This window comes from Pseudomonas sp. JL2 (assembly GCF_031570495.1).
Classification (GTDB): Bacteria; Pseudomonadota; Gammaproteobacteria; order Pseudomonadales; family Pseudomonadaceae; genus Aquipseudomonas; species Aquipseudomonas rhizophila.
The window spans coordinates 1-56,839 of record NZ_JAKUDH010000021.1 but is presented as its reverse complement, the minus strand read 5'-3'; the positions used below and the strand labels follow the sequence as shown (position 1 = coordinate 56,839).

At 60.4% G+C, this 56,839-nt stretch carries 52 protein-coding genes; 25 read left to right on the top strand and 27 right to left on the bottom strand.

What is annotated here, in order from left to right; genetic code table 11:
- Positions 1–410: 410 nt before the first annotated feature.
- The 4 genes from tcyN to MKS85_RS22630 all read right to left on the bottom strand — a co-directional run bounded on the left by tcyN (position 411) and on the right by MKS85_RS22630 (position 3,861).
- Positions 411–1,172: an L-cystine ABC transporter ATP-binding protein TcyN gene (gene tcyN, locus MKS85_RS22645; protein WP_047226832.1), complete on the bottom strand. Its 762-nt coding sequence runs from the start codon at positions 1,170–1,172 to the stop codon at positions 411–413.
- Between the two features lie 3 nt (positions 1,173–1,175).
- Positions 1,176–1,841: a cystine ABC transporter permease gene (tcyL, locus tag MKS85_RS22640; protein ID WP_047226833.1), complete on the bottom strand. Its 666-nt coding sequence runs from the start codon at positions 1,839–1,841 to the stop codon at positions 1,176–1,178.
- Positions 1,841–2,635 (bottom strand): cystine ABC transporter substrate-binding protein, encoded by a 795-nt coding sequence (gene tcyJ / locus MKS85_RS22635; RefSeq protein ID WP_047226834.1) that lies wholly within the window; start codon positions 2,633–2,635, stop codon positions 1,841–1,843. The genes tcyL and tcyJ overlap by 1 nt, the downstream gene beginning before the upstream one ends.
- Before the next feature lie 227 nt (positions 2,636–2,862).
- Positions 2,863–3,861 (bottom strand): D-cysteine desulfhydrase, encoded by a 999-nt coding sequence (locus MKS85_RS22630; protein WP_188251755.1) that lies wholly within the window; start codon positions 3,859–3,861, stop codon positions 2,863–2,865.
- Between the two features lie 490 nt (positions 3,862–4,351).
- Here MKS85_RS22630 and betT point away from each other — a divergent pair, with 490 nt between their 5' ends.
- Entirely contained in the window at positions 4,352–6,313 is a 1,962-nt protein-coding gene (gene betT, locus MKS85_RS22625; protein WP_171061300.1) for a choline transporter BetT, read from the top strand.
- Positions 6,314–6,325: 12 nt separating this feature from the next.
- Here betT and MKS85_RS22620 read toward each other — a convergent pair whose 3' ends face one another.
- Complete coding sequence (locus MKS85_RS22620; protein WP_188251756.1) at positions 6,326–7,066, bottom strand: SDR family oxidoreductase; 741 nt, start codon at positions 7,064–7,066, stop codon at positions 6,326–6,328.
- Between the two features lie 272 nt (positions 7,067–7,338).
- On the opposite strand from MKS85_RS22620, the gene mgrA reads away from it, so the two are divergent.
- The gene (mgrA, locus tag MKS85_RS22615; protein WP_047226838.1) at positions 7,339–8,376 is read left to right on the top strand and encodes an L-glyceraldehyde 3-phosphate reductase; all 1,038 of its coding nucleotides are present in this window, start codon (positions 7,339–7,341) and stop codon (positions 8,374–8,376) included.
- Between the two features lie 108 nt (positions 8,377–8,484).
- On the opposite strand, the gene gshA is transcribed toward mgrA, so the two are convergent.
- The 3 genes from gshA to MKS85_RS22600 form a co-directional block, all read right to left on the bottom strand.
- Entirely contained in the window at positions 8,485–10,068 is a 1,584-nt protein-coding gene (gene gshA, locus MKS85_RS22610; protein WP_188251757.1) for a glutamate--cysteine ligase, read from the bottom strand.
- 272 nt (positions 10,069–10,340) lie between these two features.
- On the bottom strand, positions 10,341–10,724 hold the full coding sequence (locus MKS85_RS22605; protein WP_047226840.1) for a PaaI family thioesterase: 384 nt from the start codon (positions 10,722–10,724) through the stop codon (positions 10,341–10,343).
- Positions 10,724–13,048, bottom strand: coding sequence for a Tex family protein (locus MKS85_RS22600; protein WP_107323092.1), 2,325 nt, complete (start codon positions 13,046–13,048; stop codon positions 10,724–10,726). The genes MKS85_RS22605 and MKS85_RS22600 overlap by 1 nt, the downstream gene beginning before the upstream one ends.
- A 355-nt stretch (positions 13,049–13,403) precedes the next feature.
- Between MKS85_RS22600 and ompR the strand changes: the two genes are divergently transcribed.
- Entirely contained in the window at positions 13,404–14,144 is a 741-nt protein-coding gene (ompR, locus tag MKS85_RS22595) for a two-component system response regulator OmpR (protein ID WP_025211284.1), read from the top strand.
- 113 nt (positions 14,145–14,257) lie between these two features.
- A complete protein-coding gene (locus MKS85_RS22590) occupies positions 14,258–15,571 on the top strand; it encodes an ATP-binding protein (RefSeq protein WP_047226842.1) in 1,314 nt (437 codons plus the stop codon).
- A gap of 122 nt (positions 15,572–15,693) precedes the next feature.
- Here the strand turns inward: MKS85_RS22590 and rimK are convergent, their stop codons facing one another.
- Together rimK and MKS85_RS22580 are read right to left on the bottom strand one after the other, a co-directional pair.
- On the bottom strand, positions 15,694–16,599 hold the full coding sequence (rimK, locus tag MKS85_RS22585; RefSeq protein WP_047226843.1) for a 30S ribosomal protein S6--L-glutamate ligase: 906 nt from the start codon (positions 16,597–16,599) through the stop codon (positions 15,694–15,696).
- Positions 16,596–17,060, bottom strand: a complete 465-nt coding sequence (locus MKS85_RS22580) for an ATP-dependent zinc protease (RefSeq protein ID WP_171061301.1) — start codon at positions 17,058–17,060, stop codon at positions 16,596–16,598. Before MKS85_RS22580 ends, rimK begins: the two co-directional genes overlap by 4 nt.
- Positions 17,061–17,311: 251 nt before the next feature.
- On the opposite strand from MKS85_RS22580, the gene MKS85_RS22575 reads away from it, so the two are divergent.
- The 3 genes from MKS85_RS22575 (at position 17,312) to MKS85_RS22565 (ending at position 20,491) form a co-directional block, all read left to right on the top strand.
- Positions 17,312–17,716, top strand: coding sequence for an RNA-binding S4 domain-containing protein (locus tag MKS85_RS22575; RefSeq protein WP_047226844.1), 405 nt, complete (start codon positions 17,312–17,314; stop codon positions 17,714–17,716).
- A 149-nt stretch (positions 17,717–17,865) separates the two neighbouring features.
- Positions 17,866–18,768: an Hsp33 family molecular chaperone HslO gene (gene hslO, locus MKS85_RS22570; protein ID WP_076383277.1), complete on the top strand. Its 903-nt coding sequence runs from the start codon at positions 17,866–17,868 to the stop codon at positions 18,766–18,768.
- 178 nt (positions 18,769–18,946) lie between these two features.
- On the top strand, positions 18,947–20,491 hold the full coding sequence (locus MKS85_RS22565) for a phosphoenolpyruvate carboxykinase (RefSeq protein WP_047226846.1): 1,545 nt from the start codon (positions 18,947–18,949) through the stop codon (positions 20,489–20,491).
- 170 nt (positions 20,492–20,661) lie between these two features.
- Here MKS85_RS22565 and MKS85_RS22560 read toward each other — a convergent pair whose 3' ends face one another.
- Together MKS85_RS22560 and MKS85_RS22555 are read right to left on the bottom strand one after the other, a co-directional pair.
- The gene (locus MKS85_RS22560) at positions 20,662–21,015 is read right to left on the bottom strand and encodes a DUF1493 family protein (RefSeq protein ID WP_047226847.1); all 354 of its coding nucleotides are present in this window, start codon (positions 21,013–21,015) and stop codon (positions 20,662–20,664) included.
- Positions 21,016–21,164: 149 nt separating this feature from the next.
- Positions 21,165–22,229, bottom strand: coding sequence for a S8 family peptidase (locus MKS85_RS22555; protein WP_188251758.1), 1,065 nt, complete (start codon positions 22,227–22,229; stop codon positions 21,165–21,167).
- Between the two features lie 250 nt (positions 22,230–22,479).
- Between MKS85_RS22555 and MKS85_RS22550 the strand changes: the two genes are divergently transcribed.
- The 3 genes from MKS85_RS22550 (at position 22,480) to MKS85_RS22540 (ending at position 26,216) form a co-directional block, all read left to right on the top strand.
- A complete protein-coding gene (locus MKS85_RS22550) occupies positions 22,480–24,408 on the top strand; it encodes an ATP-dependent DNA helicase RecQ (RefSeq protein WP_188251759.1) in 1,929 nt (642 codons plus the stop codon).
- A gap of 107 nt (positions 24,409–24,515) precedes the next feature.
- Positions 24,516–25,757, top strand: a complete 1,242-nt coding sequence (locus tag MKS85_RS22545) for a 3-hydroxyacyl-CoA dehydrogenase (RefSeq protein WP_188251760.1) — start codon at positions 24,516–24,518, stop codon at positions 25,755–25,757.
- A gap of 39 nt (positions 25,758–25,796) precedes the next feature.
- Positions 25,797–26,216 (top strand): thioesterase family protein, encoded by a 420-nt coding sequence (locus MKS85_RS22540; protein WP_047226851.1) that lies wholly within the window; start codon positions 25,797–25,799, stop codon positions 26,214–26,216.
- A gap of 86 nt (positions 26,217–26,302) precedes the next feature.
- On the opposite strand, the gene MKS85_RS22535 is transcribed toward MKS85_RS22540, so the two are convergent.
- The 4 genes from MKS85_RS22535 to MKS85_RS22520 form a co-directional block, all read right to left on the bottom strand.
- Complete coding sequence (locus MKS85_RS22535) at positions 26,303–26,788, bottom strand: glycine zipper domain-containing protein (RefSeq protein WP_047226852.1); 486 nt, start codon at positions 26,786–26,788, stop codon at positions 26,303–26,305.
- 262 nt (positions 26,789–27,050) lie between these two features.
- On the bottom strand, positions 27,051–29,399 hold the full coding sequence (locus MKS85_RS22530) for an FdhF/YdeP family oxidoreductase (RefSeq protein ID WP_047226853.1): 2,349 nt from the start codon (positions 29,397–29,399) through the stop codon (positions 27,051–27,053).
- Entirely contained in the window at positions 29,396–30,235 is an 840-nt protein-coding gene (fdhD, locus tag MKS85_RS22525) for a formate dehydrogenase accessory sulfurtransferase FdhD (RefSeq protein WP_310663137.1), read from the bottom strand. Before fdhD ends, MKS85_RS22530 begins: the two co-directional genes overlap by 4 nt.
- 93 nt (positions 30,236–30,328) lie before the next feature.
- Complete coding sequence (locus MKS85_RS22520; protein ID WP_139048814.1) at positions 30,329–31,216, bottom strand: LysR family transcriptional regulator; 888 nt, start codon at positions 31,214–31,216, stop codon at positions 30,329–30,331.
- A gap of 136 nt (positions 31,217–31,352) precedes the next feature.
- Here MKS85_RS22520 and lysM point away from each other — a divergent pair, with 136 nt between their 5' ends.
- On the top strand, positions 31,353–31,802 hold the full coding sequence (lysM, locus tag MKS85_RS22515; RefSeq protein WP_047226856.1) for a peptidoglycan-binding protein LysM: 450 nt from the start codon (positions 31,353–31,355) through the stop codon (positions 31,800–31,802).
- Between the two features lie 112 nt (positions 31,803–31,914).
- Here the strand turns inward: lysM and yrfG are convergent, their stop codons facing one another.
- Positions 31,915–32,577 (bottom strand): GMP/IMP nucleotidase, encoded by a 663-nt coding sequence (gene yrfG / locus MKS85_RS22510; protein WP_139048815.1) that lies wholly within the window; start codon positions 32,575–32,577, stop codon positions 31,915–31,917.
- An 88-nt stretch (positions 32,578–32,665) separates the two neighbouring features.
- On the opposite strand from yrfG, the gene nudE reads away from it, so the two are divergent.
- Entirely contained in the window at positions 32,666–33,232 is a 567-nt protein-coding gene (gene nudE / locus MKS85_RS22505; RefSeq protein WP_047226858.1) for an ADP compounds hydrolase NudE, read from the top strand.
- Entirely contained in the window at positions 33,229–34,056 is an 828-nt protein-coding gene (gene cysQ / locus MKS85_RS22500) for a 3'(2'),5'-bisphosphate nucleotidase CysQ (protein WP_107323082.1), read from the top strand. Before nudE ends, cysQ begins: the two co-directional genes overlap by 4 nt.
- A 146-nt stretch (positions 34,057–34,202) precedes the next feature.
- Here the strand turns inward: cysQ and MKS85_RS22495 are convergent, their stop codons facing one another.
- Genes MKS85_RS22495 through rfbB form a run of 7 tightly spaced genes read right to left on the bottom strand, consistent with a single transcriptional unit; the run spans position 34,203 to position 41,308 of the window.
- Positions 34,203–34,658, bottom strand: a complete 456-nt coding sequence (locus MKS85_RS22495; protein WP_047226860.1) for a YiiD C-terminal domain-containing protein — start codon at positions 34,656–34,658, stop codon at positions 34,203–34,205.
- Between the two features lie 45 nt (positions 34,659–34,703).
- Positions 34,704–36,092 carry a sigma-54 dependent transcriptional regulator gene (locus MKS85_RS22490; protein WP_047226861.1) on the bottom strand — a complete coding sequence of 463 codons (1,389 nt, stop codon included), beginning with the start codon at positions 36,090–36,092 and terminating at the stop codon, positions 34,704–34,706.
- Positions 36,089–37,897, bottom strand: coding sequence for an ATP-binding protein (locus MKS85_RS22485; RefSeq protein ID WP_188251762.1), 1,809 nt, complete (start codon positions 37,895–37,897; stop codon positions 36,089–36,091). The genes MKS85_RS22490 and MKS85_RS22485 overlap by 4 nt, the downstream gene beginning before the upstream one ends.
- 36 nt (positions 37,898–37,933) lie before the next feature.
- Entirely contained in the window at positions 37,934–38,815 is an 882-nt protein-coding gene (rfbD, locus tag MKS85_RS22480; protein WP_188251763.1) for a dTDP-4-dehydrorhamnose reductase, read from the bottom strand.
- Positions 38,812–39,357, bottom strand: a complete 546-nt coding sequence (gene rfbC / locus MKS85_RS22475; protein ID WP_139048818.1) for a dTDP-4-dehydrorhamnose 3,5-epimerase — start codon at positions 39,355–39,357, stop codon at positions 38,812–38,814. The genes rfbD and rfbC overlap by 4 nt, the downstream gene beginning before the upstream one ends.
- The gene (rfbA, locus tag MKS85_RS22470; RefSeq protein WP_188251764.1) at positions 39,354–40,226 is read right to left on the bottom strand and encodes a glucose-1-phosphate thymidylyltransferase RfbA; all 873 of its coding nucleotides are present in this window, start codon (positions 40,224–40,226) and stop codon (positions 39,354–39,356) included. The genes rfbC and rfbA overlap by 4 nt, the downstream gene beginning before the upstream one ends.
- Positions 40,223–41,308 carry a dTDP-glucose 4,6-dehydratase gene (gene rfbB, locus MKS85_RS22465; protein WP_188251765.1) on the bottom strand — a complete coding sequence of 362 codons (1,086 nt, stop codon included), beginning with the start codon at positions 41,306–41,308 and terminating at the stop codon, positions 40,223–40,225. Before rfbB ends, rfbA begins: the two co-directional genes overlap by 4 nt.
- Positions 41,309–41,498: 190 nt before the next feature.
- On the opposite strand from rfbB, the gene MKS85_RS22460 reads away from it, so the two are divergent.
- The 9 genes from MKS85_RS22460 (at position 41,499) to MKS85_RS22420 (ending at position 51,159) form a co-directional block, all read left to right on the top strand.
- Positions 41,499–44,411 (top strand): aminotransferase, encoded by a 2,913-nt coding sequence (locus tag MKS85_RS22460; RefSeq protein ID WP_310663136.1) that lies wholly within the window; start codon positions 41,499–41,501, stop codon positions 44,409–44,411.
- 248 nt (positions 44,412–44,659) lie between these two features.
- Positions 44,660–45,538: an N-carbamoylputrescine amidase gene (gene aguB / locus MKS85_RS22455; protein WP_076383287.1), complete on the top strand. Its 879-nt coding sequence runs from the start codon at positions 44,660–44,662 to the stop codon at positions 45,536–45,538.
- A gap of 3 nt (positions 45,539–45,541) precedes the next feature.
- The gene (gene aguA / locus MKS85_RS22450; RefSeq protein ID WP_047226868.1) at positions 45,542–46,648 is read left to right on the top strand and encodes an agmatine deiminase; all 1,107 of its coding nucleotides are present in this window, start codon (positions 45,542–45,544) and stop codon (positions 46,646–46,648) included.
- A gap of 245 nt (positions 46,649–46,893) precedes the next feature.
- Positions 46,894–47,097 (top strand): hypothetical protein, encoded by a 204-nt coding sequence (locus MKS85_RS22445; RefSeq protein ID WP_047226869.1) that lies wholly within the window; start codon positions 46,894–46,896, stop codon positions 47,095–47,097.
- A 339-nt stretch (positions 47,098–47,436) separates the two neighbouring features.
- The gene (locus MKS85_RS22440; protein ID WP_188251767.1) at positions 47,437–48,723 is read left to right on the top strand and encodes an OprD family porin; all 1,287 of its coding nucleotides are present in this window, start codon (positions 47,437–47,439) and stop codon (positions 48,721–48,723) included.
- A 232-nt stretch (positions 48,724–48,955) separates the two neighbouring features.
- The gene (locus MKS85_RS22435) at positions 48,956–49,702 is read left to right on the top strand and encodes a 2OG-Fe dioxygenase family protein (RefSeq protein ID WP_047226871.1); all 747 of its coding nucleotides are present in this window, start codon (positions 48,956–48,958) and stop codon (positions 49,700–49,702) included.
- 13 nt (positions 49,703–49,715) lie between these two features.
- On the top strand, positions 49,716–50,153 hold the full coding sequence (locus tag MKS85_RS22430) for a GNAT family N-acetyltransferase (protein WP_171061302.1): 438 nt from the start codon (positions 49,716–49,718) through the stop codon (positions 50,151–50,153).
- Positions 50,150–50,863 (top strand): AzlC family ABC transporter permease, encoded by a 714-nt coding sequence (locus MKS85_RS22425; RefSeq protein ID WP_047226872.1) that lies wholly within the window; start codon positions 50,150–50,152, stop codon positions 50,861–50,863. The genes MKS85_RS22430 and MKS85_RS22425 overlap by 4 nt, the downstream gene beginning before the upstream one ends.
- Positions 50,842–51,159: an AzlD domain-containing protein gene (locus MKS85_RS22420; protein ID WP_047226873.1), complete on the top strand. Its 318-nt coding sequence runs from the start codon at positions 50,842–50,844 to the stop codon at positions 51,157–51,159. The genes MKS85_RS22425 and MKS85_RS22420 overlap by 22 nt, the downstream gene beginning before the upstream one ends.
- On the opposite strand, the gene MKS85_RS22415 is transcribed toward MKS85_RS22420, so the two are convergent.
- Entirely contained in the window at positions 51,076–52,002 is a 927-nt protein-coding gene (locus MKS85_RS22415) for a LysR family transcriptional regulator (protein WP_047226874.1), read from the bottom strand. The genes MKS85_RS22420 and MKS85_RS22415 overlap by 84 nt on opposite strands.
- 354 nt (positions 52,003–52,356) lie before the next feature.
- On the opposite strand from MKS85_RS22415, the gene MKS85_RS22410 reads away from it, so the two are divergent.
- A complete protein-coding gene (locus MKS85_RS22410; protein ID WP_047226875.1) occupies positions 52,357–52,767 on the top strand; it encodes an MbcA/ParS/Xre antitoxin family protein in 411 nt (136 codons plus the stop codon).
- Positions 52,767–53,444 carry an RES family NAD+ phosphorylase gene (locus MKS85_RS22405; RefSeq protein ID WP_047226876.1) on the top strand — a complete coding sequence of 226 codons (678 nt, stop codon included), beginning with the start codon at positions 52,767–52,769 and terminating at the stop codon, positions 53,442–53,444. Before MKS85_RS22410 ends, MKS85_RS22405 begins: the two co-directional genes overlap by 1 nt.
- Positions 53,445–53,588: 144 nt before the next feature.
- Here the strand turns inward: MKS85_RS22405 and MKS85_RS22400 are convergent, their stop codons facing one another.
- Positions 53,589–55,196 carry a methyl-accepting chemotaxis protein gene (locus tag MKS85_RS22400; protein ID WP_139048822.1) on the bottom strand — a complete coding sequence of 536 codons (1,608 nt, stop codon included), beginning with the start codon at positions 55,194–55,196 and terminating at the stop codon, positions 53,589–53,591.
- A gap of 223 nt (positions 55,197–55,419) precedes the next feature.
- Between MKS85_RS22400 and MKS85_RS22395 the strand changes: the two genes are divergently transcribed.
- Positions 55,420–55,956, top strand: coding sequence for a dihydrofolate reductase family protein (locus MKS85_RS22395; RefSeq protein ID WP_188251796.1), 537 nt, complete (start codon positions 55,420–55,422; stop codon positions 55,954–55,956).
- Positions 55,957–56,191: 235 nt separating this feature from the next.
- Here the strand turns inward: MKS85_RS22395 and MKS85_RS22390 are convergent, their stop codons facing one another.
- Positions 56,192–56,470 carry a DUF3077 domain-containing protein gene (locus MKS85_RS22390; RefSeq protein WP_188251768.1) on the bottom strand — a complete coding sequence of 93 codons (279 nt, stop codon included), beginning with the start codon at positions 56,468–56,470 and terminating at the stop codon, positions 56,192–56,194.
- Positions 56,471–56,839: the final 369 nt, after the last annotated feature.

The window sequence follows — 56,839 nt, the reverse complement described above, 5'->3', positions numbered from 1 at the left end:
TCATCGCGATATATTTTTATTGCGCAGCATGGACCCTGTCTGCGGTTCATCGCGCAGAACTAAAATAGTTCGCATCGCCTGTGGGTCACTAGATAAGGGTTCAGCAGTTTCAGTGTCAATAGAGGGACTTGTTTAATAATTAATTGTATAAGGCTTCAGAAATGTCCTACGCATTGAAGTTAAGAATACGTTGCGTTGTGCGCCATTTTCCTTGGGTTCATTGTTTTGGAAGGGAGGTGCGGCAGGAAGTCGGATAAATAGCGTAGCCCAAAGAGAAGTGTTGCCGGAGATATGTATATACCGCACCTCAATGGGGTGGCTGTGTTAAGTCAACTGAAAGTTTCAGTTTGTTACGCTGGGCTGTTAGTTGTTCCACTTCCATCCCTGGAAGTGGGGACAATATCAATAACTTACTGGTCGCCGTGTCCGGCCGAGAGGAACTTGCTGAGGAACTGTCGAGTGCGTTCCTCCCGGGGGGCTGCAAACAAGGCCTTGGCTTCGCCTTGCTCGACGATCACACCTTTGTCGAAAAACACCACGCGGTTCGCTACGTCCCGGGCGAAGCCCATTTCGTGAGTCACAATGACCATGGTGCGCTTTTCTTCGGCCAGGCCACGAATCGTCGCCAGCACCTCGCCCACCAGCTCCGGGTCCAGGGCCGACGTTGGCTCGTCGAACAGAATCACCTCGGGCTCCATCGCCAGCGCCCTGGCAATCGCCACGCGCTGTTGCTGGCCACCGGAAAGACGCCGCGGGTAGGCGTCCTCCTTGCCCGCCAGCCCGACCTTGGCCAGCAGTTTACGGCCTAAAACCTCAGCGTCGGCACGGGGGATCTTCTTCACCACCAGTGGGCCTTCGATGACGTTCTCCAGCGCGGTGCGATGGGGGAACAGATTGAAGTTCTGGAACACAAAACCCACTTGCTGGCGCAAACGACGCACCAGGTTCTGTTGCTGGTTCAGCGGGCGACTGCCATCGATTTCGATGTCGCCGACCTTGATCCGGCCACTGCTGGGTTCTTCGAGGAAGTTCAGGCAGCGCAGGAAGGTGGTCTTGCCCGAACCGCTGGGGCCGATGATCGCCACCACTTCGCCTTCTTCGATCTCCAGGTCGATGCCATTGAGCACCACTTGACCCTTGAACTGCTTTGTCAGTTTTTCCACGACAATCATGGGTCAGGACTCCTGGTCATGCCGATTGACCCGGGCTTCCAGGACGTTCTGCAGGTGCGCCAGCACGCTGGCCAGAATCCAGTAGATCAGCGCGGCGGCAAGGTACATGGTGAAGATTTCGAAAGTGCGGGCAGTGATCAACTGCGCCTGACGGAACAGCTCCGGCACCTGGATGGTCGCCGCCAGTGCGGTGTCCTTGACCAGGGAAATGAAGCTGTTGCCCAGAGGAGGCAAGGCCGTTCGCGCCGCTTGCGGCAGGATGGCCCGGCGCAGGGTCTGGGCGCGGGTCATGCCGATACTGGCCGCGGCTTCCCACTGGCCGCGCTCGATGGAGCTGATGGCGGCTCGCAGGATTTCACACGCATATGCCGCCATGTTCAGCGAGAAGCCGATCAGCGCCGCCGGCAATGGATCCAGCTCGATGCCCAGTTGGGGCAGCCCGTAATAGATCACGAACAACTGCACCAGCAGCGGCGTGCCGCGAAAAAACGACACGTAGATGCGGGCGATCCAGCTCACCAGTTTGAAGCGCGACAGGCGCATCAATGCCAGGCCGAAGCCCAGCAGCAAGCCGAAGAACATGCCGCCCAAACTGAGGATGACCGTGTAATACGCGCCCTTGAGCAAGAAGGGCGCGGAATCCAGCGCGAGTTGAAAAGCCTCTTCCATTATTGGGTGACGTCAGCGTTGAAGTACTTCTGCGAGATTTTCGCCAGGGTGCCGTCGGCCCGTAGTTTGTCGATGGCCTTGTTGATTGCATCCAGCAGCTCAGGCTCGCCTTTGCGCAGGGCGATACCGGCTTCCTGGCGGGAGAACGGCTCGCCGGCTACAGCGGTGTCCTTGGCCTTGGCGGTCAGCTCCAGAGCAGCCAGCCGGTCTACCAGAATGGCGTCGATGCGGCCTACACGCAGGTCCTGGTATTTGGTTGGGTCATCGTCGTAGGTGCGGATAATAGCCTTTGGCTGGTTTTCCTTGAGCCATTGCTCATAGTTGGTGCCCAGGCCAACGCCGACTTTTTTGCCGGCCAGGTCATCGGCGGTCTTGATGGCGTCTTTGTTCTTGGTCAGAACCAGCGCCTGGATGCCGGAAACGGTGTAAGGCTGGGAGAAGTCATACTTCTTCTTGCGCTCCTCGGAGATGGTGACCTGGTTGATCACCGCGTCCAGGCGCTTGGATTCCAGCGCTGCGAGAATGCCGTCCCATTTGGTCGGTTGCAGTTTGACCTTCACGCCCAGCTCCTTGGCCAGGGCTTCGGAAAACTCCACTTCGAAACCGGCCAGCTTGCCGTCGGCGTCCACGAAACTGAACGGTGGGTAAGTGCCTTCCAGGCCGACGTTGATCACGCCCGCGTCCTTGATCTTTTGCAGCTGCTCACCGGCAACGGCCTGGCCCAGCAGGCCGGCGCTCAATGCCAGGCCCAGCGAACCCACCAACAGGTTGCGACGTAATGCGGAAAAATTCATGACAAGCCCCTGTGTTTTCTTATGAAGAGGTTATTTTGGCTGAGATAAGGCGTAGCCGCGATCCGAAAAGATTGCCACATCCTGCCTTAAAGCAGCCTGGGCGTCTCGCGGCAAATGCGCCTGTGGCGAGACTATAGGGTGGTGTTTATAGATTGGAAAATAATATTAAATCATTCAAATATTCGAGTATGGAATGAAAAAAGTCCCCTGTGGGAGCGAGAACTTCACTACGCCTGGAACGCCGCGTTATACGCAAACAACGCCGGTGCGCCGCCGGTATGCAGGAAGATGATCGGGCCCTCGTCGAAGCGGTCGCGACCCACCCCATCGAGCAGGCCGGCCATCGCCTTGCCGGTGTAGACCGGGTCCAGCAACAGGCCCTCCAGGCCAGCCAGCAATTTGACTGCCGCCAACGTACCGGCATTGGGTTCGCCGTAGCGGGGGGCGAAGTATTCGTCCCACAGGTTCACCTTGAAGGCCGCTGGAAGCGATACATCGAGCAACTGGGCGGTGCGTTCGGCCAAGCCCTGGACCTTGGGGCGCTGGTCTTCTTCGCTGCGAGACACCGTTATGCCAATCACGGGAAGTTGCCCCAGCGTTTCACTGAGCGCCAGCGTCAGGCCGCTGTGCGTCCCGGCGCTGCCCGAAGCCAGCACCACGGCAGCGAAATTCAGGCCGGTGTCCTTGATTTGCTCGGCCAGCTCAAGCCCGGCGCGTACATACCCAAGCGCACCCAGAGCGTTTGAACCGCCAATCGGTACCAGATAGGGCTTCTTCCCATTGCTGCGCAGGCGTGCGGCGAGGGCTTGCAACTGCTCGTCGGCGTTATCCAGGTTTTCTACCAATTCGACCTTGGCGTCGAACAGCTCCAGCAGCAGCCGGTTGCCGTTGCTCAGGTAGTTGCTGTCTTCGGTGCCGATGGGGTTTTCCAGCAGGGCCACACAGCCCAGGCCCAGCTTCGCCGCCAGCGCGGCAGTCTGGCGCACATGGTTGGACTGGATCGCACCGGCGGTGATAAGGGTGTCGGCACCTTGAGCCAGGGCGTCGGCGGCCAGGTATTCGAGCTTGCGCAGTTTATTGCCGCCCAGCGCCAGCGGCGTCAGGTCATCGCGCTTGATATAGATATCGCGACCGAGCCAGGAGGAAAGACGGTCGAGTTTTTCCAGGGGGGTTGGATGGCCGAGCAGGTCGAGACGGTTAAAGCGCGCCAGCTGTTGTTTGATCATGGGGTCGTACTGGTTGCAGGAAATCCATGGACTATAGGCACGCCGATATTGATGGGCAACCGCCAATCGTTTGCCGGGGCGTAAATGGGGACGCATGAGAGGTGAGCACCGAAAACCTGTGGGAGCGAGCCTGCTCGCGATGGCGGTGGTTCAGTGGGTACATCCATTCGCTGACACACCGCGATCGCGAGCAGGCTCGCTCCCACAGGGGCTGTGTTATGTCTGTTGAACACTGAACGAATGCTCTCCAGGCAACGTCATACCCTCCCGTAGGCTAGCGTAGGAAACATGCCATCCAGCCGTGCGATTAGTCCTTAGCTACCTATTCATGTTTAACTTGAACGTTCATTCAAGTTAAACCGTCGGTTTGCTGCCCGCTCACAACAGGAGGCTTGCCTTTGCCGAGTCCGTTTTCGACTTTCACGATTCCGCTTTGCGGGGTACATCGCTCATGAGTGCCTCGTCCCTTCCACCCAGCGGCCTGGTCCGCATGAATCCGCCGGTTTTTTACTTTGCCGCGACCTTCATTCTGCTGTTCGGCCTGGTGGTCATCGCCGTGCCGGAGCAGGCGGGTGCCTGGCTGCTGGCGGCGCAGAACTGGGCGGCCAATACGGTCGGCTGGTATTACATGTTGGCGATGACCCTGTATCTGGTCTTCGTGGTGGTCACCGCCTTGTCCGGCTACGGCAAGATCAAGCTCGGTGCCGACCACGACGAGCCCGAATTCAGTTACCTGTCCTGGGCTGGCATGCTGTTCGCTGCCGGTATCAGCATCACGCTGTTTTTTTTCTGTGTCTCCGAACCGCTGACCCATCTGGTTCAGCCACCGCAAGGCGAGGCCGGTACCGCAGATGCCGCGCGCCAGGCCATGCAGATCCTGTTTCTGCACTGGGGCCTGCACGGCTGGGGCGTGTTTGCTTTCGTCGGCATGGCCCTGGCGTACTTTGCCTACCGGCACAATTTGCCGCTGGCCCTGCGTTCAGCGCTGTACCCGCTGATCGGTAAACGTATTAACGGTCCCATCGGCTACGCGGTGGATGGCTTCGGCATCATCGCGACCGTGTTCGGCCTCGGCGCGGACATGGGGTTTGGGGTGCTGCATCTCAATTCCGGGCTCGATTACCTGTTCGGCATCGCCCATACCCAGTGGATTCAGGTCGGCCTGATCGTGCTGATGATGGGCGCGGCAATCATTGTGGCGGTGGCCGGTGTCGATAAAGGCGTGCGGGTCATGTCCGACATCAACATGCTGCTGGCCTGCGCATTGCTGCTGTTCGTGCTGTTTGCCGGACCTACCCAGCATTTGCTCAACACGTTGATCCAGAACATCGGCGATTATCTCGGCGCCCTGCCGATGAAGAGTTTTGACGTGTATGCCTACGACGAGCCCAGCGACTGGCTGGGCGGCTGGACGGTGTTCTACTGGGCCTGGTGGATTGCGTGGTCGCCGTTCGTGGGGTTGTTCATTGCGCGCATTTCCCGTGGGCGCACCATCCGTGAGTTCGTGTTTGGCGTGCTGCTGATTCCCCTTGGCTTCACCCTGGCGTGGATGTCGATCTTCGGTAACAGTGCCATTGACCAAGTGCTGAACCACGGCATGAGTGCCCTGGGTATGTCCGCCCTGGAAAACCCGTCGATGAGCCTTTATTTGCTGCTGGAAACCTATCCATGGAGCAAGACCGTCATCGCGGTCACCGTGTTTATCAGTTTTGTGTTCTTCGTCACGTCAGCCGACTCCGGCACCGTGGTGCTTTCGACGTTGTCGGCCAAGGGCGGCAACCCCGATGAAGACGGGCCCAAATGGCTGCGGGTGTTCTGGGGAGCGATGACTGCCCTGGTGACCAGCGCATTGCTGTTCTCCGGCAGTATCGATGCCTTGAAGTCGGCAGTGGTGCTGACGTCCTTGCCGTTCTCGCTGATTCTGCTGCTGATGATGTGGGGCCTGCACAAGGCGTTTTACCTCGAGTCCCAGAAGCAGATTGCGCAGTTGCATTCGCTGGCGCCGGTGTCGGCTTCTCGACGGGGTACGGGCGGCTGGCGACAGCGCTTGAGTCAGGCGGTGCATTTCCCGTCCCGCGATGAGGTGTACCGTTTTCTGGACACCACGGTGCGCCCGGCCATCGAAGAGGTGAAGGCGGTGTTCGCCGAGAAAGGTCTGACAGTGGTGACCCAGCCAGACCCGGCCAACGACAGCGTCAGCCTGGAGATCGGCCACGGCGAGCAGCATCCGTTCATCTACCAGGTGCAGATGCGCGGCTACTTCACGCCGTCCTTCGCCCGCGGCGGCATGGGCTCCAAGGAACTCAACAACCGCCGTTACTACCGCGCCGAAGTGCACCTGAGCGAAGGCAGCCAGGACTACGATCTGGTGGGTTATACCAAGGAGCAGGTTATCAACGACATCCTCGACCAATACGAGCGGCACATGCAGTTCCTGCATCTGGTGCGCTGATCGGGCGAAACCTCAGACCAGGCCGCCGTTGGCTCGCAGAATTTGCCCGTTCACCCAGCCGGCGGCCGGGCTGACCAGGAAGGATATGATGCTGGCGATGTCCTCCGGCTGGCCGAGGCGTTCCAGGGGCGGCATTTTGGCGAAGTTCTGGATCTGTTCTTCGCTCTTGCCATGCAGGAACAGTTCGGTAGCAACCGGGCCGGGCGCCACGGCGTTGACCGTGATCTGGCGGCCGCGCAGTTCCTTGGCGAACACCTGCGTCAGTGACTCGACGGCGGCCTTGCTGGCGATGTACACCGAATAACCGGGCAGGTTCAGGCCAACGGTGCTGCTGGAAAAATTCACGATCCGGCCACCGTCGTTCAAACGGGTTGCGGCTTCGCGCAGGGTGTTGAAGGTGCCGCGGGTGTTGATGGCGAACGTCTGGTCGAACAACTCGTCACTGTGCTGGGCCAAGGGCATCACTTGCAGGGTACCCGCGTTATTGATCAGCACATCCACCTTGCCCAGTTGCGCTTCGGTTTCATCGAACATCCGCCGGACGTCGACGGCAGAGGACACATCTGCCTTGATCGCTATGGCTTGGTGACCGGCCTGGCGCAATTGCACCACCAGCTTCGACGCTTCGGCGGCGCTGTTGGCGTAGTTAATGGCGACGGCAAAGCCATCGAGGGCCAATTGCTTGGCGATTTCGGCACCGATGCCGCGGGAAGCGCCGGTTACGATGGCAACTTTGGCGGTTGGAGAGGGCATAGGAGGGCTCCTTTTGAAGTGGATGACGCCAGATTCACATGTTTACCCTCAGCGATAAATGCCCGACGGCTGCCTTGACTGTTCAGTAATTACAAACAATACCCGCGCTGCATGACGCCTCGTTGATTGGCCGATGCGTGGCCAATCTGCGGCAGATCACCTGCGCCGGCAGCCAGCCCCCACACCTGATATGCGAACTTTCGGCCTGACGAATGCGTCTGTGAGGTGTTAGCTTGCCCCTTGTACCAGCCACCCGAACAGAGAGCCTTTCGATGACCTACACCGCTGCCGAAAACCGCTACGAGTCCATTCCTTACCGCCGTGTCGGTCGCAGCGGGCTGGTGCTGCCGGCGCTGTCGTTGGGGTTGTGGCACAACTTCGGCGACAGCACGCCGATCGACACGCAGCGTTCGCTGCTGCGTACGGCGTTTGATCTGGGTATCAATCACTTCGACCTGGCCAACAACTACGGCCCGCCCTACGGCAGCGCCGAGATCAATTTTGGTCGGTTGCTGCGCGAAGACTTCAAGCAGTATCGCGATGAGTTGATCATCTCCAGCAAGGCCGGTTGGGACATGTGGCCGGGTCCTTACGGCCAGGGTGGCGGTTCGCGCAAGTACGTGTTGGCCAGCCTGGACCAGAGCCTGCAACGCCTGGGCCTGGACTATGTGGATATCTTCTATTCCCACCGCTTCGACCCCGACACCCCGCTGGAAGAAACCGCCAGCGCGCTGGCCACGGCCGTGCAGCAGGGCAAGGCGTTGTACATTGGCATCTCTTCGTATTCCGGGGTGAAGACCCGGGAAATGGCTGCGCTACTCAAAGAGTGGAAGGTCCCACTGCTGATCCATCAACCGGCCTACAACCTGCTCAATCGCTGGGTGGAAAAGGATCTGTTGGACGCCACCGATGAACTGGGCACGGGTGTGATTGCCTTTACGCCGTTGGCCCAGGGCCTGCTGACCGACAAGTACCTCAAAGGCATTCCGGCCGATGCGCGGGTCAATCGCCCGGGTGGTGGTTCGTTGCAGGCTTCGCACCTGTCGCAGGAGAACATCGCCCATGTGCGCGCCCTCAATGAAATTGCCCAGCGTCGCGGGCAAAGCCTGGCGCAAATGGCCCTGGCCTGGACCCTGCGCGACGCACGGGTAACCTCTGCGCTGATCGGCGCCAGTCGGCCGGAGCAGATTATCGAGAACGTCGGGGCGTTGAAGAACCTGAGTTTTAGCGCTGAAGAACTGGCGCAGATCGACCGGTTTGCCCAGGAGGGCGGGATCAATCTGTGGGAGAAGCCTTCGTCGGCGGAGTAGTTACTTTAGCCAATCAGCCGATTCGCCAGAAATGGCCGGCTGTACACAAAACCCTGTGGGAGGGAGATTGCTCCCTCCCACAGGTGTTCGCTCGTCGGCGAGGTGTGCCTAGTTACTGATCGCCAGGATGCTCGCTTGGTACGCCCCGACAAACACATCGAAATCCCCCACTTCGTTCTGCTCAAGCTCGGCTTGCTGAGCCAGGGATTGACGAGCGTTTTCTTCGAATGCGCTCTGTTCCTGGGCAGGCAACGGCTCGGCGCGGAAGAATTCGGCGTGGGCCTTGCTCTGGCGCAGGGAGAACTGGGCGAAACTTTCCTGGTGTTCTGCCATGGCCGCCAGCACTTGGGCGGAGGGGGTCAGTGACGGGTCCCGCACCTTCGCCAATTGCGCGTCCAGTGCCTGGCGGTGGGCGTCGCCCCCCTGGCTCTCGTCGAGCAGCGAGGCCAATGGCGCGATCTTCTCCAGAAGCTCGATAGCCCAGGCTTGCATGTCCACCGATTGCCCTTGGCGTTGCAATTGCAAACCTGGCCGACGGCCTTCCTTGACCACGGTCAGGAAGTTGTTCGTCGCATTGCTGCATTCGTTGTTTTCCAGGAGCGGACTGTCGTTCAGACCGCAATACAGCAGGAACGCATCGAGGAAGCGCGATTCGGTGAGGTCGATGCCCATCGGCAGGAAGGGGTTGATGTCCAGGCAACGGACTTCGACGTACTGGATGCCTCGAGCCATCAACGCCTGGATCGGGCGCTCGCCGGTATAGGTCACGCGTTTTGGGCGGATGTTGGAGTAGTACTCGTTTTCGATCTGCAAAATATTGGTGTTGAGCTGCACCCACTCACCATTCTTATGCGTGCCGACTTCGACGTAGGGCGCGTACGGTGTCGCCACCGCCTTGCGCAGGCTGTCGGTATAGCTTGCCAGGTCGTTGTAGCAGGGGGTCAGGCCGGCCTGGGCGTTGCTTTGGTAACCCAGGTCGCTCATGCGCAGGCTGGTGGCGTACGGCAGGTACAAGGTGTCCGGATCCAATTGTTCCAACTGGTGCGCACGGCCGCGCAGAAAGCCGGCATCCAGAGCCGGAGAGGCACCGAACAGGTACATCAGCAACCAGCTGTAGCGACGGAAATTACGGATCAGCGCGATGTAGGCCGATGACTGGAAATCACGATCGCTCGCTTCAACGGCTTCGGCCTGACGCAGCAGCGGCCAGAGTTTTTCCGGCAGGGAAAAGTTGTAGTGGATCCCGGCGATGCATTGCATGGTCTTGCCATAGCGCAGGGCCAGACCCTGGCGGTAGACATACTTGAGCCGACCGATGTTCGAGGTGCCGTAATACGCGATCGGGATGTCTTCCTCCGCCGGCAGCGGGCACGGCATCGAAGGGCTCCACAGGTACTCGTTGCCGAGCTTGCTGTAGGCAAACCGGTGGATCTTGTCGAGGCTGTGCAAGGTATCGGCCACGTCAGCCTGGGCCGGGGTGATGAACTCCAGCAGCGACTCGGAATAGTCGGTGGTGATCTGCTCGTTGGTCAACGCCGAGCCCAGGGCCTCGGGGTGCGGGGTCTGCGCCAGATGCCCTGTGTCCGTGACGCGCAGGCATTCACGTTCGATGCCGTGCAGGCACTGCTCGAGCAGGGAGAGGTTGGCGCGCTCGCCGAGCAGAGCCAGGCGGCGGTTTAAAAGGTCGCTCAAGTTGAATTCCTTCACGCGTCAGTCGCCCCAATATGGGGGTGGTCACGACGGTCTACAAGGGTGAAGTTAAAACTGGCGTTTTCGCCTGGTTTTTGTGTGGCCAAAGACAATTCGTCGCGGCCCCTCTGTGGGAGCGAGCCTGCTCGCGATAGCGGTATGTCGGTCAACTTTACATTGACTGGTCCACCGCTATCGCGAGCAGGCTCGCTCCCACAGGGGATATCGATGCCGCATTCGCAGCGCCGAAATTAACCCAAATCGATGACAGGGAGCTATAGGACTGCGAACGTGCCTTGTGCTTTTGCGACCAGTTTGTCGCCTTGCATCACCTCGGCCTCAACCACCAGCGTGCGCCGACCCGGGTGGATGACCCGGGCCGTGCAGAGCACCTCACCGTCGGAGACGGCGCGAATGTAGTTGATCTTGCATTCGATGGTCGCGCTCTGCTGGTCAAAGCCGTGGACACTGGAACAAGCCAGGCCCATGGCGATGTCCACCAGGCTGAACAGCGCGCCGCCGTGCAGCTTGCCGCCACGGTTGCGCAGCGGTGGCTCAAGGCTCAGGGCGACTTGCGCCACCCCGTCCCCCAGGCTGTGCAGACGGCAGCCGAGCAGCTTGAAAAACGCGCTTTCCACCAACCCGGCTGGCGCGTCCATCAGCGTTTCTTCAACTGCTTGGCGTTGGCGAACAGCGAGGCCATGGCGTTGTTCGCCGGGGCCGCAGTGGCGGTTTCCTTGCGCGGCGCGGTGTTCTGCGACTGGCGCGGTGTCGAGCCCGGACGAGCGCCGCGGGCACCGTCGACTTTCTCGCCCGGTGTGTCACTCATGCGCATCGACAGACCGACGCGTTTGCGCGGGATGTCGACTTCCATGACTTTCACTTTCACCACATCACCGGCCTTCACCGCTTCGCGCGGATCTTTGATGAATTTCTCCGACAGCGCGGAGATGTGCACCAGACCATCCTGATGCACGCCGATGTCGACGAAGGCCCCGAAGTTGGTGACGTTGGTCACCACGCCTTCGAGGATCATGCCCGGCTGCAGGTCCTTGAGGTCTTCGACGCCGTCCTGGAACTCGGCGGTCTTGAACTCGGGGCGTGGGTCGCGGCCGGGTTTCTCCAATTCCTGAAGAATGTCGGTCACGGTGGGCAGGCCGAAGGTTTCGTCGGTGAATTTTTTCGGGTCCAGGCGCTTGAGAAACGCGGCGTCACCGATCAGCGAACGGATGTCGCGGTCGGTCTGGGCGGCGATGCGTTGCACCAGCGGATAGGCCTCAGGGTGGACAGCCGACGAATCCAGCGGGTTGTCGCCGTTCATGACGCGCAGGAAGCCGGCGGCCTGTTCGAAGGTTTTTTCACCCAGGCGCGGGACTTTTTTCAATGCGGCGCGGGTCTTGAACGCACCGTGTTCGTCGCGGTGGGTGACGATGTTCTGCGCCAGCGTGGCGTTGAGGCCGGAGATGCGCGCCAGCAGCGCTACCGAAGCGGTGTTCACGTCCACGCCCACGGCGTTCACGCAATCCTCCACGACGGCGTCCAGGCCCCGGGCCAGTTTCAACTGGGAAACGTCGTGCTGGTACTGGCCGACACCGATGGATTTCGGATCGATCTTCACCAGTTCCGCCAGCGGGTCCTGCAGGCGACGGGCGATGGACACCGCCCCGCGAATCGACACGTCCAGGTCCGGGAACTCCTTGGAGGCCAGTTCCGACGCCGAATAAACCGAAGCGCCGGCCTCGGAAACCATGACCTTGGTCATCTTCATGGTCGGGTATTTCTTGATCAGTTCGGCGGCCAGTTTGTCGGTCTCCCGGCTGGCGGTGCCGTTGCCGATGGCGATCAGGTCCACCGAATGCTTGGCGCATAGCGCGGCGAGCACGGCGAGGGTCTGGTCCCACTTGTTATGCGGCACATGGGGGTAGACCGTGGCATGGTCCAGCAGCTTGCCGGTGGAGTCCACCACGGCCACTTTGCAACCGGTACGCAGGCCCGGGTCCAGGCCCAGGGTGGCGCGCGGCCCGGCCGGTGCGGCCAGCAGCAGGTCGTGCAGGTTGTGAGCGAAGACGTTGATCGCTTCTGTCTCAGCGTTGTCGCGCAGCTCGCCCAGCAGATCGGTTTCCAGGTGGGTGTAGAGCTTGACCTTCCAGGTCCAGCGCACCACTTCGGCCAGCCATTTGTCGGCGGCGCGGTTCTGGTTCTGGATGCCGAACTGCTGGCCGATCATGCCTTCGCACGGGTGCATGGTGCCGGGCAACTCATCGCCCACCTTCAGCGCGGAGCTGAGAATGCCTTCGTTGCGGCCGCGGAAAATTGCCAGGGCGCGGTGGGACGGCATGCTCTTGAGCGGTTCGTCGTGTTCGAAGTAGTCGCGGAACTTGGCGCCTTCTTCTTCCTTGCCGGCGATCACGCGGGCGCTGAGGGTGGCTTCCTGCTTGAGGTAATTGCGCAGTTTTTCCAGCAGGTTGGCGTCTTCGGCGAAGCGTTCCATAAGGATGTACTTGGCGCCTTCCAGCGCGGCTTTCACGTCCGCCACACCTTTTTCGGCATCGACGAAACGCGCGGCTTCGGTTTCCGGGGACAGGGTCGGGTCGTTGAACAGGCCGTCGGCCAGCTCGCCGAGGCCTGCCTCCAGGGCGATCTGGCCCTTGGTACGGCGTTTTTGCTTGTAGGGCAGGTACAGGTCTTCGAGACGGGTCTTGGTGTCGGCCAGCTTGATGTCACGCTCAAGTTGCGGGGTCAGCTTGCCCTGTTCCTGAATGCTGGCCAGGATGCTGACGCGCCGCTCGTCGAGTTCTCGCAAGTAGCGCAGGCGCTCTTCCAGATGACGCAATTGGGTGTCATCGAGGCTGCCGGTCACTTCTTTGCGGTAACGGGCGATAAAGGGCACCGTGGAGCCCTCATCCAGTAGCGCGACGGCCGCTTCGACCTGTTGTGGGCGTACGCCGAGTTCCTCGGCGATGCGGCTGTTGATGCTGTCCATAAAACCACCTGAAAAATTGTGAAATCAGACTCGCCACCGCAGAAACCGGGCTCGGCGAGACTGGTTGAGCGGCCTGGCGTGCGCCGCTGCCTGGGTCAAGAGGCTGCCTGTTGACCCGCGAAATTCAGAAAGTGCTGCCTGGCAAGGGAAAAAACGATGGGTCGGGATCACGATCCGACATTCCCTGGCACAAAAGGCCGCGCATTATAACCAGCGTTGCGTTCTTAGGGGGCGTCGTGGTCTGTAGGCTCGATACCCGGATGACTGGAGATAGAGGAAAAATCTGCTAACAATGCACACGGTGCGTATAACGGCAGCTAGGCCATAATGCGCGCCGAGATCAAAGGAGCTTCCTATGAGCAGCACTGCACAAACTGCTGAAGGCGAAAAAATTCTTATTGTTGACGACGATCCGGGGCTGAGCAGCCTGCTGGAGCGCTTTTTCGTCAGCAAGGGCTACCGTGCCCGCACCGTACCGAACACCGAGCAAATGGATCGGCTGCTGGCCCGTGAGGTCTTCAACCTGGTGGTCCTCGACCTGATGCTGCCAGGTGAAGACGGTTTGACAGCCTGCCGTCGCCTGCGTGGCGCGAACAACCAGATCCCGATCATCATGCTCACGGCCAAGGGCGATGAGCTGAGCCGTATCAAGGGTCTGGAACTGGGCGCTGACGATTACCTGGCCAAGCCGTTCAACCCGGACGAGCTGATGGCCCGGGTCAAGGCGGTGTTGCGTCGTCAGTCGGCCCCGGTGCCTGGCGCCCCGGGCAGCGAAGATGAAAGCGTGACCTTCGGCGACTATGAACTGTCCCTGGCCACTCGCGAGCTCAAGCGCGGCGATGAAATACACATGCTCACCACCGGTGAGTTCGCCGTGCTCAAGGCCCTGGTGATGAACGCCCGTCAGCCGCTGACCCGCGACAAGCTGATGAACCTGGCCCGTGGCCGTGAATGGGATGCGCTGGAGCGATCCATCGACGTGCAGATTTCCCGTCTGCGCCGGATGATCGAGCCTGATCCTTCCAAGCCGCGATATATCCAGACTGTCTGGGGCGTGGGTTATGTATTCGTGCCGGATGGCGCCGCCAGCAAGTGATCGGTGATTTGTAGGAGCGGGTGGCCTGGCGGGTTGAATTTCTTCCTGCAGGCGACTCGCGGTCCGTTATTGTGCGAGCATCGCTCGCTCCTGCAAGTGTGTAGCGGCTATTCATGAAAACCCCCGTTTGGTTCCCCCAGAGCTTCTTCTCCCGCACCCTCTGGCTGGTGCTGATTGTCGTGCTCTTTTCCAAGGCACTGACGCTCGTCTACTTGCTGATGAACGAAGATGTGCTGGTGGACCGGCAGTACAGCCACGGCGTTGCCTTGACCCTTCGAGCCTATTGGGCCGCCGACGAAGCCAACCGGGAGAAGATCGCCGAAGCGGCGACCCTGATCCGGGTGGTTGGCGCTGGCGTGCCGGAAGGCGAACAACACTGGCCTTACAGCGAGATCTATCAACGGCAGATGCAGGACGAACTCGGCGCCGATACCGAAGTGCGCTTGCGTATGCACTCGCCTCCGGCGCTGTGGGTCCGTGCGCCGAGCCTGGGGGATGGCTGGTTGAAGGTACCGTTGTACCCCCACCCGTTGCGCGGCCAGAAAATCTGGAACGTGCTTGGCTGGTTCCTGGCCATCGGCCTGTTGTCGACCGCTTCGGCGTGGATCTTCGTCAGCCAGCTCAATCAGCCGCTCAAGCGTCTGGTCTACGCGGCCCGACAATTGGGCCAGGGCCGTAGCGTGCGATTGCCCATCAGCGACACTCCCAGTGAAATGACCGAGGTGTACCGCGCTTTCAACCAGATGGCCGAGGACGTCGAGCAGGCCGGACGCGAGCGTGAACTGATGCTTGCGGGCGTCTCCCACGACCTGCGCACACCGTTGACCCGTTTACGGCTGTCGCTGGAGTTGATGGGCGAGCACACCGACCTGACCGATGAAATGGTCCGCGATATCGAAGACATGGACGCGATTCTCGATCAGTTCCTGGCGTTCATTCGCGACGGTCGGGACGAGTCCGTGGAAGAAGTCGATCTCAGCGAGCTGGTACGGGAAGTGGCCGCGCCCTATAACCAGAACTGCGAAAAAGTGCACCTGCGCCTGGAGCCGATCCAGCCGTTCCCGCTGCGCCGGGTGTCGATGAAGCGATTGCTGAACAACCTGATCGGCAATGCCTTGAATCACGCCGGCACGGGCGTCGAAGTGGCGGCTTATGTTTCCGGTGATACCAGCGCACCTTATGTGGTGCTCAGCGTCATGGACCGTGGTGCCGGGATCGATCCGTCGGAACTGGAAGCCATTTTCAACCCCTTCACCCGGGGCGACCGTGCCCGGGGCGGAAAAGGCACGGGATTGGGCCTGGCCATTGTCAAGCGCATCGCTTCGATGCACGGCGGCAATGTCGAATTGCGCAACCGCGCCGGTGGTGGTCTGGAAGCGCGGGTGAGGTTGCCGTTGGGGCTGTTGTTGCCTAGGGATGCAGTATAGGGATACACCCGTTTGCTCAAGAACTGATGTGGGAGCGAGCCTGCTCGCGATAGCAGTGGATCAGCAGCATTGATGTTGACTGACACGCCGCCATCGCGAGCAGGCTCGCTCCCACCTATGAGTTAACCCTTACCCTTGGTCCGGGTCATGTTCGGCCCGCCATTCTTTTCCAGATGCTCGATGATGATCCCCGCCACGTTCTTGCTCGTGGTGGTTTCGATCCCTTCCAGGCCCGGCGAGGAGTTGACCTCCATCACCAGCGGCCCGTGATTGGAACGCAGGATGTCTACACCCGCCACGGCCAGGCCCATGACTTTAGCGGCGCGCAGGGCAGTCATGCGCTCTTGCGGCGTGATCTTGATCAGGCTCGCGCTACCGCCGCGATGCAGGTTGGAGCGAAATTCCCCGGGTTTGGCCTGGCGCTTCATCGAAGCGATCACCTTGTCGCCGACCACGAAGCAGCGAATGTCCGCGCCGCCGGCTTCCTTGATGTATTCCTGGACCATGATGTTCTGCTTCAGGCCCATGAACGCTTCGATCACCGACTCGGCGGCCGTCGCGGTTTCACACAGCACTACGCCGATACCCTGGGTGCCTTCCAGCACCTTGATGACCAGTGGCGCGCCGTTGACCATGGCAATCAGGTCGGGAATGTCGTCGGGAGAGTGGGCAAAACCGGTCACCGGCAAGCCGATCCCACGGCGCGACAACAATTGCAGCGAGCGCAACTTGTCCCGGGAGCGGGCGATGGCCACGGACTCGTTGAGGGGAAATACTCCCATCATTTCGAACTGGCGCAACACGGCGCAACCATAGAACGTTACCGACGCACCGATGCGCGGGATCACCGCATCGAACCCTTCCAGCGGCTTGCCACGGTAGTGGATCTGCGGCTTGTGGCTGGCAATGTTCATGTAGGCGCGCAGGGTATCGATCACCACCATTTCATGGCCACGTTCGGTCCCGGCTTCAACCAGGCGACGAGTGGAATACAGACGCGGATTACGCGACAGCACAGCGATCTTCATGCAACACCTGTGGCAGAGGTAGTGGACACCGGGAACACCGGCTTGTCTTGAACGTATTTGATGCCCGGATTGACCACCAACTGGCCGTCGATCAAGGCTTTGGAACCCAATAACAGGCGATATCGCATGGACTTGCGGCAGGCAAGCGTGAACTCGACTCGCCAGATCCGATCCCCCAGTGCCAGCGTCGTGCTGATCACGTAGCGAACCTGGGCGTGGCCGTTGGAGCTTTTTATCGTTTTGCGCGCCACCAATGGGGCTTCGCAGCGACGATGGCGCAACTGCACCACCGTTCCCAGATGCGCGGTGAAGCGCACCCATTTTTCACCGTCGCGCTCGAACGGCTCGATGTCGGTGGCGTGCAGGCTGGAGGTGCTGGCGCCGGTGTCGATTTTTGCCCGCAGGCCCGCGACACCCAGATCCGGGAGCGCCACCCACTCGCGTAGACCGACAACGGTCAGATGGTCAAAAGTCTTCAATAAAAAAACCTGCGATCAGTACATCGGATCGTGGAGCCCGCGAATCGCGGTATTCACGCAGAATAATCACAAAATGGCGACAGTTATCTACACACCTGTTTCCGCTCGTAACCGATACCGGCCCGCATCGTGCCGCAAGTCAGTTCGGCCGACATTCTATCTGTCGGACCGAATTCGTGCGCTCGACAAAAACGGTAGTACAGTTCTGACTATTGGCTGAAAGAGGAATTGCAGTGGCACAAAAAAAGGAAGAAGACGACAAGGTCCGTCTCGATAAATGGTTGTGGGCAGCGCGATTCTATAAAACCCGCGCCCTGGCCAAGACCGCCATCGAAAGCGGCAAGGTCCATCACCGGGGCGAACGTTGCAAGCCGGGCAAGGAGCCTCGCATCGGCGACGAATATGTCATTCGCACCGGGTTCGACGAAAAAACCGTGGTTGTCCAAGCCCTGTCGATCGTGCGCCGCGGCGCGCCGGAAGCGCAGGCGCTGTATCGCGAGACCGAAGCCAGTATCGCCCGGCGCGAAACCGCAGCCGCCCAGCGCAAGGCCGGCGCCTTGGGGGTCAGCACCGATGGCAAGCCCAGCAAGAAGCAGCGTCGGGATCTGTTCAAGTTTCATGGCAGCAATAGCGAATAAAAGATCGGCAATTTAAGGCCGCAGTGCCTGTGGCTCGGATGCGCAGTCAGCCCCATCCCGTCCGACAAACCCTGGCCTTGCTTGGAACCCACCCGGAATGTCCATAAAATGCCCGTCATCCTTTGTCATCACCTCAGATACCAGACCCTATGACTGATTTGCCGGATACCGACTACACCCAACGCTTCATCTTCGATGACAGCGACACTCGTGGCGAACTGGTGGCGTTGGAGCGTAGCTACGCCGAAGTTCTTGCCAAGCATCCCTATCCGGAACCGGTCGCCCAACTGCTCGGTGAACTGATGGCGGCTGCGGCGCTGCTGGTCGGCACCTTGAAATTCGATGGCTTGCTGATTCTCCAGGCCCGTTCCGAAGGCCCGGTGCCATTGTTGATGATCGAATGCTCCAGCGAACGCGAGATCCGTGGCCTGGCCCGTTATCACGCCGAGCAGATCGCCCCCGACGCGACCCTGGCCGACATGATGCCCGATGGCGTGCTGGCGCTGACGGTCGATCCAACCCACGGCAAGCGCTACCAGGGTATTGTCGATCTCGATGGCACGTCTCTGGCTGAATGCTTCACCAACTACTTCGTCATGTCGCAACAGACCAACACTCGCTTCTGGCTCTATGCCGACGGGCGGCGTGCCCGTGGTTTGCTGCTGCAGCAGTTGCCCGCCGATCGCCTTCGCGACCAGCAAGAACGTGACGCCAGCTGGCAGCACATCACCGCTCTGGCCAGCACCCTGAGCGCCGATGAGCTACTGAGCCTGGACAACGAAACCGTGTTGCATCGTCTCTACCATCAAGAGCAGGTCCGCCTGTTCGACGTTCAGCCGTTGCGCTTCCAATGCAGTTGCTCTCGTGAACGTTCCGGCAATGCGCTGGTCAGTCTGGGTCTGGAAGATGCGCAGCAATTGGTGATCGAGCATGGTGGTGCCATCGAGATCGATTGCCAGTTTTGCAACGAGCGCTACCTGTTCGACGCTGCGGACATCGCCCAATTGTTCGCCGGTGCGGGTGTCGACACACCGTCAGATACTCGTCACTAAAACGGTTCAGCGCAGGTAAATCTCCTGGCAAACGCCGGATTTACGCCGTACTGACGGGAGGGCCCTACTTTTTTTGGGCTTTTCTGGCATAATCCGGCCCACTTTTTTCGGGTAGTAGTGCGCGACTTCCTACTACAAAACGTTTGGAGCACTCGGCCACAGGCCGACGGGGAATCTCATGACGCAAGCCAATAACGCCGTGTACACCGATCTGAGTGTCGATGATCTGGTCAAAGAAGCCCTCAGTCGCGGTGAAGGCGAGCTTGCCGATACTGGCGCGCTGGTTGTTCGCACCGGTCATCGTACCGGTCGTTCACCGGTTGACCGTTTCATCGTTGAAGAGCCGACCACCCAGGACGCCATTGCCTGGGGCCCGATCAACCGCAAGTTCCCGGCCGACAAGTTCGACGCCCTGTGGGACCGCGTAGCAGCCTATCTGGGCGAGCGTGAGCGTTTTGTCTCCCATGTTCATGTAGGTTCCGACCCTGCGCACTACCTGCCGGTCAAGATGACCACCGAGACTGCCTGGCACAACCTGTTCGGCCGCTGCCTGTTCATCAACCCCGAGCAGTACAACGCCGGTGGCAAGGATGAATGGCAGATCCTCAACGCGCCGAACTTCGTCTGCGAGCCTGAGCGCGACGGCACCAATTCCGACGGCACCGTGATCATCAACTTCGCGGCCAGGAAAGTACTGATCGCCGGCATGCGTTACGCCGGTGAAATGAAGAAAGCGCTGTTCTCCGTCCAGAACTTCCTGCTGCCAGCGGTTGACGTACTGCCTATGCACTGCGCCGCCAACATGGGCGAAGAGGGCGATGTAACCCTGTTCTTCGGTCTGTCGGGCACGGGCAAAACCACGCTGTCCGCCGATGAAAGCCGTTACCTGATCGGTGATGACGAGCACGGCTGGGGTGTTGGCGTGGTCTTCAACATTGAAGGCGGTTGCTATGCCAAGTGCATCGACCTGTCCGAGAAGAACGAGCCGGTTATCTGGAAAGCCATCCAGCACGGCGCCGTACTGGAAAACGTTGTCCTGGACCCGGTCACCAAGAAAGCCGATTACGCCGACGACAGCCTGACCCAGAACAGCCGCGCCGCCTACCCGCGTGAACTGATCGAAAAACGCGCACCGAAAAACCTCGGTGGCGAGCCAAACGCAGTGATCTTCCTGACTTGCGACCTGACCGGCGTACTGCCGCCGGTGTCGATCCTCAGTGAAGAACAAGCGGCCTACCACTTCCTGTCCGGCTACACCGCACTGGTGGGCTCGACTGAAATGGGTTCGGGCAGCGGCATCAAGTCGACGTTCTCCACCTGCTTCGGCGCTCCATTCTTCCCACGTCCTGCCGGTGAATACGCTGAGCTACTGATCAAGCGTATCCGCGGCTTCGGCTCCAAGGTCTACCTGGTCAACACCGGCTGGACCGGCGGTGGCTACGGCGTCGGCAAGCGCTTCAACATCCCGACCACCCGTGCGGTGATCGCGGCAATTCAGAGCGGCGCGCTGATCGGTGCTGAAACCGAGCACCTGGACATCATCAACCTGGACGTGCCGCTTGCCGTTCCGGGCGTTGAGACTGGCCTGTTGAACCCACGCAACACCTGGACCGACAAGGCTGCGTACGACGAAGCCGCCAAGGCATTGGCCGGCTTGTTCATCGAGAACTTCAAGAAGTTTGAAGTGAGCGACGCGATCAAGGCGGCTGGACCGCAGTTGTAAGGCTTGGTGAGCGAATGAAAAAACCGCCCTTTTTCAGGGCGGTTTTTTTATGGACGGCTTTTGAGGGGGCGGATGCAATGCTGTGCTGCTCCCGGCTCGAAAGCAGCCATTATTCCACCTGGAATCACGGTAAACAGCCAGAATAATGCCACTTAATGCGTGCCGTTCGGCTACACCCCTTCCACTTCCTGCGTCTCCCAGCGCTGAGCCTTGATTGCTTTGTAGAGCATCCCAATGGTCAGTGGCACCTTGCTGCCACGGCCCTTGGCCCTGCGCTTTTGAAACACATCAAATCCTTCCGGCTGAAAGTAGCGGTACGCGTCGTAGTCAATGAGGTCGAGGGCGAACCGCTCCTCCAATGCTTCCATCAGATGCCGAGCGTCCGCGCCGTCACAGCCCAAGTCGAGATTGATGGCGGTGTCCAGACGGATTGTCTTGCGCTCCGGCAGGCCGATTTCTTCATGGAGCAGTTCCATGAGCTGGCGCATGGCGTGGTCGTCAGGAAAATCTGGGGCGAGGTACATGAAAAAATGTCCGGGGTGAGGGTGGCGTCTGTATAGGTGGAAAGTTTAGGGCGAAATCTTTGCCCGTTGGAAAAAGAAGAAATATCCCACGACCGTCTAGGAACTGTCCGGGAGGCTTCGACAGCCGCGAGCGGTAGCGGCCTCCTGATTCAGTCAGCCAGCGGTCCTGGGGCGCGTCGTGAGGCCGCCTCAAGGTCCATCAACCCTCTGCCGTAGGCTTCGCTGTTGGCGTAGATGCCAGTGCGGTTGGCTGTCGCCAGCAGATGTTCGCGCACTTGCTGTGCGTTGAGCTGCGGGTAGAGGCTTTGCAGCGCGGCCAGTGCGCCACTGACCAACGCGGCGGCTGGGGATGTGCCGGCGGTTTGCACGTAACGGCCATCCTTGCCCACGGTAAGCAGGCCTGCCTGTGGACCTGCGTCGCCGCCGGGTACGGCGATGCACCAGGCGGCTGCGACGCCGCAATAGTTGGATTTTCCATTGATGGTGCTGCCATCGTTTTTCAACGCCACGACCGCGATCCAGCCTTTCTCCAGTTCCGGCAACGCTGCCGGTAACCCAGGTTCGGCCAAGGGCTCGCGCTTGAGCTCATTGCCGGTCGGGAAGACAAATACGGCGCCGTCTTCCACCAGTTTTCGGGCAGCGGCCAGGGAGTCGGGCATCACCTGGTTGTAACGTGCTTCAGTGATTTCGGTGGCGGGGATGGCGTTGGCCCACGAGTTATTGAACAGGCGCGCGCCCTTGTCGAAACCGCTTTGCCAGGACTGTGCGATTTCGCTGTCGAAAAAAAACGGTTCGTTGTCGTCGCCGAAACGGAAGGGGATCAACCTGGCCTCAAACGCGATGCCATGCATGCCCTGGTCGTCCTTGTTGGCGGCGAGGATGCCGGCCATTTGCGTGCCGTGCCCGACCCGGTCAAGGGTACCGGGACGGTTTTCGACATGGTCGAATCCGGGGTCACCCAGCCTGCCCTCGAACTCCGTCAGCCTGCTGTTCAGTCCAGAGTCGATCAGCGCCACGGTCACGTTCCGGCCGGTGCCACCCCGGGCATACAGAGCTGAGGCTTTGACGATGGCCAGACCTTGCTGGGCGCGGTATTCCGGTGTTTCGAACACGGTGGTTCGCATGTCGGGTTGTGCTGGGATGGTCAAGCAACCGGCCAGGAGTGAGGCCGACGTTAGCGCCAGGGTGCGTAGCGCGGAAAATGGATGTGACATGGTTCAGTCCTTGAGCGGAGTCTTGAGCGCCAGGCTTCCAGGCCTGTAACGCATGAGTGGATGGCGCACCTTACCTTGCAAGCGAAACGGGAACGAGGCATCAAAGTGCCTGGATTTGTATCGCCTCATGGCAAAGCACAAAGGCGCTGAGGCTGTATCATCCGGTATCGTTTCCCCCCAAACCTTTTCTCGACTCCCTGCGCCGTCCGGCTAGGCTTTTGGCATCGCAGCAGTCAAGGAGTGACCGCCTATGCACAGCACCCTGGAACAGGTTTTCGGTTATCCGCAGTTTCGCCCCGGTCAGGAAGCTGCCGTCAGCGCAGTACTTGCCGGTCGGTCGGCAGCGGCCATTTTTCCTACCGGCTCGGGCAAGTCCCTGTGTTATCAATTGCCGGCCCTGCTATTACCGCATCTGACCCTGGTGGTCTCGCCGCTGCTGGCACTGATGCAGGACCAACTGGCGTTCCTGCATCGCCATGGCATTGCGGCGGCGAGTATCGATTCAGTCCAGCGTCGTGACGAAGCCAGCGAGGTCATGGCACGGGCTCGTTCGGGCGAGTTGAAGATTCTGATGATTTCGGTGGAGCGGCTGAAGAACGAGCGCTTTCGCAATTTCCTGCAGCAGGTACCGATCTCGTTGCTGGTGGTAGATGAAGCCCACTGTATTTCCGAATGGGGGCATAACTTTCGTCCCGACTACCTCAAGCTCCCCGACTACCAGCGTCAGTTCGACATTCCCCAGGTGCTGCTGTTGACGGCCACCGCAACGCCCAAAGTCATCGCGGACATGCAGGCGAAGTTCGCCATCGTCCCCGACGATGTGGTCACCACCGGCTTCTATCGACCCAACCTCAACCTGCTGGTGGAACCGGTGCGCGGCGCGGATAAACGGCGGCGACTGGTGCAATGGCTGGGCGAGCGAGCCGGGCAGCCGAGCATCGTCTATGTCACCTTGCAGCGAACCGCCGAGCAGATTGCCGAGCACTTGAGCCAGCATGGGATCGAGGCCCAGGCTTATCACGCCGGCTTACCTCATGAACAACGCGAAGCCATCCAGCGCCGGTTCATGGGCGGGCAGTGCAATTGCATCGTTGCGACCATCGCCTTCGGCATGGGTATCGACAAGAGTGATATCCGCAACGTGGCGCATTTCGACCTGCCTAAATCCATCGAGAACTACAGCCAGGAGATCGGCCGGGCGGGGCGTGACGGGTTGCCGTCCGATTGTCTGGTCCTGGCCAACCGTGACAGCCTCAACGTGCTGGAAAACTTTGTTTATGGCGATACGCCGGAGCTGGCGGGTATTCGGTGCGTGCTTGATGAGTTGAAGGCTGCAGCTGCCGATGGCCAATGGGAGTTTTTGCTGGGGCCGCTGGCGGACAAGAGCAACATCCGGCAACTGCCGCTCAAGACGCTGCTGGTGCAATTGGAACTGCGCCGGCTGATCGCGCCGCGTTATGCCTATTTCGCGGAGTATCGCTTCAAGTTTCTGATCGAGCCGCAGGCATTGCTCGAGCACTTTGAAGGGGAGCGTCAGGCGTTCGTCTCGGCCATCATCCAGACCTCCAGCCGTGCTCGTACCTGGGCCACGGTGGATTTCGACGGGATGTACCAGCTGTATCACGCCGAGCGGAACCGCGTGGTCAAGGCGCTGGATTACTTTCAGGAAAAGGGCTGGGTCGAGCTGGAAAGCAAACAGATGACCGAGGTGTATAACGTGCTTGAAGCAGGGTTCGACGTTCAGGCGCTGAGCGCCGAGTTGCACGACTATTTCACCCGGCACGAGCGTGGGGAGATCGCGCGGATCCACGCGATGCTCGAACTGTTCGCCACCGATCATTGCCTCGGTTATCGGTTGGCCCAGTATTTCGGCGATGAAAGTGCACCGCAGCGCTGTGGTCATTGTTCGGTGTGCCATGGACACGTTGCCCGTCTGCCGGAGCCACCACCATTACCAGTACTGGTGGACAGAGACTTCAACGCACTGTGTGGCGACTTTATCAACAGGCACGAGCAGCATACCGGCAGTGCACCCTCTGCGGAGCGGGTGACCCGGTTCCTCTGCGGCATCAGCGTGCCGTTGTTCACCAAACTGAAGGCACGGACGATTCCAGGATATGCGCAGCTGGAGGATTACCCGTACGCCGAAGTTCGCCACTGGGTTCAAGCGGCTTTGTAATCCGCATCCATCCGATGAATGCCCGCCATCACACGAATAAATTTCAAAAATATTCTGCGGCTGACTAAGGTGAGGGCTGTCTTTGGATCGCCAACAAGAGAGCAAACATGAGCCAGACACCCTTCGATATTCAGCGCGCCGCCGTAGTCGGTGCAGGCACTATGGGGCGGGGCATCGTGATGTGCCTGGCCAACGCCGGCGTGACGGTGCAGTGGGTCGACAACAACCCGCAGATGCTGGAACAGGCGTTGGCTGCCGTGGCCGATACTTATGCCCACAACGTGCGCCAGGGCCGTATCGACCAGGGTGAAGCCGATGCCCGAATCGCCAGGGTGACGCGGGCAGATGACTACGCGGCGATCCGCAATGTTGATCTGGTCATCGAGGCGGTTTACGAGAATCTTGAGCTCAAGCAGAAGATCTTCCGCGAGCTGGACGGCCTGCTCAAGCCCGAGGCCATTCTGGCGAGCAACACCTCGGCGCTGGACATCGATGCGATTGCCGCCGTCACCCGCCGCCCCACCCAGGTGTTGGGTCTGCACTTCTTCAGCCCGGCGCACATCATGAAGTTGCTGGAAATCGTTCGTGGGGCGCAAACCTCCAAAGCGGTGCTGGACGCAGCCCTGGTATTGGGCAAGCGCATGGGCAAGGTCAGCGTGGTGTCGGGCAATTGCCACGGGTTCATCGGCAACCGGATGCTTCATCCCTATGTGCTGGAGGCGCGCAAGATGCTGCTGGAAGGGGCGTTTCCCCATCAGGTTGACGCGGCATTGCAGGGTTTCGGCTTCGCCATGGGGCCGTTTCGCATGTACGACGTCGTCGGTATCGACCTGGAGTGGCGCGCTCGGGAACTGGCGGGCAAAGGTCAGGATGCACCCGAGGTGCAAGTGGACAACCGTTTGTGCGAACTGGGTCGGTTCGGCCAGAAAAGCGGCAACGGGTACTATCACTACGAAGCCGGCAGTCGCCAGGCCGAGCATGATGTAGAGGTCGATGCGCTGGTGCAGCGAGTCAGTGAAACGTTGGGTTTTCAGCGTCGCGAGATCGGCCCCGAGGAAGTCCTCGAGCGTTGCTTGCTGGCGCTGGTCAATGAGGGCGCGAAAATCCTGCAGGAAGGTATTGCCGAGTCGGCTCACGACATCGACCTGGTGTATCTCAACGGCTACGGCTTCCCCGCGGACAAGGGCGGCCCGATGGCCTGGGCCGACCATCAGGGACTTGAAGACATCCATGCACGGCTGCTGGAACTCGAAACGAAGCAGGGGGACCACTGGAAGCCCGCGCGTCTGATCGGGGGGCTGGCGGCCCAGGGCAAGGGATTCGCACAACACCAGGCCTCAAAATCCTGAACAACGCATGAACCATTGAGCAACCGTAAAGGACACCTGATGCCCCAACGTAGCGAATACCCGCACCTGCAACCGATCACCACACGCTGGCACGACAACGACGTGTACGGTCACGTCAACAACGTGACTTATTACAGTTTTTTCGACACGGCGGTGAACACTTATCTGATCGAGGTCGGCGGCCTCGATATCCACGATGGGGAGGTGGTGGGGTTCGTGGTGAGTTCGGCTTGCGACTACTTTGCCTCGATCGCCTTTCCCGACCGGATTGAAATCGGTCTGCGGGTGGGGAAGCTGGGCAGCAGTTCAGTGCAGTATGAGCTGGCGGTGTTCAAGGCGGGGGAGGAGGAGGCCTGCGCGGCGGGGCGCTTTGTGCATGTTTTTGTGGAGCGGTCTTCGAATCGACCAGTGGCGATTCCGGATCGGTTGCGCGCCGCTTTGGAGCGGCTGGTGATTTAAACGAAAAATCGCAGTCTCCTGTCAGACGCTTGAGAAGCGCTGACGAAGACTGCGATTTTCTATCGACTACTGGTTAGAGCCAGTGATCAATCGTCGTGATAGCGATGTTTGTGCTTGTGCTTGCGATGCCCGTAGGCATGGCCACGACCTGGATGGCCGTCACGGTAGTAGCGGCGATCACCACGGCGACCGTCATAACGACGATCGTCGTCATCGTCCTTGCCCATATAGTTGCCCAGTGCACCGCCAGCGCCGCCGCCTGCTGCTGCACCGATCAGGCTGCCGGTGGTGCCGCCTACGCTACGGCCGACCACGTTACCGCCGGCTGCGCCCAGCGCACCGCCAATCGCTGCTTCGCCGCGGCTGCGTTTGTCCGCACCGACCGCACTGCCACCCGCGCCACCCAAGGCTGCGCCGATGGTGGACCCGGTGTTGCCGCCCAAGGACTGGCCGACCACAGAACCCAGAACCCCGCCCAATGCGCCGCCCACGCCTGCTTCGGTGGTGCCACCGGCAGAGGCTGCGCCACTGATCAGGCCAAGGGACAACAAGAGAATCGAGGAGAACTTCATAGAGGAGCCTCAAAGGGATGACGGCGCGATCCTGAGGCTGGCTTCGCTTGGTTACAATCGAAATCCGACGAGTAACACGACTTGTGCACAATTCGATAAGTTATTGTTTTTTGAGCGGAACTTAACAGATTTTCGCCGGTCTTTAGTTACTTCGGACAGGCCGTTTTCTATGGAAAACGGCCTTTTTTGTGGGCGATTGAAAAGCAGGATTGTGGGGAGCCAAGCCTTGCTCCCACACAACCTAATCGCCTGGCACGTTGTGTCAGGCCGACTTGGCCAGAATCAGCCCATTCTCGCTCGCTGCTTCCAGACGGATCGCCACGAATTTCGAAGTCGGGGTATGGCTGCCGTCGCCGGTGCTCTCCAACGGCACCAACGGATTCACTTCAGGGTAATAGGCGGCGGCCTGTCCGGCGGGAATGTCGAATGCCAACAGGGTAAAGCCTTTGACCCGTCGCTCGCGGCCGTCATCCCAGAGCGAGACGATGTCGGCCTTCTGCCCAGGTTTGAAGCCCAGTCGAATGATGTCCGCTTCGTTGACGAACAACACGTCACGCTGGCCCTTCACGCCGCGATAGCGGTCATCGAGGCCATAGATGGTGGTGTTGTACTGATCGTGGGAGCGCATGGACTGCATGATCAGGTCAGGCAACTGCCCGGTGGCGCGGGTGCGTTCATGCACCAGGTCGGTCGGCAGCCGGTTGGGCTTGAAGTTGGCGCGGCCTGAGGCGGTGTTCCAGCGACGTGCACCGGCGCTGTTGCCCAGATAGAAGCCGCCGGGGTTCTGGAGCTTTTCGTTGAAGTCTTTGAACCCCGGGATGGTATCGGCGATCAGGTCGCGGATGCGGTTGTAGTCCGCCACCAGCCAGTTCCAGTCCACCGGGTGGTGGCCCAGTGTGGCGGCGGCGATGCCGGCAATGATCCAGGGCTCGGAACGCATCTGGTTCGACAGCGGCTGCAATTGGCCATTGGATGCATGGACCATGCTGAAGGAGTCCTCCACGGTCACCGCTTGTGCGCCTTCGACTTGCAGGTCGATGTCGGTACGGCCCAGGCACGGTAGGATCAGCGCCTCTTTTCCATGAGCCAGATGGCTGCGGTTGAGCTTGGTGCTGATCTGCACAGTCAGGTCGCAATTGCCCAAGGCCTGGAACGTCCGATCACTGTCCGGGGTGGCCTGGGCGAAGTTGCCGCCCAGAGCGATGAAGACCTTCGCCCGGCCGTCAGCCATGGCGTGGATCGCTTCGACCACGTTGTGGCCATTCTCGCGCGGCACCTTGAACTGGAAGCGACGCTCCAGCGAGTCAAGGAACGCCGCCGGCGGACGCTCGTTGATGCCCATGGTCCGGTCGCCCTGCACGTTACTGTGGCCGCGAACCGGGCACAGACCGGCGCCCGGCCGGCCGATGTTGCCGCGCAGCAGCATCAGGTTGGCGATTTCCTGGATGGTCGCCACCGAATGGCGGTGTTGGGTGATGCCCATCGCCCAGCACATGATCACGTTCTTGCTGATGGCGTACATGCGCGCCGCTTGTTCGATCTCGACCAGGGTCAAGCCCGACTGCTCAACGATCTGCTCCCATGGCGTGTCATCGACCACGGCCAGGTAATCCAGTACGTCGATGCTGTGTTCGTTCAGGAACGCATGGTCGAACACTGCAGCAGCGCCGGTGTTTTGCGCCTCACGTTCCCATTGCAGCAGGAACTTGGCCATGCCCCGCAGCACGGCCATGTCGCCACCCAGGGCCGGACGGAAATAGGCGGAGTTGGTCGGTTTATCCCCGTTGGTAAGCATTTCGATCGGGTTTTGCGGGTGCTGGAAACGCTCCAGGCCACGCTCCTTGAGCGGGTTGATGCACACCACCTGGGCGCCGCGTTTCACTGCTTCGCGCAGCGGTTCGAGCATGCGTGGATGGTTGGTGCCTGGGTTCTGGCCCCAGACGAAAATCGCGTCGGCGTGCTCGAAATCGTCGAAAGTCACGGTGCCTTTGCCTACGCCGACACTCTGGGACAGCGCCACGCCACTGGCTTCATGGCACATGTTCGAGCAGTCGGGGAAGTTGTTGGTGCCGTAGGCGCGCACGAACAACTGATAAAGGTAGGCTGCTTCGTTGCTGGCCCGGCCCGAGGTATAGAACTCAGCCTGGTTCGGGCTGGAGAGCCCCTGCAAGTGTTTGCCGATCAGGGCAAATGCCGCTTCCCAACTGATGGGTTTGTAGCGGTCGGTTTCGGCGTCGTAGCTCAGTGGCTCGGTCAGGCGCCCCTGGTATTCCAGCCAATAGTCGCTCTGCTCCAGCAGCGACGTCACACTGTGTTTGGCGAAGAATGCGCCATCGACACGGCGCTTGGTCGCTTCCCAGTTCACGGCTTTGGCGCCGTTCTCGCAGAACTTGACCATGCCGCTTTCCGGCGAGTCTCCCCAGGCACAGCCTGGGCAGTCAAAGCCGCCGTTCTGGTTGGTCTTGAGCATCATGCGCAGGTTCTTCAGCGCATTGTCGCTGGTCAGCCAGGCCTGGGCGACGCTGATCAGCGCGCCCCAACCACCGGCCGGGCCCTTGTAGGGCTTGTAGCGCGGTACGGGTTTCTGATCGGCTTGTTGATGATTGCTCACGCTTGATTCTCCATCGCAGGGCTATAGACCCGCGGCGCACTTTTCTGCGGCAGGTGGATGAGATTGAGGTTGTGCTGGCGGGCCCACTGCACGGCAAGGCCGGTGGGTGACGACAGGCTGACCAGGGTCTGGATGCCGGCGCGCAACACCTTCTGGATCAATTCGAGGCTGCAACGACTGGTGACGATCGCCACGCCTCCGTTCACCGGGATCTGTTGCCGGATCAGCGCGCCGATCAGTTTGTCGAGCGCGTTGTGCCGGCCGATATCTTCGCGTCCCAGCAGCAATTGGCCTTGGGCGTTCATGAACAGGGCCGCGTGGACCGCGCCGCAATGCTGGCCCAGGGGCTGGAACTGGCCGATGCGTTGACGCAGGTCTTCGAGCCACTGGGCCGGTGGCAGTGGCGTGCCGGGCAGTGCCTTGAGGTTCGGTAATGCCTGCTCCACCGCTTCCACCCCGCAAAGCCCGCAGCCACTGGTTCCGGCCAGTTGTCGGCGTTGTTGCTTGAGGTTCCAGAAGGCGCGGTTGGCGATGGTTACCTGGGCGTATTGCGCAGACCCGTCGCCGCTCAGTTGCACGTCATAGATGTCCGCAGGGTCTTCAATGATGCCGCTGCCTAGGCTGAAGCCGACGATGAAGTCTTCAAGGTCAGACGGCGTGACCAGCATGACGGCCTGACTGATGCCGTTATAGGCGATCGCCAGCGCCACTTCCTCGGCCAGCGCGGTGCTGTCCGATTGGGAATGGTCCAGGTTGCAGTAGCGATAGCTCTGGCTGGTGGCTGGCGCGGGTATTTTCTCCGCAGGCGCAGAACAGACCGGAGGCTTGTCGTTCATAGGCATCACTGACAGTGGGAATAGTGATAAGACTAAATGCGGCAATCTGCCACGTCTAATCGCTATTACTGATCTATCAATAGATGACGTCGATCAAGATGTCGTTGATGATTTCTGGTAGAGGGCGAAGCAAGCCTCCGCCAAAGCCGAGCGCGGAGCGCCGCGGCGCATGATCAGACCCAGTGGGACCAGGGTTTGCGCGTCTTCGATGGGCTGGATGCGCAAGTCCTGGGTCAGCATGCCCACGCCACTGTCCAGCGGCATCACTGCGCAACACAGTCCGCCGTGCACGGCTTGTAACAATTGATGCACCGCGTCGGTTTGCAGCAGAGGGCGGGGTGTGAGGCCTCGACTGTGGAAGTTGTGGTCGATGGACTGACGAAAATGCATGCCGCTGGTGAGCATGCCCAGGGGCAACTCGATCAGCGCTTCCCAGCTCAGCGGCTGCTCGCCGAAATAGAAGTATCGCTGGTCAAAGAGCAAGCCCATGCGCGTATGGTTGAAGGGCAGGGCGTCGAAGCGCTCGGTGTCCAGGCGCTCCAGATAGGAAATGCCCAGGTCGATGCGGTTGTTCGCCAGTTGTTCGAGGATGCGTTCGGAGCTTAAGGATGACAATTCGAAATGCAGGTTAGGGTGCTCGCTGTGCAGCCGCTGCATCATCGACAACGGATCGAAGTCCGACAATGGCACCACTCCCAGGCGCAGGGTACCCACCAGGTTGCCACGGCAGGCCGCCGCTTCGGCCTGTAGACCGTCATAGGCCGCCATGACCGTGCGTGCCCAGGCCAACACCCGCTCCCCCGGAGCGGTGAAACCTTCAAAGCGCTGGCCTCGATTGACCAGCGGCAGACCCAGCTCTTCCTCAAGGCTGCGCAGGCGCATTGACAGGGTTGGTTGGGTGATGTGGCAGCGCGCGGCCGCTTGGCCGAAGTGGCGGGTTTCGTCGAGCGCGATGAGAAATTTCAGCTGCTTGATGTCCATCTTCGTTCCAGGGCGCGGGAAGGTTGGGATTCTAGCGCTTTGTACGCGGCAGGGTCATTGGTCGGCTGGGAACCGGGTTCGTTTGGCTTGGTCTAGGCTTTTGCGTCTGGACACTTAAACCTATGGAGAGAACACGATGAGCCTTTTCAGTTTTTTGAAAGATGCCGGTGAGAAAATTCTTGATGCACTGACGCCCGACAAGGCACAGGCCAACAGCGAAGCGCTGACCAATCACGTAAAGGAGGCGCTGACAGGCATTGATACTTCAAAGATCCAGGTGAAAGTCGAGGGCGAAAAAGTCATTGCCTCGGGTGAAGCCGCGACCCAGGAAGAGAAAGAAAAGATTTTGTTGGCGCTGGGCAACGTGCACGGTATCAGTGAAGTCGATGACCAAATCACCGTGACGGGTCCTGTGGCCACTGAGGCCAAGTTCGTTACCGTCGTAAAAGGTGACACCCTGAGCGCCATTTCCAAGCGTGTTTATGGCGATGCGAACAAGTACAACAAGATTTTTGAAGCCAACAAACCGATGCTGTCGCATCCGGACAAGATCTATCCGGGGCAGGTGCTGCGCATTCCCGAATAAAGCTTGAGGACCGCATCGTCTTCATCGCGAGCAGGCTCGCTCCCACACTGGATCTGTGGCGAACAAGGAACCTTGTGAGAGCGAGCCTGCTCGCGATGCAAACGGCCGGCTATCAAAGCCCGGCAATCAAATCCCGATAATCCCCCAACGCCTCGAACTCCCCCGTATCCTTCGGCCCTTTGCGGCTGTCCGGTACGCTGACCGCCAGCAGGTGTGCCACGCCGAATTCCCGGGCGCTGCGCAGCACTGGCAAGGTGTCGTCGATAAACAGGCTGCGGGCCGGGTCGAAGTTCAGATCGGCTTGCAGGGCATCCCAGAACTGCGGGCTTTCCTTGGGGAAACCGTAGTCGTGAGAGCTGATCAAACGTTCGAAGTAAGGGGCCAGTTCGATGCGTTCCAGCTTCAGGGACAATGAGTCGCGATGGGCGTTGGTGATCATTACCACCCGTTTACCCGCCCGCTGGATCGCCGCCAGGAACGTGTCGGCGTCCGGGCGCAGGGCAATCAGGTGCGCGGTTTCCAGCTTCAGTTCGCGCACCGGCAATTTCAACTCGCTGCTCCAGAAGTCCAGGCAATACCACTGCAATTGACCGGCGTTGCGCTCGAACAGCGGCTGCAACTCCAGCTCCGCCATGGCCCGGCTCACGCCATGCAGTTCGGCGTAGCGTTGGGGCAAGTGTTCCATCCAGAAATGGTTGTCGTAATGCAGGTCCAGCAGGGTGCCATCCATGTCCAGCAGCACCGTATCGATCTCGTGCCAGGGCAGCAAGGCCATAAAACTTCTCCAGCGGTAATCGGATATCCGACACAAACAATCAGAATAGGCCGGGTATAGTAGCCCGCTATCGCCCAGGGAGCCGTTTATGCGCCAGAAACCCACCATACTCGATCGACGGATCGTCGCCACCAGCCGCCTGTTTTGCGTGGAAGAACTGAAACTGCGGTTTTCCAACGGCGTGGAGCGCACCTATGAGCGTTTGGCGGGCAAGGGCGCAGGTTACGGCGCGGTAATGATCGTGGCGATGCTCGACGCCGATCACGCCGTGTTGGTGGAAGAATACTGCGGCGGCACCGATGCCTACGAATTGTCCCTGCCCAAGGGTTTGATTGAGCCGGGTGAAGACGTGTTGGCGGCGGCTGAGCGGGAGCTTAAAGAAGAGGCCGGCTATGGTGCACGTCAGTTGGAACACCTGACTGAACTGTCCCTGTCCCCCGGCTACATGAGCCAGAAGATCCAGGTGGTGCTGGCGACCGATCTCTATGAAGAGCGGCTGGAAGGCGACGAGCCTGAGCCGATGCGTGTGGACAAGGTCAACCTGCGTGAGTTGTCGGCCTTGGCGCAAAACCCTCAATTCACGGAGGGCCGGGCCTTGGCGGCGCTGTACCTGGCCCGTGACCTGCTGACCCAGCGCGGAGCGTTCCTGTCATGAATTTCCCCCATCCTCTAATGGCCCCTGTGGTTGAGCTGGCGCTCAAGGCCGGTGAGGCGATCCTGCCGTTCTGGCGAGCCAATGTGCAGGTCAACCACAAGGCCGACGCATCGCCGGTGACCGCCGCCGACATGGCCGCTCACGATGTGATCGTGGCCGGGCTGACCGCGTTGGCGCCGGATATTGCAATCCTCTCCGAAGAGGACGCCAATATTGCGCAAAGCGTGCGCGCCGGCTGGCAACGCTGGTGGCTGGTGGACCCGCTGGACGGCACCAAGGAGTTCATTTCTGGCAGTGAGGAATTCACCGTCAATATCGCACTGGTCGAGCAGGGGCGGGTGGTGTTTGGCGTAGTGTCGATGCCCACCAATGGTCGCTTTTATGTCGGTGGCGCGGGATTCGGCGCCTGGCGTGGCGACAAGGGGGGCGAGCCTTTGCCGATCGAAGTGCGTAACGTGCCGGCGCCGGGTGATGCTTTTACGGTGGTCGCCAGCCGTCGCCATACCAGCCCGGAGCAAGAGCGTCTCTTGGGCGGCTTGAGCGAGAGCCTGGGTGAGTTGCAACTGACCAGCATCGGCAGTTCGTTGAAATTCTGCCTGCTGGCCGAGGGCGCGGCGGATTGCTATCCGCGACTGGCGCCGACGTCCCAGTGGGACACCGCCGCCGCCCAAGGCGTGTTGGAGGGGGCAGGCGGCGAGGTGCTGGACCTACGCGGCGAACCGTTCTGCTATCCGCCGCGGGAGTCGCTGTTGAATGAATCCTTCCTGGCGTTGCCGGCAAAGGCGGCGTGGCGTGGGAAACTGCTGGAACTTGCCCGCTCCTGAATCGGCTGCCCCTTGCTGGACCTGGGACAGTTGTTGTGGCGAGGGAGCTTGCTCCCGCTGGGCTGCGAAGCGGCCCCAATGCGTCTGCTGCGCAGCCGAGCGGGAGCAAGCTCCCTCGCCACAGGGGTTTTTGTGATGCTCGGGGGTCAGCGGTGCAACACGTACTGCCCCACAAATTGCACCGCTGGTGCTTCGCTCCCGGCATTTATCACCTGGGTCTGCAAGGTCAGCCGCGCGCGTCCGTAGCGCCGGTAGGTGGCCAGGAAGCGTTTCCAGACCTTTTCTTCGGGAGCCTGGCAAATGACCGTGGCGTCCCTCGTGACTGGCAGTGGATAGCTGATCTGCCCTTCCTGAATGACGATATGCCCGTCCTCAATGCCCTCTTCGCGCAAGGCCAGGTGCAGCCAGCCCCAGCCGCCCAGCACTGCGCCGCAGTACAGGCTGCCGCCGAACATGGTGCTCTTGTGGTTGACGTTGGCCTCCAGCGGTAAAAACAGGCGCAGTTGCCGGGCCTGCCAGTCGAGCACCTTCAGGCCCATGTCCCGCGTCAACGGGATGTCGTGGTGCAGGATCGATTCCAGGTAGCGGCTGTCGCGGTTCATGCAGGGCCTCTTTTGAAAGGGAAGATGGCAATCACTCAAGCAGACTCAATCGGACTCATCGGCATGGCCCTGGCTATCGCCGAAGTTCAGCCCATGCTTGCGTAACTTGTCGTGCAAGGTCTTGCGCGGAATGCCCAGGGCTTCGGCGAGGCTGCGCACCGAGCTGTGAGGGCGGGCCAGTTCGGCGGCGATCAGGGTTTTCTCGAAGTTCTCCACCTGCTCGCTCAAGCCGCCGCTGATCACTTCGACCGGGGCACCGGGGCTACCGTCGGGCGCGCTGTTGTCCAGGGCCAGTTCCAGACCCAGGGCAAAACGCTCGGCGGCGTTCTGCAATTCTCGCACGTTGCCCGGCCAGCTATGGCGCAGCAGCAATGCCCGTTGGGCCGGTTGCAACTCGTGGGGCGGCAGGCCGTGACGGGCGCTGGCTTCGTCGGCGAAATGCTGGAACAGCATCAGGGCATCCTCACCGCGTTCACGCAGCGGGGGGATACGCAACGGCGCGACGTTCAGGCGGTAATACAGGTCGGCGCGAAAACGACCCTGATCAGCGGCCTGACGCAGGTCTTCCTTGGTGGCGGCGATGACGCGGATGTCCAGCGGGATCTGTTGATTGCCCCCCAGTCGTTCCACTACCCGCTCTTGCAGCAGCCGCAGCAGTTTGACCTGAACGTCCAGGCTCATGCTTTCGATTTCATCGAGAAACAGCGTACCGCCGTTGGCGAACTCGAACTTGCCGATGCGGCGCTTCTGCGCGCCGGTGAAAGCGCCGGGCTCATGACCGAACAGCTCGCTCTCCACCACCGACTCGGCCAGGGCTCCGGCGTTGATCGCGACGAAGGGGCCGTTGCGCCGGCCCGACAGATCGTGCAGGGCTCGGGCGACTACCTCCTTGCCGGCCCCAGTTTCTCCTAGGATCAGCACATCGGCGCGGGTCGCCGCTAACGCACCGATCTGCTCGCGCAGGCGCAGTATCGAGGGTGATTGGCCGACGAGCCGGGCGCTGAGTTCATGGCGGTCGCTCAGGGCCAGGCGCAGGCTGCGGTTGTCCAGTACCAGGCGCCGCAAGGCCAGGGCCCGGCGCACGCTGTCGAGCAGGTGATCGCTGGGGAAAGGTTTCTCAAGGAAGTCATAGGCTCCGGCGCGCATGGCCTGGACTGCCAGCGGCACGTCGCCATGGCCGGTGATCAGCAACACCGGCAGCTCCGGGTCCTGGGCATGGAGTTCGCTCAGCAACTCAAGGCCGTCGATGCCCGGCATGCGAATGTCACTGACCACCACACCCGGCCAGTCGCGAGACAGTTGCCCGGCCACGCCTTTGGCCTCGGCCAGGGACAGGACCTTCAGGCCGGCCAGGTCGAGGGTCTGGCTCAAGGCCTGACGCAAGTGGGGATCGTCGTCGATCAACACCACCTCAATCCGGTTATCGATGGTCATACACTACGGTCCTCGGACGGTTGCAGGCTCACACCGGGCGCGCCAGCGCGCAACTTCAGGGTAATCAGGGCGCCGCCTTCCTTGTGATTGGCGAACGACAGTTCACCGCCGAAGGCGCGCATCAGGGTGTCGCAAATCGCCAGCCCCAGGCCAAGGCCCTGGGTGCGGGTCTTGGTGGTGTAGAAGGGCTCGCCCGCGCGACCAAGGGCTTCCATGCAAAACCCCGGGCCGTTATCGCGGATGTACAGGTTGACGCCGGTTTCGGTGGCTTCGGCACTGAGCCAGAGTTTGCGCGGCGGGCCTTTTTCAGTCAGGGCGTCGAGAGCGTTGGCCAGCAGGTTGCCGAGCACCTGGCGCAAGCGCGTTTCCCCGGCCTCGACCCACAACGTGGCGGCCGGCAGGTCGCGGATCAGTTCCACTTCCATGCTGCGCCGGCGCTTGGCGAGCAGTGCCAGGGCATCGTCCAGCGCCGGTTGCAGGGCGACACTTTCCGGGGCGTGACGGTCGCGGCGGGCGAAGGCGCGTAAGTGGGCAATGATCGAGGCCATGCGAGCGGTCAGCTCACTGATCAGCTTGAGGTTGCCTCGGGCGTCCTCGGTACGCTGGTGATCGAGCAATATTTCGGCGTTTTCGGCATAGCTGCGGATCGCCGCCAGCGGCTGGTTGAGTTCGTGGCTGATGCTGGCCGACATGGTGCCCAGGGCTGACAGCTTGCCGGCTTGCACCAGGTCATCCTGGGCGCGGACCAGTTCCTGCTGGGCCTGCTCGCGTTCCAGCACCTCTTGCTTGAGTCGCCGGTTCAGGCCTTCCAGGTCACTGGTGCGCTCGGCCACCCGGCCTTCCAGCTCCTGACGGGCCTTGCCTTCGAAGGCGATGCGGTCCAGGTAATGCCGCCGACGCTGCATCATCAACCCGAGCAACAGCATCAGGACCAGCAAGGCCGCACCGCCGATGACCACCACGGTGCGCACCGGACGGTCGATCAGGGTACGCGGGGCGAGAATGCTCACGCTCCAGAGGGTCTCCTCAATGGACTGGGTCTGGATCAGCCAGGCGTTCGCGTCCAGGTTCAGCGGCTTGGGGTCGCGGGTCGGGTAGGGCTGTACGGCGCTGATGGACTGGCGCTCCTCGTCACTTAAGGGGCGGGTCGCGCGAAATCGCCATTCTTGTCGCGAAGTGAGGATCACCACGCCGTTGTGGTCGGTCACCAGCAGTTGTTCGGGGGTTTTGCCCCAGAGGCTTTCGGTGTGGTCCAGATCCACCTTGACCACCAGTACGCCGATCACTTTTTCCCGGTCGCGCACGGCAGCGGCGAAGAAGTAACCGCGCTTGGCCGAGGTGGTGCCCAAGCCGAAGAAGCGTCCCAGCCGCCCGGCCATTGCTTCGATGTAATACGGCCGGAAGGCAAAATTGCGTCCGACGAAACTGTCGTGTTTATCCCAGTTCGATGCCGCGAGGGTCTTGCCGGTGGGGTCCATCAGGTACATGACTTCTGCGCCGGTCTGGGCGCTGATGTTTTTCAGCAGTCGATTGGCATTGCCCTGGATGATGCCGTCGTCCGGTGCCAGTAAAGTGGCGCGCAGGGCCGGCAGCTCACCGAGAATCTGTGGCAGCACTTCATAGCGATGCAGGGTGCCCAACAGGTTGGCGACGTAGAGATCGAGGGTCTGGCGGTTCTGCCCAGCCAGTTCACTGCGGTAGTAACGCTCGGCCAGATGTTCCAGCGGCCACAGCAACGGCGCCAGGCACAGCGCAAGCAAGGCCAGGCTGCGCCAGCGGGGTCTGCGGGGAAGAGTGGAATTCATGAGCATCAGGCGCCTGTGGGGACAGGCGCATTATGCCTAGTGTCCGGCGGCAAGGCACTGGTGCAGCGCGCTTTGCCAGTCTGGCTGACTTACACCCCATTGCTGAAGCAGGCGTGTGCAATCCAGACGCGAGTTCAGCGGGCGTGGGGCCGGGGTCGGGTAAGCACTGGAGGGGATGGGCTCAAGCACCGCGCAGGGTTTGTGCTGCTCGATCAGGTGCTCGCCGATGGCCTGGGCAAAGCCGAACCAGGACGTTTCACCCTGCGCCGTCAGGTGGTAAGTCCCCCAGGCGCCGCACCGGCCGGCCTGCCAACGTTCAATCAAGTGGGCGGTGCTGTCGGCGATAGTCCCGGCCCAGGTCGGTGCGCCGATCTGATCGTCCACCACCCGCAGTTGCGATTTTTCCTGCAGCAGGCGTTGCATGGTCAACAGGAAGTTGCGGCCTTCGTTGGAGTACACCCAACTGGTGCGCAAAATCAGGTGCTGCCCGGTGGCGTGGCGAATGGCGTCCTCGCCGGCCAGCTTGCTGCGCCCGTAGACACTCAGCGGGTTGGGCGGGTCGGTCTCGGTGTAGGGCTCAGGCTTGCGACCATCGAAGACGTAATCGGTGGAGTAGTGGATCAGCGGGACACCCAACTCGACTGCCACTTGAGCCAGGACGCCCGGCGCTGTGGCATTGATGGCGAAGGCCCGTTCCGGTTCGCTCTCGGCCTGGTCGACGGCGGTGTGGGCGGCGGCGTTGATGATCAGGTCAGGCCGCAGGGCAGTGATGGGCGAACGAAGGTGATCGGGGCGCGCCAGGTCGAGTTGGTCGCTGCCGCGCACGATCAACTCAGCCATGCCGGCCAGGCGCGACTGGAGTGCTCGGGAGACCTGGCCGTTCTGGCCGATGATCAGGATGCGCAAGGAGGTACTCATGGAAACAGGTCGGCCTCGTGCAGAGCCTTGCCGGCCTGGTCCTTGGGTGAGAGGATCGGCGCACTCTCCAGTTCCCAGTCGATGGCCAGGTCCGGGTCGTCCCAGCGAATGCAGCGCTCGGCAGAGGGCGCGTAGTAGTCGGTGGTCTTGTAGAGGAAATCAGCGTAATCGCTGAGCACGACGAAGCCATGGGCGAAGCCTGGTGGGACCCACAGTTGCCGATGGTTCTGCGCTGACAGGCGTACGCCCACCCATTGCCCGAAAGTGGCCGAACTGCGACGAATGTCCACCGCCACGTCGAGCACTTCCCCAGCAATGACCCGCACCAGTTTTCCCTGGGCCTGTTCGATTTGATAATGCAGGCCGCGCAACACGCCCCTGGCCGAGCGCGAGTGGTTATCCTGGACGAACTGCAACGCGCAGCCAGTGGCCTCGGCGAACGCCCGAGCGTTGAAACTCTCATAGAAAAAGCCGCGATCATCACCGAAAACCTTCGGTTCGATGATCAGGACTTCAGGCAGGCGGGTGGCGATGACGTTCAACGTGTCTCTCCAGCGATCTGGAACAGGTATTGGCCGTAGCCGGTCTTGCCAAAGTACTGGGCGCGCTCAAGGATGTGCTCGCGGCTGACCCAGCCCTGTTGGTAGGCAATTTCTTCCAGACAAGCGACTTTCAAACCTTGGCGGTGCTCGATGGTTTGCACATATTGCGAAGCCTCCAGCAGGCTGTCGTGGGTGCCGGTGTCCAGCCAGGCGAAACCACGGCCGAAACGCTCGACGTGCAGGTCGCCGCGGTGCAGGTAGGCGTTGTTGACGTCGGTGATTTCCAGTTCGCCTCGTTTGGAAGGTTTGATGGTCTTGGCGATCTGGATCACGTCGTTATCGTAGAAATACAGGCCGGTTACCGCGTAGCTGGATTTGGGCGCGGTAGGTTTTTCTTCAATGGATATGGCCCGCCCTTGAGCATCGAAATCGATCACGCCAAAACGCTCAGGGTCTTTGACCCAGTAACCGAATACTGTCGCGCCCGTCTGCCGGGCGGCGGCCGTCTGCAGTTGTTCGCCGAAATGCTGCCCGTGAAAAATGTTGTCGCCCAGGATCAGGCACACCGGATCGTTGCCGATAAATTGCTCGCCGATCAGGAACGCCTGGGCCAGACCATCGGGCGATGGCTGCTCGGCGTAGTGAAATTGCACGCCAAACTGACTGCCGTCGCCCAACAGATTGCGGTATTGCGGCAAGTCCTGAGGGGTGGAAATCACCAGGATGTCCTTGATGCCGGCGAGCATCAGCACCGAAATCGGGTAATAGATCATCGGCTTGTCGTAAACCGGTAGTAACTGCTTGGAAACCCCAAGGGTAATCGGGTGCAGTCGGGTGCCGGAGCCGCCGGCCAGAACAATGCCTTTCATCGTGCAATCGCATCCTTGTTGTCGAGCGAGCCCAGGCGCTCGCCCTGATAGCTACCGTCCTGGACACGTCGGCACCACAGCAGGTTTTCGAGGTACCACTGCACGGTTTTACGCAGGCCGGTCTCGAAGGTTTCCCGGGGCGTCCAGCCCAGTTCACGCTCGATCTTGCCGGCATCGATGGCGTAGCGCAGGTCGTGACCGGGGCGGTCTTTGACGAAGGTGATCAGGTCGGCATAGTGCTCCACGCCGTCGGGCTTGTGGGGCGCCAGTTCTTCGAGCAGGGCGCAGATGCCGCGCACCACGTCGATGTTCTTCTGTTCATTGTGGCCGCCGATGTTGTAGGTCTCGCCCACGGCACCTTCGGTCACGACCTTGAGCAGCGCCCGGGCATGGTCTTCGACGTACAGCCAGTCGCGCACTTGTTGGCCGTCGCCGTATACCGGCAACGGCTTGCCGGCCAGGGCATTGAGGATCACCAGCGGAATCAGCTTCTCGGGAAAGTGAAACGGCCCATAGTTGTTGGAGCAGTTGGTCAGCAGCACGGGCAAGCCGTAAGTGCGTTGCCAGGCGCGTACCAGATGGTCGGAAGCCGCCTTGCTCGCCGAGTACGGCGAGCTGGGGGCGTAGGCGGTGGTTTCGGTGAACAAATCATCCACGCCGTGCAGGTCGCCATACACTTCGTCGGTGGAAATGTGATGGAAACGAAACGCGCGCTTCTGCGGCTCGGCCAGGGTCTGCCAATAGGCGCGGGTGGCTTCCAGCAGGCTGTAGGTGCCCACGATATTGGTCTGGATGAAGTCCGCCGGGCCGTCGATGGAGCGGTCGACGTGGGACTCGGCCGCCAGATGCATGATGGCCTCAGGCTTGAACCTTGCCAGTATCGCACTGACCGTCGGTTGATCGACGATATCGGCCTGGACGAACTCGTAGCGGCTGTCGTGCTCGATGCTGCTCAGCGATTCGAGATTGCCGGCATAGGTCAGCTTGTCGAGGTTCAGGACCTGATGTCCAGTCTCCAGGATCAAGTGCCGTATAAGCGCCGAGCCGATAAAACCGGCACCGCCAGTGATGAGAATGCGCATCCGATCAAGCCTTTTTCCGTGGAACAACAAAGCATTGGAGCATAGCTTGTCGGCATGGCGAGGGCGGTGCAAGCAGGATATTTCCGGACACGCTCACGCGCTTGGCAATTCACCTGCGGCAAAGGGGTTGCTTATCCCCCGACTCAATGGCGAGATAGACATCCGATAAAACCACCTCAGGGGTCGTTGTATGCCACTCGCTACGTTGGTTCACCGTGCCAGTTTGCCAAGCCCACAGATCAGTGCCGAACAGGCGCTGGTGCTGCTGCGCTCGAATTACGGACTCAGCGGTGACCTGCGACCCTTGGGCAGCCAGCAGGACCTCAACTATCGCGTCGACAGCGAGCGCGGACGGTTTGTGCTGAAGATTTGCCATGGTGACTATGCCGTCCAGGAACTCCAGGCCCAGCATGCCGCCCTCAAGCACCTGGCCGAGCACGGCGCGGTAAAAGTGCCGCGGGTGATCGCCGCCAATAATGGCCAGGATCTGTTGACCCTGGAGCTCGCAGGGCAAGCGGTTCATGTGCGACTGCTGGAGTACATCGACGGCCAGTCGCTCACCCAGCTTAACCATTGGGGACCTGAACTGGTCACGGGGCTGGGGCGCTTGTGCGCACAAATCGACCTGGCCCTGGCCACGTTCGATCACCCTGGCCTGGAGCGCACCCTGCAATGGGACGCCCGCCACGCCAATGCACTGGTCGGCCATCTGCTGCCCGTCATCGACGATGATCAAGAACGCAACCTGATCGCCGAGGCGGCGCAACAGGCCGAACGCCGCTTGCAGCCGCTCAAGGCCAGCCTGCCGGTGCAGGCGATCCACATGGACATCACCGATGACAACGTGGTCTGGCAGCGCGATGCCCAGCGCCAATGGCAATTGCAGGGCGTCATCGATTTCGGCGACCTGATCCGCACCTGGCGCGTTACCGATCTGTCGGTGACCTGTGCAGCCTTGTTGCACCATGCCGACGGCGATCCGTTTTTCATCCTGCCGGCGATCAAGGCTTACAACGCGCTCAACCCGCTGCAATATGAGGAGCTGCTGGCGCTTTGGCCGCTGATCGTTGCCCGCGCTGCCGTGCTGGTGCTCAGCGGTGAACAGCAGGTATCCATTGACCCGGAAAATCAATACAGCCGCGACAACCTGGACCATGAGTGGGAGATTTTCCGGATTGCTCAGTCGGTCCCGTTCGAACTGATGGAAGCGGCGATCCTCACGTCCGTGGGCCACCATCTGCCACCCGTTGCCAGTGAAGGCTTTGTGCCGCTGTTGCCGACCTTGGTGGGCCGCGAGTTCGCCCTGATCGACCTGGGTGTCCTGAGCCCGCATTTCGAAGCCGGTAACTGGGAGCAGGAGGGGATCGACCAGCGTCTGCTGAGCGAAGCCGCCGCGGTCCATGGATTGGCCGCCAGCCGCTACGGGCAGCACCGATTGTCTCGGACTCGGCCGGACAGCGCCGTTGAACCGGATACTTATCCATTACACGTAGAATTGCAGGTGCCGCGGGGCACGCCGCTGGAATCGCCGTTCGCCGGGGTGGTGCACAAAGCCGCCGACGGCATGTTGCAACTGGACAGCGTGCAACTGAGCATTCGGCTGTGGGGCGTGACATCGCCGCTGCATTCCGGGGCAGCGCTGGTCAAGGGCCAGGTCTTGGGCGAAGTCGATGGACCGTTGCGGGTGCAGTTGTGTCGTGGCGCTCAGCTCAATCCGCCGTTGTTCTGCACGCCATCCAGGGCGCCGGCCTGGCAGGCGCTCTGCCCCTCACCAGCGGTGCTGCTGGGACTGGCCTGCGATGCCGAGCCAGAGATCGACCCCCAGCAGTTGCTGGCCCGTCGCGATGCGAGCTTTGCCCGTTCGCAGAAGCACTATTACGTTGATCCGCCGCGCATTGAGCGCGGCTGGCGCAATCACCTGATCGACATGCAGGGCCGCTCCTACCTGGACATGCTCAACAACGTCGCGGTACTGGGGCACGGGCATCCGCGCATGGCGGCGGTGGCCGCCCGGCAGTGGTCGCTGCTCAACACCAACTCCCGCTTTCACTATGCCGCGATTGCCGAATTTTCCGAGCGCTTGCTGGCGCTGGCGCCGCCCGGCATGGATCGGGTATTTCTGGTCAACAGTGGCACCGAGGCCAACGACCTGGCGATCCGCCTGGCCTGGGCCTACAGCGGCGGCCGGGACATGCTCAGTGTGCTGGAGGCCTATCACGGCTGGTCGGTAGCGGCCGATGCGGTCTCGACGTCCATTGCCGACAACCCTCAGGCCCTGAGCAGTCGCCCGGATTGGGTGCATCCGGTGACCGCGCCAAACACTTATCGCGGTGAATTCCGCGGCCCCAACAGCGCGCCGGACTACCTGCGCAGCGTCGAGCACAACCTGGCAAAAATCGCCGAACACAAGCGCCAGCTCGCCGGCTTCATCTGCGAACCGGTGTACGGCAATGCTGGCGGGATCGCACTGCCGCCGGGGTATCTGAAGCAGGTCTACGCGCTGGTGCGCGAGCGCGGCGGCGTCTGCATCGCTGACGAAGTGCAAGTCGGCTACGGGCGCATGGGAGAATTTTTCTGGGGCTTCGAAGAACAGGATGTAGTACCGGACATCATCACCATGGCCAAGGGCATGGGTAACGGCCAGCCGCTGGGAGCGGTCATCACCCGCCGGGAAATCGCCGAGGCGCTGGAAGCAGAAGGGTATTTCTTCTCGTCAGCCGGCGGCAGCCCGGTCAGTTGCCAGATCGGCATGGCCGTGCTGGACGTCATGGAAGAAGAAAAACTGTGGGAAAACGCCCGGGCAGTGGGTGGGCATTTCAAGGCCCGCCTGCAAGCTTTGATCGACCGATATCCGTTGGTCGGTGCGGTGCATGGCTCCGGTTTTTACCTGGGCGTGGAACTGATCCGCAACCGCGACACCCTCGAGCCGGCCACCGAAGAAACCACGGCGCTGTGCAATCGCCTGCGGGAGCTGGGTATTTTCATGCAACCGACCGGCGACTACCTGAACATCCTCAAGATCAAACCGCCGATGGTCACCACCCGCCAGAGCGTGGATTTCTTTGTCGATATGTTGGCGAAGGTGTTGGACGAGGGGCTTTGACTAACTGAGGCAAACGCTTTCCCTGTGGGAGCGGGCTTGCTCGCGATAGTGGTGAACCCGTCTGCAGCGATGTCAGATGGGGGATCGCATTGCGAGCAGGCTCGCTCCCACAAGGTTTTGCGTGGTTGATAGTTCGATTTTTGTCGGTATTTTTTGCGACTGGCGTGTGATTTTAAATCTATATCGCTTCTAAAGTCGATTTTTATCGGTTATAAAGTCGGCACCACACATGCTCTGGAGCTCCCTTCATGAGTCGTATCGTCACCGTTGCCGCCACCCAGATGGCCTGTTCCTGGGACCTGGAGGCCAATATCGAGATCGCTGAACAGCAGGTTCGCGAGGCCGCCGCCAAAGGGGCGCAGATCATCTTGCTCCAGGAGTTGTTCGAGACGCCGTACTTTTGCCAGAAGCCCAACCCGGACTACCTGCAATTGGCGACTCCGGTCGAAGATAACGTCGCCATCAGGCATTTTCAGAAAGTCGCCAGGGAGCTTCAGGTCGTCTTGCCCATCAGCTTTTTTGAACGGGCCGGTCGTGCGCGTTTCAACAGTATTGCGATCATTGATGCCGACGGCCGTAACCTGGGGGTATACCGCAAGAGTCACATCCCGGACGGTCCTGGCTACCATGAGAAGTACTATTTCAACCCTGGCGATACCGGTTTCAAGGTCTGGAATACCCGCTACGCCAGGATTGGTGTGGGCATCTGCTGGGACCAGTGGTTTCCCGAGTGCGCCCGCAGCATGGCGCTGCAAGGTGCGGAAATCCTGTTTTACCCGACCGCCATTGGCAGCGAGCCGCACGACAAGAGCATTTCGTCCCGCGATCACTGGCAGCGCGTGCAACAAGGCCATGCCGGCGCGAACGTAATGCCGCTGGTGGCCAGCAACCGCATCGGCAACGAAGAGCAGGATGGCTACGACATCACGTTCTACGGCTCCTCGTTCATCGCCAATCAGTTCGGTGAAAAGGTCCAGGAATTGAACGAAACCGAAGAAGGCGTGCTGGTGCACAGCTTTGACCTGGACGAGCTGGAACACATTCGCAGTGCCTGGGGCACTTTTCGTGATCGTCGTGCGGACCTGTACGGCTCGATCAAAACCCTCGATGGCTCACTGGAGTCCTGATTTATGACAACGTTGCACAGCACTCCTCGCGCGGACGGTTTCCACATGCCTGCCGAGTGGGCACCCCAGACCCAGGTCTGGATGGTCTGGCCCGAGCGCCCTGACAACTGGCGCCTGGGCGGCAAGCCCGCGCAGGCCGCTCATGTGGCGGTCGCCAAAGCCATCGCCCGCTTCGAACCGGTGACCGTGGCGGTGTCCGCGAACCAATACGAAAATGCCCGGGCGCATCTCGACGTGCCGAATATCCGCGTGGTGGAAATGTCCAGCGACGATGCCTGGGTCCGGGACACTGGCCCGACGTTTGTCATCAATGACAGTGGCGAAGTGCGCGGCGTCGACTGGGATTTCAACGCCTGGGGTGGGTTTGACGGTGGCCTGTATGCGCCGTGGAACCGGGATTCGCAAGTGGCCAGCAAGATTCTCGAGATTGAACGTAGCCCGCGTTACCGCACCGAAGGCTTCGTGCTTGAGGGCGGCTCGATCCACGTCGATGGCGAGGGCACTCTGATCACCACCGAGGAATGCTTGCTCAACCGCAATCGCAATCCGCACCTGAGCCGCGAAGACATCGAGGCGGTGCTCAGCGCGCAGTTGGCTGTGGACAAGATCATTTGGCTGCCGGACGGCCTGTTCAACGACGAAACCGACGGGCATGTGGATAACTTCTGCTGCTACGTGCGCCCTGGCGAAGTATTGCTGGCCTGGACCGATGACCCGCAGGACCCGAACTACGCCCGCTGCCACGCCGCGATGGACGTCCTGCAAAACAGCACTGACGCCAAGGGACGCCCGTTCACAGTGCACAAAATGCCAATTCCGGGGCCGTTGTATGCCACTGAAGAGGAATGCGCCGGCGTGGACGCGGTGCAGGGTTCCCAGGAGCGCAATCCGACCGTGCGGTTGGCCGGTTCCTACGTGAATTTCCTGATCGTCAACGGCGGCATCATCGCACCGAGTTTCGACGATCCACTGGATGGCCCAGCGAAGGCGCTTCTGCAAGGGCTTTTTCCAGAGCACGAAGTGGTCATGGTGCCGGGGCGCGAACTGTTACTGGGGGGCGGAAACATCCACTGCCTTACCCAACAACAGCCTGCGCCGCGCACAAAATGAGTGGTGATGTAACAGCCAGGTAATAGCGCTGGCGGCAGCTCTGCGCCGGGCTTTTTGGATCCATTTTGCTTTGGCCCGCGGCCTGATTGGGGATGCGGGCTTTTTTATGTCTGCAGATCGGCAGTGCAGGCACATTGGCATAGCTCTTGTATCTGTATCCCGGCAGTTCTGGGGAGCGGAGCTGAGTTGTTTTGTCATAAACCTTGGATAAATTGGCCGCTCATCAACCAGGAGAGGGCGCTGGAATGAATATGATAAGCGAGCGCACATACCATCCCTTGGCCGTTGTCAATGGTGAGTCGCTTAAAGCTTTGGCACAGTGGTTGAAGTCCAACGGAACGCGTCAGACCAGAGAGCCCGATCCGCGTCGGATGATCATGGAACGCTACCCGGATGGCCTGTTCAGCGAGGCTGAGCTGGAAGCACTGTGGGACGTGATGCAAGGATAGAATTCGACGGATTGAGAAAAGGCGCTGGCCAGGATGGCAGCGCTTTTTTTGTGGCTGATGGTTCTGTGTTGAACACTGAGCCCATTTGAAGGTTGTTTTTAGAAGTTTTTCGCCTGATTACAGACGATTCACGAAATTGACACATCATTGAAGGCGGGACTAGGATTCGTCCACGCCTGTGGCTAACAGCCATGACTCTTAAATAATAAAAAGGCCCGCCACGATCATTCGTGGGCGGGCCTTTTCATTATTTTCAGGAGCAAGAGTCCGAAAAAGAGCGCAAAAGCGCCGTTTCGGCTGCCGTCGCAGTGCGTATCAACCCGTATAAGGAAAATAATCATGTTGAACAAGCGCATTGCTCTGATCGCACTGGGGATTTTAAACACGACATATGCCATGGCCAGCGACCAGGCTGAGTCCAAGGGGTTCGTTGAGGACAGCAGCCTGAACGTGCTGTTACGCAACGCCTATATCAATCGCGACTACAAAAACGGTAATGAAGACAAAGCCGAATGGGGGCAGGCCGCCATCGGAACGTTCTCGTCCGGCTTTACCCAAGGCACTGTCGGTGTAGGGGTGGACGCCTTCGGACTGTACGCGCTGCGTCTGGATGGCGGCAAAGGTCGCAGCGGTGCGGGCGGCATCGACTTCTTCAAGCAAGGCGACAGCGGCAACGCGGCCGATGACCTGTCCAAGTTTGGTGCGGCGGTCAAATTCCGTGTTTCCAATACCGTGTTGGCCTACGGTGACCAGATGCCGGCGTTGCCGGTGCTGAGCTACGACAACTCGCGCCTGCTGCCGGAAAGCTACACCGGCACGCTGATCACCTCGAAAGAGATCAAGGGCCTGGAGCTGAACGCTGGACGTTTCACCGCCGAGTCGCGCAAAAGCGCCGAGGGTCGTGACAGCGGTGGCCTGAAGTCTATCAACGTATTGGGCGGCAGCTATCAGTTCACCGAACAGTTCAAGGCCTCGCTCTACGCCTCGGATGTCGAGGACGTGTTGAAGAAGCAGTACGTGAACGCCAACTACGTATTCCCGCTGGCCAAGGATCAATCCCTGACCCTGGACTTCAACGGCTATCGCACCAAGCTGGACAACAGCTATGTTCGCGAAAACAACGTCACCGGCGACGACAACAAGATCTGGAGCCTGGCCGCCACCTTCGCCACCGGCCCGCACAGTTTCACCCTCGCTCACCAGCGCAGCACTGGTGACAGCAACCTGGGCTACGCCTATGGCGGTTATCAGCGCGGGCAGAATCGTGTAGGGGACGGCGGCAATACGATCTACCTGGCCAACTCCTACTGGTCCGACTTCAATGCTGAAGACGAGCGCAGCTGGCAACTGGGTTATGGCCTGGATTTCACCACGTTCGGGATTCCCGGTCTGACGTATAACGTGGCTTATGTGCGTGGCGATAACATCACCACCTCCACCAGCGAAGGTGGCACCGAGCGCGAGATCTTCAACCAGTTCAAGTACGTAGTCCAGAACGGTCCCGCCAAAGACCTGAGCGTGCGGTTGCGCAGTTCCTTCCTGCGTGTTTCGCAGAAGTCCAGCGAGTACAACGTCAGCGGCAATGAGCTGCGGGTGTTCGTGGATTATCCGATCAGCGTCTTCTGATGCCTGATCACGTTACAAGCGTCTGATGAAAAACCCCGAGCGCAAACTCGGGGTTTTTTCTTTGGACGGCAAAAAAACGTTGGAACAGTCTGTTTTTCCGAGAAAAAGTCGTACTAATGAAACATTGTCCACCGTTTCAAGCATGGCTTGAAATGCCTCAAATACTTTCTCATGGACGTAAATCCTGTACCTACTAGATTAGGCTGCTCAATGCAGTGGAGACCTATGAAAAATGATCGTTCTGAACAGGGAAGTAGGCGAAGCGCTGAGGCGTGACAAATACGTCAACGTCCGCGGTGGAGACTTCAATCTCTACGGTCATTTCGGCGACTTTGTCCGGCTGACCAAGAGCTGGGAAAACATGGAGCCCGACAGCTACTACGGCCAGGCCGAGTCAGGCATGCGTTTTCGCCGCTATAGCGACTTCGAATACAACCCCAGGACCCGCGACCTTACGCAGCTCGAGCATCGGGCCTACATTCAGTCCAAGGCCAACAACAGCTATGTCGGTGGACTGGAGCGGCACTTCCAGGACTTTTCCAACGAAGTGATCAACTCACCGGTGATGCGCAGTCTGATCGACACGGACTTTGAGGTGTACAAGAACGTCCTTCCCCAGGAGCTGCACGAGGAAATCTGGCAGTGCCAGATCCACCAGATCCGTATCGAGATCAAGCCGGGCAAGCAACTGGAAATCACCCCTGAAGGGATCCATTGCGATGGGTATCCGTTCAGCGGCGTGCACTTCTGGGGCCGTCATAATGTGGCCGGCGCAGAGAGTCGTCTGTACACCGCCCAGGAAGAACAACTGGCAGCGATTACCTACGAGGACATTCTCGACACCACGTTCTTCCTCGACCGCGATATGCGCCATTACGTCACCCCGGCCCGGAACGTCCACAGCCATGAAATGGCTTTCAGGCAGATCCTGGCGATTTCCTTCTCGCGGCCCGGGACCGCTTTCGACATTGTTCGCTGAACAGCTCGAACCCATGGACGATCTGGAGCAACAGGTTCTGTTGCGCCGGGCAATGGTCAGGGACGCCGAACGACTGGAGCAGTTTTTTCGCGGTTTCGACGAAGTGTCGTTCTGCGAGTGGCAGGATGCCCGATTCTTGCGCGGGGTATTGTTGCAGGACACCACCACCGCGTACTTGGCCGTCGATGTCAGCGGTGAAGTGGTGGGGGCGGTGATTGGCGGCATGCTCGGCACCCGTGGCACCATCAATCACCTGGCCGTCAGCCCGGGGCATAGAACCCGAGGCTTGGGCCAGCGTCTGGTGGAGGCTGCATCGGCCGACATGAAACGGGTCGGCGTACTGCGCATGTTCCTGTTCGTCGACGATGCTAATCTGGCCGGCAAGCGGTTTTGGGCAGCCCAAGGCTTTTGTGAGCCTCGGGGTGAAATCACTTTCGAGAGGGATCTATGAGCAAGACTTCCAGCCAGCCGCTGGTGGTCGAACCACAAGCCTCGCGTACCTTTGCTGAAGCCAGTCCGGTGGTAGCGGGTTATTTTACGGTTTCGTTTGTGTTCGGTCTGATGGCGGTCAACGCCGGGTTGCCCTTGTGGCTGCCGGTGGCGATGTGCCTGTTCGTTTACGCGGGCGCTTCGCAATTTGCGGCGCTGGCGTTGATTTCCAGTGGAGCATCGCTGACCACTATCGTGCTCACCACCTTCCTGATCAACGCGCGACACATGCTGATGTCGGTCTACATGGCCAAGGCATTGCGTGCGCTGGGGCTCAGTCGTTTCGAGCGCTGGTGCTACGCGGCGGGGCTCACGGACGAGTCGTTCGCTTTCCACAGCGTCAAGCTCGGCACCGGTGCGCCGGTCAGCGTGCGTTACCTGATCGGCTTCAACCTTTTTTGCCACACCTCCTGGGTGCTGGGTGGCTTGTTGGGAGCGGTGTGTGCGCAATACGCGGCGCACCTGATCAAATACCAGCTCGACTACGCCCTGACTGCGATGATGCTCTACGTGCTGGTTTCGTTGTGCAATACCCGTAACAAACTGATCGCTGCCCTCGCGGCGGTCGTCTGCATGGGCGGGCTGAGCCTGCTGGGCAGCTCGCCGTTCAATGTCTTCATTGCCACGTTCGTTGGCTGCGGGGTGGGCGTATGCCTGACCAAACGTTCCTGATCCTGGTCGTGGCCCTGATGATGGCGGTGACCTTTCTGCCACGGGCCCTGCCGCTGCAGGTCAATACTGAAAACTGGCCACCGTTCGTCGCCCGCGCCCTGGAATACCTGCCGGTGGCGATCGTCGCTGCCATCAGCCTCACCCCGTTGTTGATCAAGGATCAGCAGATACAACTCGACCGCCCGGAATTCTATGCCGCGATTCCGACGTTGTTATGTGCGTATTTCAGCCGCAACCTGTTTCTCAGTGTGGCGGTGGGCACGGCGGCGTACATCGCGCTCGGTTCGTTCCTTTAGCGTCAGATCCACAACATCGTGCAGCGCCTGGCCGGACAACTCTGGATTATTCACCGCCAGGCGCACCTCGAGGAAATCCTCGAAGTCCGGGAAAATCGTCAGGTCGTTACGCAGCGCCGCTTCCCGGGACACCAGTCCCAGGCCATCGAGTTGGGTAATCAACGACAATGTCAGCGTTTCACTGCAGGAATACACCATCCGCTGACTCGAGCCGTACTCGCCCAGGCCGGCATCCAGGAAGCGAAGGAAACTGTGGGAATACGGACATTCCTCGGCCGGACGCACCTGAAACTTATCACCGAGCAAGCCGAGGGAGTCGTCCTCTTCGCCGCAATGGGCGCCGACCACCTGCACCTGGACGTCCGGCATTGTGATGCTGGAAAAGCCGCTCTGCTGCGGACCGATCAGGATCGCCAGGTCAAAATCTTCGTTCTTGAGCTTGCTCAGGTTCTCCATCGACTCGGCGTAGCTGAACTCCAACTGATACTGGGGAAACACGGCGATCAGCCGATCGATCATCCGCCGGTTGAACTCCGCCGGCAGCGTGGTATTGAGCGCCACTCTCAGCGTGCGCTGCCGAGGCGTCTTCAGCGCCGCGACCTTCTCTTCCAACTGCCGCGTGGCAACCAGCACCTGATCCATGAACGGCGTCAGTTCCGAGCCTTGGCTCGTCAACGTCAGGCCCTTGTTCGACCGCCGGAACAACCGGAAGCCGAACTGCTCCTCAACTTTGTTCAACTGTGCCGCCAATGCCTGCACCGTGAGGCACGAATGTTCCGCCGCCGCCGACAAGGAGCCGGTCTGCACGATGCGCATGAGGTTGCGTAAGGTTCTGCTATCCATGAGGTAATGCCCTCTGCTTAAGTGGGCTCGCTATTGTTGTGCACCTGGCCCGGTCAGGCAGTGCATGCCGGCTATCATCATGTACCTTGCCACGCTTGTCGCGGTTTTGTGGCGAAAAGCTCCGGCAGACGATGGTTGGAGCTTATGCGGGATTTGGGTTTTTTGCCTGATCAACGGTAATCGGGGCGGTCAGCGAGTCCGTAAGTGGCTGGAGCAGAGAAAATTCCTGCACACAGCTTGCTGAATGGTTCAGGTAGAGGGTGGTAAAAATCCGTTTGCGAATAAAAAATAATAATTTATCCGTATTTGTACTACTCTCTAGGTGTCACCCCCTAGCAATGGAGCCCAAATTTTATGGCAACCTCCTCCATCACCCTCAACGCGCAGCAACAATTGGACTCCCCGGACGCGGGTCGGGTCGCGTTGAAGTTTTTCTTCAATCTCATGGCGTTGTGGGGCTGCAGTGTCGAGCAGCAGCGCACATTGCTGGGCAAGGTAGGCAACACGACTTTCTATAAGTACAAGCAATTACCGGAAAACGTCAGGCTGCCTCACGACACACTGGAGCGCATTTCCTACCTCATGGGCATTCACAAGGCGCTGAGCATCATCTTCAGCAACAGCCGGGACCGCGCTTACCAGTGGGTCAACAGCCCCAATACCGCTGCGCCCTTCAACGGCCAGTCGGCACTGGCCTACATGCTTGCCGGGCGGGTGGTGGACATTGCCGATGTGCGGCGTTACCTCGACGGAGTGCGCGGTTGATGACGCCACCACTGGCGGACCCGCAATGGAAGCGTGCCTACCGGATCGTCAACAGCAGCTTCCCGCCGATTGCGCTGTTCGAAGACGTGCTCGATCCCGAGGACCTGCCCACCGCGTATGCCCTGGAAGCACTGACCAACGATCGGCTCATGGAAGAAGCCGGGGTGCTGTCCCGGGTACGCCCCGAGGACCGCATTTCCGGGCCCGGCTCCTCGCCGGTGATGGCCGCGTTTACCCATATCGGCAAAAGCAGCCGCTTCAGTGACGGTACCTTCGGCGTCTACTACGCCGCCAGCAGCCAGGAAGCGGCCATTGCCGAGACCTGCTACCACCAGGCGCGATTCCTCGGAGCGACCAACGAGCCGGATCTGGAATTGACCATGCGCACTTACGTCAACAAGGTCATCAAGCCGCTGCACGACATCCGCCAGGACTACCCGCACCTGCACGACCCGGACCCCACCGCCTACGGTCCGTCCCAGGTGTTCGCCCGGCAACTGCGTGAAACCTTGTCCTGGGGCTTGCTGTACAACAGCGTCCGCCTGCCCGGCCACGAATGCGTGGCGGCGTTTCGTCCACCGGCGGTTTCGATTCCGGTGCAGGGCAAGCATATCCGGTACGTCTGGAGCGCCCAGAAGCGGGAGATTTCGTTTGTGTTTGAGGTGAGCGAGGTGTGAGTCAGGTCTTTAGGGTGTTTTGGCTGGGCAATAATTATTGCCCAGCCAAAATTTTCAATAATTCGCGAGTATTGAAAGCACGGGCTGCTACACAGCCGAGCGAGAGCAAGCGGCCTCGCCACAAAAGTGGGTCCGGCCGATTGATCAAATCTTGAACTGCTGCACCGAAGACTGCATCGACCCCGCCGCATCGTTCAATTGATCCGCTGTTTGCGTCAGGTTGTGAATCGAGCGGGTGTTCTCGCGGGACTGCGCGGCAATCGACTCCACCCTCTGAGCCATTTCATCGCTGGCCTTCGATTGTTCGGCAATGGTCTGGGAAATTTCCTCCACCACTTCTGCCGCGTGCCGGGCGCCGGTGCGGATTTCGCTGATGGACACCCCGGCCTGCTGGGCCAGTGAGACGCCTTCGTCCACGCGGCTGACGCAAGCCTGCATGTTCGCCACCGCATCCCGGGCGCTGGTCTGGATGCGCTCGATCATTGCGGTGATTTCCTGAGTGGACTGGGTGGTGCGCGCTGCCAGGTTACGCACCTCATCGGCCACCACCGCAAAGCCGCGCCCCGCCTCACCGGCGCGGGCGGCTTCGATGGCGGCGTTGAGGGCCAGCAGGTTGGTTTGCTCGGCGATGCTCTTGATCACCTGAATGATGGAATGAATGTCTTCGGACGACGCATCCAGCGCGGTGATCTTGCTGGACGACTGATTGACCACCTCGGCGATCCGGCTCATGCCCTCTACCACCCCAAGAATCACTTGCCCGCCGCTGCTGGCCAGTTGTTCGGACTGCGCTGAAATCGTCCGGGCGCTGTCGGCGTGCTGATGGATCTGGCTGATGTTCGCCATCATCTGCTCCATGCTTGCCGCCATGCTGGTGGCGCTCTGAGCCTGCTGATCGGCGCTGGACACAATCTGCCGCGCCGTATCGCCCAATACGCGCGACGTGCCATGCAACTCGTCACTCTGGCTGCGGATCGTGGCGATCATTTGCCGCAGATTGACCTGCATCTGCTCGATCACACCTTGCAACTGACCCAGCTCATCCTTGCTTTGAGCCCCCATCGAGCGCTGCAAATCCCCTTGGGAAATAGCCTGGGTATTGAGGATGATCTTGTTCAGCGGCGTAAGCACCGCCTTGAGCAGGCTCCAGGACAACAGCGCCAACGCCACGCAGGTGGCCAGCAATGTGAAAACCAACCAGCGCTCCGACGTTTGAATGCTGTGGTCCTGATGCTCGCGGGTGGCATGGGCCTGGCTCTCGATCAACTCACTCACCGCCTCGTTACGCTCCTCCAGCGCCGAAAACGCCCCGTCGAACTCCGTCCGCAGCGCCCGGCCATCCTGGGCACCCTCCAACGCCTTAGCGATCACCTGCTGAGCCGATGCAATATAGGTTTCCACTTGCGGCTTCAGCTCGGTAATAGCCTGAGCGATCGCTTGCGGCAACTGGGCCTCGGCATTCTCGGCGATGACCTTGCGCATCCGTTGCGCATGCTCATCGAACGCCTCCCTCACCTCCTTGGCTCCCGCGGCATCCCCCGGCGCCACCAGCAAAGCGGCCAACACATCGCCACGAATGGCGTCGTGCATCATGTCCGCCTCCATGTGCTTGCGCATGGCCGAAATACTGGTCTCGCTACGCGCGAGGGCGCTGGTCATGCTGATATAGCCCCACAACCCGATACCGCCGAGCACGAGGGCAAAGAAAAGGCTGATCAACCCCGAGCCTATGATCTTGGTCCTGATCTTCATCGCCTACTACTCCAGAGGGGACGGGATTTCAGGGCAAGTGTAGTTGAGGGCCGGCGGAGCGCTCGGAGGTTCGCTTGATTGCTTCGGGCGCTCACGCCCGCTTGCCGATAACGCCAACGACCGACGGGCCCGAAGACAAGCGATGGCACAATGGATGGTCAATGCCAGCAGGTGTTTCTCGACGCCGGGCATCGAAATACCCCGTATGAATAAGGAGATCCTGATGGCCACTGCACATGTTTTCATCGCCACCAGCCTGGATGGCTTCATCGCCAGGTCCGACGGTGACATCGACTGGCTTTTACAGCGCGATGATCAAACCGAGGACCATGGCTACTCAGACTTCATCGCTGACAAGGACGTGATCGTGATGGGGCGCGGAACCTATGAGAAGGTCCGGACCTTCGACACCTGGTTCTACGAGTGCCCCGTGGTGGTGCTGTCTGAAAGCCTGTTGGATGCGCCAGTGCCCGAAGCGCTGAAGGGCAAGCTCCGGTTCTCTAGCCTCGCGCCCAAGGACGTGATGGAGGAACTGACGAGACAAGGCGTACGTCGGGTCTATGTCGATGGCGGACAGGTGGTGCAGTCATTCCTGCGCGATGGATTAATCACCGACATGGTGATTACCACTGTACCTGTGCTGATCGGCTCCGGAAGGCCATTGTTCGGGGCTCTTGAGCGGGACGTAGATCTGAAACTGGTATCCAGCCGCTGGTTTACTTCGGGGTTGGTGCAGTCTACCTATCGCTTGGCGACATGATGCGCTTGCGTGGGTATTGGGCCGCAGCGCCAGAGCGTTCCCGTAGGAAAACGGGGGACAGACCATGGTTGATTTGGTATCCGCCTATTCATTACTGCCAGTAATCGTGCTCTGTCCGTAGCCCCCGTGGCGAGGGAGCTTGCTCCCGCTGGGCTGCGAAGCAGCCCTTCTTTAATCCGCTCCTGCAAATAAAATTCAATGCTGCCCCCTCGGAGCAGCATTGCCCCTGCGGCTCTTAAGCAGGATGACTCCCCGGCGCCTCCAGCACCTTCACCACGTCATCAATCACCGCTTTGCTCATATCCTGCAAATAACACGACGCCCAGGCGTACCGATCCGTGCTGCGAATCATCGCCGCGTCCTCGGCTAGGAGCTTGGCAACGTGGAGCAGGTCGGAGGCGTGGGACAGGGCCTCGCCGATGGGAATGCCGCTGTTGACGCGGAAGAGGGGGCGGTCGGAGTGGTAGGAGAAGGGGGTTAGGCCTGGGGTTTTGAGGTCTCTGGGGTGGGTCATTGTGCGCCTCCGGTTGTCAGTCGGCGGCAAGTAGCGGTTGGTGAAGCGCCCGTACAAAAAAGCGGCAAATCCATGGCATACATCGATAGAGCTCCCATATCAAGTGAGAGCTGCCACGTTCGTTCTCAGGCGAATGGGTGGCAGCTGTGCGCAGGCTGAGAAACCGGAGATACAGGAACCCGGCAGACCCGAAGGTCTCCCACGCACAGCCGCCATTGCACGAAATACGGACATAAAAAAGCGCCGCAAAACGTGGTAGGGCGCTGTAGCGCCTGCATCTTACTCGGGTTCTCAGGCCCGGTCGCTGAATTGGCAGCGACAGTTGGAGGGTAGCGGTCGATTGGATAGGGGACAATCGTGGCGCCATGC

Coding starts and splice junctions, on each gene's coding strand:
- tcyN (WP_047226832.1), bottom strand. CDS start 1,172: ATGATTGTCGTGGAAAAACTGACAAAGCAGTTCAAGGGTCAAGTGGTG.
- tcyL (WP_047226833.1), bottom strand. CDS start 1,841: ATGGAAGAGGCTTTTCAACTCGCGCTGGATTCCGCGCCCTTCTTGCTC.
- tcyJ (WP_047226834.1), bottom strand. CDS start 2,635: ATGAATTTTTCCGCATTACGTCGCAACCTGTTGGTGGGTTCGCTGGGC.
- MKS85_RS22630 (WP_188251755.1), bottom strand. CDS start 3,861: ATGATCAAACAACAGCTGGCGCGCTTTAACCGTCTCGACCTGCTCGGC.
- betT (WP_171061300.1), top strand. CDS start 4,352: ATGAATCCGCCGGTTTTTTACTTTGCCGCGACCTTCATTCTGCTGTTC.
- MKS85_RS22620 (WP_188251756.1), bottom strand. CDS start 7,066: ATGCCCTCTCCAACCGCCAAAGTTGCCATCGTAACCGGCGCTTCCCGC.
- mgrA (WP_047226838.1), top strand. CDS start 7,339: ATGACCTACACCGCTGCCGAAAACCGCTACGAGTCCATTCCTTACCGC.
- MKS85_RS22605 (WP_047226840.1), bottom strand. CDS start 10,724: ATGGACGCGCCAGCCGGGTTGGTGGAAAGCGCGTTTTTCAAGCTGCTC.
- MKS85_RS22600 (WP_107323092.1), bottom strand. CDS start 13,048: ATGGACAGCATCAACAGCCGCATCGCCGAGGAACTCGGCGTACGCCCA.
- ompR (WP_025211284.1), top strand. CDS start 13,404: ATGAGCAGCACTGCACAAACTGCTGAAGGCGAAAAAATTCTTATTGTT.
- MKS85_RS22590 (WP_047226842.1), top strand. CDS start 14,258: ATGAAAACCCCCGTTTGGTTCCCCCAGAGCTTCTTCTCCCGCACCCTC.
- rimK (WP_047226843.1), bottom strand. CDS start 16,599: ATGAAGATCGCTGTGCTGTCGCGTAATCCGCGTCTGTATTCCACTCGT.
- hslO (WP_076383277.1), top strand. CDS start 17,866: ATGACTGATTTGCCGGATACCGACTACACCCAACGCTTCATCTTCGAT.
- MKS85_RS22565 (WP_047226846.1), top strand. CDS start 18,947: ATGACGCAAGCCAATAACGCCGTGTACACCGATCTGAGTGTCGATGAT.
- MKS85_RS22560 (WP_047226847.1), bottom strand. CDS start 21,015: ATGTACCTCGCCCCAGATTTTCCTGACGACCACGCCATGCGCCAGCTC.
- MKS85_RS22555 (WP_188251758.1), bottom strand. CDS start 22,229: ATGTCACATCCATTTTCCGCGCTACGCACCCTGGCGCTAACGTCGGCC.
- MKS85_RS22550 (WP_188251759.1), top strand. CDS start 22,480: ATGCACAGCACCCTGGAACAGGTTTTCGGTTATCCGCAGTTTCGCCCC.
- MKS85_RS22545 (WP_188251760.1), top strand. CDS start 24,516: ATGAGCCAGACACCCTTCGATATTCAGCGCGCCGCCGTAGTCGGTGCA.
- MKS85_RS22540 (WP_047226851.1), top strand. CDS start 25,797: ATGCCCCAACGTAGCGAATACCCGCACCTGCAACCGATCACCACACGC.
- MKS85_RS22535 (WP_047226852.1), bottom strand. CDS start 26,788: ATGAAGTTCTCCTCGATTCTCTTGTTGTCCCTTGGCCTGATCAGTGGC.
- fdhD (WP_310663137.1), bottom strand. CDS start 30,235: ATGAACGACAAGCCTCCGGTCTGTTCTGCGCCTGCGGAGAAAATACCC.
- MKS85_RS22520 (WP_139048814.1), bottom strand. CDS start 31,216: ATGGACATCAAGCAGCTGAAATTTCTCATCGCGCTCGACGAAACCCGC.
- lysM (WP_047226856.1), top strand. CDS start 31,353: ATGAGCCTTTTCAGTTTTTTGAAAGATGCCGGTGAGAAAATTCTTGAT.
- yrfG (WP_139048815.1), bottom strand. CDS start 32,577: ATGGCCTTGCTGCCCTGGCACGAGATCGATACGGTGCTGCTGGACATG.
- nudE (WP_047226858.1), top strand. CDS start 32,666: ATGCGCCAGAAACCCACCATACTCGATCGACGGATCGTCGCCACCAGC.
- cysQ (WP_107323082.1), top strand. CDS start 33,229: ATGAATTTCCCCCATCCTCTAATGGCCCCTGTGGTTGAGCTGGCGCTC.
- MKS85_RS22495 (WP_047226860.1), bottom strand. CDS start 34,658: ATGAACCGCGACAGCCGCTACCTGGAATCGATCCTGCACCACGACATC.
- MKS85_RS22490 (WP_047226861.1), bottom strand. CDS start 36,092: ATGACCATCGATAACCGGATTGAGGTGGTGTTGATCGACGACGATCCC.
- MKS85_RS22485 (WP_188251762.1), bottom strand. CDS start 37,897: ATGAATTCCACTCTTCCCCGCAGACCCCGCTGGCGCAGCCTGGCCTTG.
- rfbD (WP_188251763.1), bottom strand. CDS start 38,815: ATGAGTACCTCCTTGCGCATCCTGATCATCGGCCAGAACGGCCAGGTC.
- rfbA (WP_188251764.1), bottom strand. CDS start 40,226: ATGAAAGGCATTGTTCTGGCCGGCGGCTCCGGCACCCGACTGCACCCG.
- rfbB (WP_188251765.1), bottom strand. CDS start 41,308: ATGCGCATTCTCATCACTGGCGGTGCCGGTTTTATCGGCTCGGCGCTT.
- MKS85_RS22460 (WP_310663136.1), top strand. CDS start 41,499: ATGCCACTCGCTACGTTGGTTCACCGTGCCAGTTTGCCAAGCCCACAG.
- aguB (WP_076383287.1), top strand. CDS start 44,660: ATGAGTCGTATCGTCACCGTTGCCGCCACCCAGATGGCCTGTTCCTGG.
- aguA (WP_047226868.1), top strand. CDS start 45,542: ATGACAACGTTGCACAGCACTCCTCGCGCGGACGGTTTCCACATGCCT.
- MKS85_RS22445 (WP_047226869.1), top strand. CDS start 46,894: ATGAATATGATAAGCGAGCGCACATACCATCCCTTGGCCGTTGTCAAT.
- MKS85_RS22440 (WP_188251767.1), top strand. CDS start 47,437: ATGTTGAACAAGCGCATTGCTCTGATCGCACTGGGGATTTTAAACACG.
- MKS85_RS22435 (WP_047226871.1), top strand. CDS start 48,956: ATGATCGTTCTGAACAGGGAAGTAGGCGAAGCGCTGAGGCGTGACAAA.
- MKS85_RS22430 (WP_171061302.1), top strand. CDS start 49,716: ATGGACGATCTGGAGCAACAGGTTCTGTTGCGCCGGGCAATGGTCAGG.
- MKS85_RS22425 (WP_047226872.1), top strand. CDS start 50,150: ATGAGCAAGACTTCCAGCCAGCCGCTGGTGGTCGAACCACAAGCCTCG.
- MKS85_RS22420 (WP_047226873.1), top strand. CDS start 50,842: ATGCCTGACCAAACGTTCCTGATCCTGGTCGTGGCCCTGATGATGGCG.
- MKS85_RS22415 (WP_047226874.1), bottom strand. CDS start 52,002: ATGGATAGCAGAACCTTACGCAACCTCATGCGCATCGTGCAGACCGGC.
- MKS85_RS22410 (WP_047226875.1), top strand. CDS start 52,357: ATGGCAACCTCCTCCATCACCCTCAACGCGCAGCAACAATTGGACTCC.
- MKS85_RS22405 (WP_047226876.1), top strand. CDS start 52,767: ATGACGCCACCACTGGCGGACCCGCAATGGAAGCGTGCCTACCGGATC.
- MKS85_RS22400 (WP_139048822.1), bottom strand. CDS start 55,196: ATGAAGATCAGGACCAAGATCATAGGCTCGGGGTTGATCAGCCTTTTC.
- MKS85_RS22395 (WP_188251796.1), top strand. CDS start 55,420: ATGGCCACTGCACATGTTTTCATCGCCACCAGCCTGGATGGCTTCATC.
- MKS85_RS22390 (WP_188251768.1), bottom strand. CDS start 56,470: ATGACCCACCCCAGAGACCTCAAAACCCCAGGCCTAACCCCCTTCTCC.